General features: G+C 69.2%; 60 protein-coding genes and 6 pseudogenes (1 of these 66 cut by a window edge). 31 read left to right on the forward strand and 35 right to left on the reverse strand.

The window, feature by feature from the left end; all coding sequences use genetic code 11:
• The first annotated feature begins 134 nt into the window (after positions 1 to 134).
• From ACGFZQ_RS38985 to ACGFZQ_RS39010, 6 genes are all read left to right on the forward strand, one after another.
• On the forward strand, positions 135 to 749 hold the full coding sequence (locus ACGFZQ_RS38985; protein ID WP_393844380.1) for a hypothetical protein: 615 nt from the start codon (positions 135 to 137) through the stop codon (positions 747 to 749).
• Positions 746 to 1,534, forward strand: coding sequence for a hypothetical protein (locus ACGFZQ_RS38990; RefSeq protein ID WP_393844381.1), 789 nt, complete (start codon positions 746 to 748; stop codon positions 1,532 to 1,534). The genes ACGFZQ_RS38985 and ACGFZQ_RS38990 overlap by 4 nt, the downstream gene beginning before the upstream one ends.
• Positions 1,535 to 1,650: 116 nt before the next feature.
• Entirely contained in the window at positions 1,651 to 2,460 is an 810-nt protein-coding gene (locus tag ACGFZQ_RS38995; protein ID WP_393844382.1) for a hypothetical protein, read from the forward strand.
• 1 nt (position 2,461) lies between these two features.
• On the forward strand, positions 2,462 to 2,695 hold the full coding sequence (locus ACGFZQ_RS39000) for a hypothetical protein (RefSeq protein ID WP_393844383.1): 234 nt from the start codon (positions 2,462 to 2,464) through the stop codon (positions 2,693 to 2,695).
• Positions 2,696 to 2,841: 146 nt separating this feature from the next.
• Positions 2,842 to 4,416 carry an ATP-binding protein gene (locus tag ACGFZQ_RS39005; RefSeq protein WP_393844384.1) on the forward strand — a complete coding sequence of 525 codons (1,575 nt, stop codon included), beginning with the start codon at positions 2,842 to 2,844 and terminating at the stop codon, positions 4,414 to 4,416.
• 14 nt (positions 4,417 to 4,430) lie between these two features.
• On the forward strand, positions 4,431 to 5,123 hold the full coding sequence (locus ACGFZQ_RS39010; RefSeq protein WP_393844385.1) for a glycosyltransferase family 2 protein: 693 nt from the start codon (positions 4,431 to 4,433) through the stop codon (positions 5,121 to 5,123).
• Here the strand turns inward: ACGFZQ_RS39010 and ACGFZQ_RS39015 are convergent.
• The 4 genes and pseudogenes from ACGFZQ_RS39015 to ACGFZQ_RS39030 all read right to left on the reverse strand — a co-directional run bounded on the left by ACGFZQ_RS39015 (position 5,102) and on the right by ACGFZQ_RS39030 (position 8,198).
• Positions 5,102 to 6,058, reverse strand: coding sequence for a PP2C family protein-serine/threonine phosphatase (locus ACGFZQ_RS39015; protein ID WP_393844386.1), 957 nt, complete (start codon positions 6,056 to 6,058; stop codon positions 5,102 to 5,104). The genes ACGFZQ_RS39010 and ACGFZQ_RS39015 overlap by 22 nt on opposite strands.
• 172 nt (positions 6,059 to 6,230) lie before the next feature.
• Positions 6,231 to 6,644, reverse strand: a pseudogene (locus ACGFZQ_RS39020) (hypothetical protein); the annotation flags it as partial.
• A gap of 300 nt (positions 6,645 to 6,944) precedes the next feature.
• On the reverse strand, positions 6,945 to 7,133 hold the full coding sequence (locus ACGFZQ_RS39025; RefSeq protein WP_351742764.1) for a DUF6381 family protein: 189 nt from the start codon (positions 7,131 to 7,133) through the stop codon (positions 6,945 to 6,947).
• 144 nt (positions 7,134 to 7,277) lie between these two features.
• Positions 7,278 to 8,198 (reverse strand): Rieske 2Fe-2S domain-containing protein, encoded by a 921-nt coding sequence (locus ACGFZQ_RS39030; RefSeq protein ID WP_393844387.1) that lies wholly within the window; start codon positions 8,196 to 8,198, stop codon positions 7,278 to 7,280.
• Positions 8,199 to 8,672: 474 nt separating this feature from the next.
• On the opposite strand from ACGFZQ_RS39030, the gene ACGFZQ_RS39035 reads away from it, so the two are divergent.
• From ACGFZQ_RS39035 to ACGFZQ_RS39050, 4 genes are all read left to right on the forward strand, one after another.
• A complete protein-coding gene (locus ACGFZQ_RS39035) occupies positions 8,673 to 8,894 on the forward strand; it encodes a DUF6480 family protein (protein WP_393844388.1) in 222 nt (73 codons plus the stop codon).
• Positions 8,895 to 8,955: 61 nt separating this feature from the next.
• Complete coding sequence (locus tag ACGFZQ_RS39040; RefSeq protein WP_393844389.1) at positions 8,956 to 9,168, forward strand: hypothetical protein; 213 nt, start codon at positions 8,956 to 8,958, stop codon at positions 9,166 to 9,168.
• Between the two features lie 52 nt (positions 9,169 to 9,220).
• The gene (locus ACGFZQ_RS39045) at positions 9,221 to 10,186 is read left to right on the forward strand and encodes an LLM class F420-dependent oxidoreductase (protein WP_393844390.1); all 966 of its coding nucleotides are present in this window, start codon (positions 9,221 to 9,223) and stop codon (positions 10,184 to 10,186) included.
• Positions 10,187 to 10,204: 18 nt separating this feature from the next.
• Positions 10,205 to 10,876: an HAD family hydrolase gene (locus ACGFZQ_RS39050; RefSeq protein WP_393844391.1), complete on the forward strand. Its 672-nt coding sequence runs from the start codon at positions 10,205 to 10,207 to the stop codon at positions 10,874 to 10,876.
• A gap of 229 nt (positions 10,877 to 11,105) precedes the next feature.
• On the opposite strand, the gene ACGFZQ_RS39055 is transcribed toward ACGFZQ_RS39050, so the two are convergent.
• The 4 genes and pseudogenes from ACGFZQ_RS39055 to ACGFZQ_RS39070 all read right to left on the reverse strand — a co-directional run bounded on the left by ACGFZQ_RS39055 (position 11,106) and on the right by ACGFZQ_RS39070 (position 13,973).
• On the reverse strand, positions 11,106 to 12,116 hold the full coding sequence (locus tag ACGFZQ_RS39055) for an AI-2E family transporter (protein WP_393844392.1): 1,011 nt from the start codon (positions 12,114 to 12,116) through the stop codon (positions 11,106 to 11,108).
• A 384-nt stretch (positions 12,117 to 12,500) separates the two neighbouring features.
• Positions 12,501 to 13,103: pseudogene (locus tag ACGFZQ_RS39060) on the reverse strand (iron-containing redox enzyme family protein); the annotation flags it as partial.
• Positions 13,100 to 13,312: a CDGSH iron-sulfur domain-containing protein gene (locus ACGFZQ_RS39065; protein WP_393844393.1), complete on the reverse strand. Its 213-nt coding sequence runs from the start codon at positions 13,310 to 13,312 to the stop codon at positions 13,100 to 13,102. The gene ACGFZQ_RS39065 and the pseudogene ACGFZQ_RS39060, both read right to left, overlap by 4 nt.
• Positions 13,293 to 13,973, reverse strand: coding sequence for a HemK2/MTQ2 family protein methyltransferase (locus tag ACGFZQ_RS39070; protein WP_393844440.1), 681 nt, complete (start codon positions 13,971 to 13,973; stop codon positions 13,293 to 13,295). The genes ACGFZQ_RS39065 and ACGFZQ_RS39070 overlap by 20 nt, the downstream gene beginning before the upstream one ends.
• 261 nt (positions 13,974 to 14,234) lie before the next feature.
• Here ACGFZQ_RS39070 and ACGFZQ_RS39075 point away from each other — a divergent pair, with 261 nt between their 5' ends.
• A complete protein-coding gene (locus ACGFZQ_RS39075; RefSeq protein WP_393844394.1) occupies positions 14,235 to 14,723 on the forward strand; it encodes a flavin reductase family protein in 489 nt (162 codons plus the stop codon).
• A 399-nt stretch (positions 14,724 to 15,122) separates the two neighbouring features.
• On the opposite strand, the gene ACGFZQ_RS39080 is transcribed toward ACGFZQ_RS39075, so the two are convergent.
• The 7 genes and pseudogenes from ACGFZQ_RS39080 to ACGFZQ_RS39110 form a co-directional block, all read right to left on the reverse strand.
• Positions 15,123 to 15,494 carry a PRC-barrel domain containing protein gene (locus ACGFZQ_RS39080; RefSeq protein WP_351747843.1) on the reverse strand — a complete coding sequence of 124 codons (372 nt, stop codon included), beginning with the start codon at positions 15,492 to 15,494 and terminating at the stop codon, positions 15,123 to 15,125.
• A 191-nt stretch (positions 15,495 to 15,685) separates the two neighbouring features.
• Positions 15,686 to 15,847, reverse strand: coding sequence for a hydrophobic protein (locus tag ACGFZQ_RS39085; protein WP_351747845.1), 162 nt, complete (start codon positions 15,845 to 15,847; stop codon positions 15,686 to 15,688).
• A gap of 513 nt (positions 15,848 to 16,360) precedes the next feature.
• A complete protein-coding gene (locus tag ACGFZQ_RS39090; RefSeq protein WP_393844395.1) occupies positions 16,361 to 17,119 on the reverse strand; it encodes an ANTAR domain-containing protein in 759 nt (252 codons plus the stop codon).
• Between the two features lie 5 nt (positions 17,120 to 17,124).
• Positions 17,125 to 17,607 (reverse strand): ANTAR domain-containing protein, encoded by a 483-nt coding sequence (locus ACGFZQ_RS39095; protein ID WP_393844396.1) that lies wholly within the window; start codon positions 17,605 to 17,607, stop codon positions 17,125 to 17,127.
• Between the two features lie 235 nt (positions 17,608 to 17,842).
• A complete protein-coding gene (locus ACGFZQ_RS39100) occupies positions 17,843 to 18,019 on the reverse strand; it encodes a hypothetical protein (RefSeq protein ID WP_393844443.1) in 177 nt (58 codons plus the stop codon).
• Positions 18,020 to 18,032: 13 nt separating this feature from the next.
• Positions 18,033 to 19,588: pseudogene (locus ACGFZQ_RS39105) on the reverse strand (FMN-binding glutamate synthase family protein).
• A gap of 8 nt (positions 19,589 to 19,596) precedes the next feature.
• A complete protein-coding gene (locus tag ACGFZQ_RS39110; RefSeq protein ID WP_393844397.1) occupies positions 19,597 to 20,064 on the reverse strand; it encodes an rRNA adenine N-6-methyltransferase family protein in 468 nt (155 codons plus the stop codon).
• Between the two features lie 74 nt (positions 20,065 to 20,138).
• Here ACGFZQ_RS39110 and ACGFZQ_RS39115 point away from each other — a divergent pair, with 74 nt between their 5' ends.
• The gene (locus ACGFZQ_RS39115; protein WP_393844398.1) at positions 20,139 to 20,261 is read left to right on the forward strand and encodes a hypothetical protein; all 123 of its coding nucleotides are present in this window, start codon (positions 20,139 to 20,141) and stop codon (positions 20,259 to 20,261) included.
• Positions 20,258 to 20,951: pseudogene (locus tag ACGFZQ_RS39120) on the forward strand (response regulator). The gene ACGFZQ_RS39115 and the pseudogene ACGFZQ_RS39120 overlap by 4 nt, the downstream one beginning before the upstream one ends.
• Before the next feature lie 165 nt (positions 20,952 to 21,116).
• On the opposite strand, the gene ACGFZQ_RS39125 reads toward ACGFZQ_RS39120, so the two are convergent.
• Complete coding sequence (locus ACGFZQ_RS39125; RefSeq protein ID WP_393844399.1) at positions 21,117 to 21,590, reverse strand: hypothetical protein; 474 nt, start codon at positions 21,588 to 21,590, stop codon at positions 21,117 to 21,119.
• Positions 21,591 to 21,793: 203 nt separating this feature from the next.
• On the reverse strand, positions 21,794 to 22,783 hold the full coding sequence (locus ACGFZQ_RS39130; RefSeq protein WP_393844400.1) for a helix-turn-helix transcriptional regulator: 990 nt from the start codon (positions 22,781 to 22,783) through the stop codon (positions 21,794 to 21,796).
• Between the two features lie 93 nt (positions 22,784 to 22,876).
• On the opposite strand from ACGFZQ_RS39130, the gene ACGFZQ_RS39135 reads away from it, so the two are divergent.
• On the forward strand, positions 22,877 to 23,275 hold the full coding sequence (locus ACGFZQ_RS39135) for a VOC family protein (protein WP_393844401.1): 399 nt from the start codon (positions 22,877 to 22,879) through the stop codon (positions 23,273 to 23,275).
• Positions 23,276 to 23,426: 151 nt separating this feature from the next.
• Here the strand turns inward: ACGFZQ_RS39135 and ACGFZQ_RS39140 are convergent, their stop codons facing one another.
• On the reverse strand, positions 23,427 to 24,743 hold the full coding sequence (locus tag ACGFZQ_RS39140) for an ABC transporter substrate-binding protein (RefSeq protein WP_393844402.1): 1,317 nt from the start codon (positions 24,741 to 24,743) through the stop codon (positions 23,427 to 23,429).
• Between the two features lie 122 nt (positions 24,744 to 24,865).
• Between ACGFZQ_RS39140 and ACGFZQ_RS39145 the strand changes: the two are divergent.
• Positions 24,866 to 25,141, forward strand: a pseudogene (locus ACGFZQ_RS39145) (amino acid--tRNA ligase-related protein); the annotation flags it as partial.
• Positions 25,142 to 25,878: 737 nt separating this feature from the next.
• Here the strand turns inward: ACGFZQ_RS39145 and ACGFZQ_RS39150 are convergent.
• On the reverse strand, positions 25,879 to 26,118 hold the full coding sequence (locus ACGFZQ_RS39150) for a hypothetical protein (RefSeq protein ID WP_351747873.1): 240 nt from the start codon (positions 26,116 to 26,118) through the stop codon (positions 25,879 to 25,881).
• 9 nt (positions 26,119 to 26,127) lie between these two features.
• A complete protein-coding gene (locus ACGFZQ_RS39155) occupies positions 26,128 to 26,331 on the reverse strand; it encodes a hypothetical protein (RefSeq protein ID WP_393844403.1) in 204 nt (67 codons plus the stop codon).
• 1 nt (position 26,332) lies between these two features.
• Here ACGFZQ_RS39155 and ACGFZQ_RS39160 point away from each other — a divergent pair, with 1 nt between their 5' ends.
• On the forward strand, positions 26,333 to 26,689 hold the full coding sequence (locus ACGFZQ_RS39160) for a CAP domain-containing protein (RefSeq protein ID WP_393844404.1): 357 nt from the start codon (positions 26,333 to 26,335) through the stop codon (positions 26,687 to 26,689).
• A gap of 637 nt (positions 26,690 to 27,326) precedes the next feature.
• On the opposite strand, the gene ACGFZQ_RS39165 is transcribed toward ACGFZQ_RS39160, so the two are convergent.
• From ACGFZQ_RS39165 to ACGFZQ_RS39180, 4 genes and pseudogenes are all read right to left on the reverse strand, one after another.
• Positions 27,327 to 28,265: a serine protein kinase RIO gene (locus tag ACGFZQ_RS39165; protein WP_393844405.1), complete on the reverse strand. Its 939-nt coding sequence runs from the start codon at positions 28,263 to 28,265 to the stop codon at positions 27,327 to 27,329.
• Positions 28,266 to 28,449: 184 nt separating this feature from the next.
• Positions 28,450 to 28,880 (reverse strand): annotated as a pseudogene (locus ACGFZQ_RS39170) (transposase); the annotation flags it as partial.
• A gap of 246 nt (positions 28,881 to 29,126) precedes the next feature.
• Positions 29,127 to 29,537, reverse strand: a complete 411-nt coding sequence (locus tag ACGFZQ_RS39175) for a hypothetical protein (protein ID WP_393844406.1) — start codon at positions 29,535 to 29,537, stop codon at positions 29,127 to 29,129.
• Positions 29,538 to 29,632: 95 nt separating this feature from the next.
• Positions 29,633 to 29,782, reverse strand: a complete 150-nt coding sequence (locus ACGFZQ_RS39180; protein WP_393844407.1) for a hypothetical protein — start codon at positions 29,780 to 29,782, stop codon at positions 29,633 to 29,635.
• A gap of 545 nt (positions 29,783 to 30,327) precedes the next feature.
• Here ACGFZQ_RS39180 and ACGFZQ_RS39185 point away from each other — a divergent pair.
• The 3 genes from ACGFZQ_RS39185 to ACGFZQ_RS39195 all read left to right on the forward strand — a co-directional run bounded on the left by ACGFZQ_RS39185 (position 30,328) and on the right by ACGFZQ_RS39195 (position 32,142).
• On the forward strand, positions 30,328 to 31,119 hold the full coding sequence (locus tag ACGFZQ_RS39185) for a type II CAAX prenyl endopeptidase Rce1 family protein (RefSeq protein WP_393844441.1): 792 nt from the start codon (positions 30,328 to 30,330) through the stop codon (positions 31,117 to 31,119).
• A 290-nt stretch (positions 31,120 to 31,409) separates the two neighbouring features.
• Complete coding sequence (locus tag ACGFZQ_RS39190; RefSeq protein ID WP_393844408.1) at positions 31,410 to 31,703, forward strand: hypothetical protein; 294 nt, start codon at positions 31,410 to 31,412, stop codon at positions 31,701 to 31,703.
• 100 nt (positions 31,704 to 31,803) lie between these two features.
• Complete coding sequence (locus tag ACGFZQ_RS39195; RefSeq protein WP_393844409.1) at positions 31,804 to 32,142, forward strand: hypothetical protein; 339 nt, start codon at positions 31,804 to 31,806, stop codon at positions 32,140 to 32,142.
• A gap of 274 nt (positions 32,143 to 32,416) precedes the next feature.
• Here ACGFZQ_RS39195 and ACGFZQ_RS39200 read toward each other — a convergent pair whose 3' ends face one another.
• Positions 32,417 to 33,118, reverse strand: a complete 702-nt coding sequence (locus tag ACGFZQ_RS39200) for an NAD(P)-dependent oxidoreductase (protein ID WP_393844410.1) — start codon at positions 33,116 to 33,118, stop codon at positions 32,417 to 32,419.
• A 114-nt stretch (positions 33,119 to 33,232) separates the two neighbouring features.
• Here ACGFZQ_RS39200 and ACGFZQ_RS39205 point away from each other — a divergent pair, with 114 nt between their 5' ends.
• Positions 33,233 to 33,952 (forward strand): TetR/AcrR family transcriptional regulator, encoded by a 720-nt coding sequence (locus ACGFZQ_RS39205; RefSeq protein WP_393844411.1) that lies wholly within the window; start codon positions 33,233 to 33,235, stop codon positions 33,950 to 33,952.
• A 234-nt stretch (positions 33,953 to 34,186) separates the two neighbouring features.
• Here ACGFZQ_RS39205 and ACGFZQ_RS39210 read toward each other — a convergent pair whose 3' ends face one another.
• On the reverse strand, positions 34,187 to 35,470 hold the full coding sequence (locus ACGFZQ_RS39210) for a HEAT repeat domain-containing protein (RefSeq protein WP_393844412.1): 1,284 nt from the start codon (positions 35,468 to 35,470) through the stop codon (positions 34,187 to 34,189).
• A 659-nt stretch (positions 35,471 to 36,129) separates the two neighbouring features.
• Between ACGFZQ_RS39210 and ACGFZQ_RS39215 the strand changes: the two genes are divergently transcribed.
• The 4 genes from ACGFZQ_RS39215 (at position 36,130) to ACGFZQ_RS39230 (ending at position 40,055) form a co-directional block, all read left to right on the forward strand.
• Entirely contained in the window at positions 36,130 to 36,777 is a 648-nt protein-coding gene (locus tag ACGFZQ_RS39215; RefSeq protein ID WP_393844413.1) for a transposase, read from the forward strand.
• A gap of 157 nt (positions 36,778 to 36,934) precedes the next feature.
• Positions 36,935 to 37,759, forward strand: coding sequence for a tyrosine-type recombinase/integrase (locus tag ACGFZQ_RS39220; protein ID WP_393844414.1), 825 nt, complete (start codon positions 36,935 to 36,937; stop codon positions 37,757 to 37,759).
• The gene (locus tag ACGFZQ_RS39225; protein ID WP_393844415.1) at positions 37,756 to 38,973 is read left to right on the forward strand and encodes a hypothetical protein; all 1,218 of its coding nucleotides are present in this window, start codon (positions 37,756 to 37,758) and stop codon (positions 38,971 to 38,973) included. Before ACGFZQ_RS39220 ends, ACGFZQ_RS39225 begins: the two co-directional genes overlap by 4 nt.
• Entirely contained in the window at positions 38,928 to 40,055 is a 1,128-nt protein-coding gene (locus ACGFZQ_RS39230; protein ID WP_393844416.1) for a tyrosine-type recombinase/integrase, read from the forward strand. Before ACGFZQ_RS39225 ends, ACGFZQ_RS39230 begins: the two co-directional genes overlap by 46 nt.
• A gap of 88 nt (positions 40,056 to 40,143) precedes the next feature.
• Here the strand turns inward: ACGFZQ_RS39230 and ACGFZQ_RS39235 are convergent, their stop codons facing one another.
• The gene (locus ACGFZQ_RS39235) at positions 40,144 to 40,833 is read right to left on the reverse strand and encodes an HAD family hydrolase (protein ID WP_393844417.1); all 690 of its coding nucleotides are present in this window, start codon (positions 40,831 to 40,833) and stop codon (positions 40,144 to 40,146) included.
• A 148-nt stretch (positions 40,834 to 40,981) separates the two neighbouring features.
• On the opposite strand from ACGFZQ_RS39235, the gene ACGFZQ_RS39240 reads away from it, so the two are divergent.
• Complete coding sequence (locus ACGFZQ_RS39240; protein WP_393844418.1) at positions 40,982 to 41,500, forward strand: NUDIX domain-containing protein; 519 nt, start codon at positions 40,982 to 40,984, stop codon at positions 41,498 to 41,500.
• Positions 41,501 to 41,726: 226 nt separating this feature from the next.
• On the opposite strand, the gene phoU is transcribed toward ACGFZQ_RS39240, so the two are convergent.
• Positions 41,727 to 42,392, reverse strand: a complete 666-nt coding sequence (gene phoU / locus ACGFZQ_RS39245; protein ID WP_393844419.1) for a phosphate signaling complex protein PhoU — start codon at positions 42,390 to 42,392, stop codon at positions 41,727 to 41,729.
• 337 nt (positions 42,393 to 42,729) lie between these two features.
• A complete protein-coding gene (locus ACGFZQ_RS39250) occupies positions 42,730 to 43,023 on the reverse strand; it encodes a YrhB domain-containing protein (RefSeq protein ID WP_393844442.1) in 294 nt (97 codons plus the stop codon).
• Between ACGFZQ_RS39250 and ACGFZQ_RS39255 the strand changes: the two genes are divergently transcribed.
• Positions 42,958 to 43,107: a hypothetical protein gene (locus ACGFZQ_RS39255; protein ID WP_393844444.1), complete on the forward strand. Its 150-nt coding sequence runs from the start codon at positions 42,958 to 42,960 to the stop codon at positions 43,105 to 43,107. The genes ACGFZQ_RS39250 and ACGFZQ_RS39255 overlap by 66 nt on opposite strands.
• 183 nt (positions 43,108 to 43,290) lie before the next feature.
• On the opposite strand, the gene ACGFZQ_RS39260 is transcribed toward ACGFZQ_RS39255, so the two are convergent.
• The 4 genes from ACGFZQ_RS39260 to ACGFZQ_RS39275 all read right to left on the reverse strand — a co-directional run bounded on the left by ACGFZQ_RS39260 (position 43,291) and on the right by ACGFZQ_RS39275 (position 47,189).
• Positions 43,291 to 43,842: an EF-hand domain-containing protein gene (locus ACGFZQ_RS39260; RefSeq protein ID WP_351747889.1), complete on the reverse strand. Its 552-nt coding sequence runs from the start codon at positions 43,840 to 43,842 to the stop codon at positions 43,291 to 43,293.
• Positions 43,843 to 43,979: 137 nt separating this feature from the next.
• Entirely contained in the window at positions 43,980 to 46,292 is a 2,313-nt protein-coding gene (locus tag ACGFZQ_RS39265; protein ID WP_393844420.1) for a molybdopterin-dependent oxidoreductase, read from the reverse strand.
• Between the two features lie 16 nt (positions 46,293 to 46,308).
• Complete coding sequence (locus tag ACGFZQ_RS39270; RefSeq protein WP_393844421.1) at positions 46,309 to 46,533, reverse strand: hypothetical protein; 225 nt, start codon at positions 46,531 to 46,533, stop codon at positions 46,309 to 46,311.
• A 296-nt stretch (positions 46,534 to 46,829) separates the two neighbouring features.
• On the reverse strand, positions 46,830 to 47,189 hold the full coding sequence (locus ACGFZQ_RS39275; RefSeq protein WP_393844422.1) for a hypothetical protein: 360 nt from the start codon (positions 47,187 to 47,189) through the stop codon (positions 46,830 to 46,832).
• A gap of 26 nt (positions 47,190 to 47,215) precedes the next feature.
• Here ACGFZQ_RS39275 and ACGFZQ_RS39280 point away from each other — a divergent pair, with 26 nt between their 5' ends.
• Positions 47,216 to 47,665 (forward strand): transposase family protein, encoded by a 450-nt coding sequence (locus tag ACGFZQ_RS39280; protein ID WP_393844423.1) that lies wholly within the window; start codon positions 47,216 to 47,218, stop codon positions 47,663 to 47,665.
• Between the two features lie 58 nt (positions 47,666 to 47,723).
• Here ACGFZQ_RS39280 and ACGFZQ_RS39285 read toward each other — a convergent pair whose 3' ends face one another.
• Complete coding sequence (locus tag ACGFZQ_RS39285) at positions 47,724 to 47,921, reverse strand: transposase (protein ID WP_393844424.1); 198 nt, start codon at positions 47,919 to 47,921, stop codon at positions 47,724 to 47,726.
• A 26-nt stretch (positions 47,922 to 47,947) separates the two neighbouring features.
• Between ACGFZQ_RS39285 and ACGFZQ_RS39290 the strand changes: the two genes are divergently transcribed.
• The 4 genes from ACGFZQ_RS39290 to ACGFZQ_RS39305 all read left to right on the forward strand — a co-directional run bounded on the left by ACGFZQ_RS39290 (position 47,948) and on the right by ACGFZQ_RS39305 (position 52,100).
• Positions 47,948 to 48,640, forward strand: a complete 693-nt coding sequence (locus ACGFZQ_RS39290; protein WP_393844425.1) for a transposase family protein — start codon at positions 47,948 to 47,950, stop codon at positions 48,638 to 48,640.
• A 1,216-nt stretch (positions 48,641 to 49,856) separates the two neighbouring features.
• The gene (locus tag ACGFZQ_RS39295; RefSeq protein ID WP_393844426.1) at positions 49,857 to 50,921 is read left to right on the forward strand and encodes a DUF6292 family protein; all 1,065 of its coding nucleotides are present in this window, start codon (positions 49,857 to 49,859) and stop codon (positions 50,919 to 50,921) included.
• A 239-nt stretch (positions 50,922 to 51,160) separates the two neighbouring features.
• Complete coding sequence (locus ACGFZQ_RS39300; RefSeq protein ID WP_393844427.1) at positions 51,161 to 51,319, forward strand: hypothetical protein; 159 nt, start codon at positions 51,161 to 51,163, stop codon at positions 51,317 to 51,319.
• Between the two features lie 427 nt (positions 51,320 to 51,746).
• Positions 51,747 to 52,100 carry a hypothetical protein gene (locus ACGFZQ_RS39305; protein WP_393844428.1) on the forward strand — a complete coding sequence of 118 codons (354 nt, stop codon included), beginning with the start codon at positions 51,747 to 51,749 and terminating at the stop codon, positions 52,098 to 52,100.
• Positions 52,101 to 52,652: 552 nt separating this feature from the next.
• Here ACGFZQ_RS39305 and ACGFZQ_RS39310 read toward each other — a convergent pair.
• Positions 52,653 to 52,752 carry the 3' end of a hypothetical protein gene (locus ACGFZQ_RS39310; protein ID WP_393844429.1) on the reverse strand. It continues 155 nt past the right edge of the window, so 100 of the gene's 255 nt are visible here — the last part of the coding sequence; its start codon lies off the right edge, out of view; its stop codon occupies positions 52,653 to 52,655.

The raw sequence follows: 52,752 nt of genomic DNA on the forward strand, positions 1-52,752 counted from the left end.
ATGACGGCCAACGATCCGCTCTTCACCGCGTTCCGCTTCGACGTGACCCTCGACCTGGATTTGACCGGCTGGCCCCGGCGGACCTCACCGACCTGGACCTGCCCCTGGCGGTCTTCCGCTGGGACGGCCGGCGCGTGGCCGACCTCGACAACTGGTCGGCCCGGCGCCGGATCACCACCCCCGATCCGGTCCCCTCGGCCTGGTCGGCAACGGTGGCCGACCGGCGCGACGCCGACGGCCAGGCGCGGTTCCTGCAGTTCCAGGAGCAGATCGACCTGATCGCCGCCGGCGGGAACGCCCGCTACACGGAGGCCACGCAGCACTTCGGGCTGCTGCCCCCGGTGGGGTTCCTGCCCGCCGCCTTCCAGAACGGGACCATCGCCGCGAGCAAGGGCGCCGCCTCGGCCGCGTCGGCGGGCCGGAAGCCGTCGGCCGCATTCACCGGGTCCTTGTTCGACCCGTGGACCTTCTTCGCCGGTGCGGCGAACTTCGGCGGGGTCGTCGACTGGTCGGTGGCCGACTTCGCGCTGCGCCAGTCCTGGCAACTGCCGCCGGAACTCACCTCGTTCAACTCCGACGAGCGGGGAATCCGGCTGATGTTCTACTGGATCCGGGAGAACCTCGACGCCCCCGAAACCATCCCGACCTACGTGGTGTTCATGACCGACCTGTCCTGGCAGCAGAGCTACGGCGGGACGGTCACCAAGGCCCCCGAGGCCGCGGAGACGCCGAAGGGCAGCGCCGCGTGAGCGACGCCGTACGCATCGCCAGGATGCGCCTGCACCGGCCCCGGCACGGCACGCCCGACGCGTACGCCGCCGTCCGCGCGCTCGACCTCGCTCCGTCGGTGCCGGACCGGTCCGTGCTGGTGATCCGGCGGCTGAGCGTGCCCGCCGCACAGCCCCGCACGGTACGGGACCGGGTCGCCGCCCTGCGCGGCAGCGCGGCCCGGCCCGCGCTCGGCCCGACGCCGCCCGACTGCACGGCGGTGGTGTTCAGCGACGAGGTCGAGGCCATGACCTGCCTGACGGCCGATCTGGTCGCGGGCCGCGCCGCGGACCGCTGGTACTGGCCGGCGGAGGTCCGCAGGGGGGTTCGCTCGGCGGGCACCGGAACGACACTGGCCCGGATCTGGCTGGACCGGCCGGCCTGGGTACCCGCGACGCTGGCCCGACTGGCTCGGCGTTCCCCGGGTTTCCCGAGCGGCCACGGGGACGCCGTACGCGCGATGGGCCTGTTGTCGGACGCCCAGGCGCGGGCCGTGATCGGCGCGGTCCTGACGGCATATCACGCGCCCGAGGCGCGAACTGGGGCTACAGGGGAGCGAATCGAAGCCACGGCGGAGTCGGCCGGGGCCGAGGTCGGGGTGGGGCCGGTGTCGACCGGGGCGGGGGCGGTCTCGGCCGGGACGGTGAACGCGGCGGAGCGGCTGCTCGCCCCCGCACCGGAGCGGCTGTCCGCTCTCGCGCCGTACCGGTCGCAGCCGGCGCCGCGCTCCGGCCCGCCGGACGGGCGCTGCTGGCCCTCGGACTGACGCTCGCGGCCACGCCGTGGGCCGCCCGCGACGGCCGCCTCGCCAGGGAGGTCGACGACCTGCTGCGGCCCGCGGACCCGGCGTCCCCGGACCCCGCCGAGCCGTACGCGCACGCCATGCCGGACCCGGCCGGAGCCCCCTCGACGAGTCCCGGCGGCCGTCAACGGGCGGACACACCGGCCGACTTCGGGCCCACCGCATCCGACCGGCCGCCGAGCCCCCGGTCGGCGGCCCATGCCGTACGCCGCCCGGAACCGACCGGCACCCGTCCCACGACCGGCACCGCGCGGCGACCGGTGGAGGTGCCCGCCGATGACCCGTCGGACTCGTACCCGGCCGGGACTCCCCGCCCACCCCAGGCGATCGGAACGGAGGCCGCCCGAGGGGGCACCGTCGTCGAGAGCCGCTTCGCCACCCTCTTCTACGCGGTCAACCTCATGACCTGGCTGGACCTGCCGCGAGCCGACGCCCACGAGCCGGGCGCCGGGCCCGTGTCCGGCTGGGCGACCCTAGAAGCGCTCGGCGCCTGGCTGCTGCCCGACGCCTCCGCCACCGCACCCGAAACCGGAGACCGGGACCCGATCTGGCGGATCCTTGCCGAACTCGACGGCCGGAACCCGCCCGCCCCCACACCGCTGCGGCTCGACGGGCTCACCGACCGGCTGCGGGACCTCCTGGACCGGCACCGCCTCACCCCGGAGGTGTTCGCACGGCCCGGAGCCCTCGTGCTCGGCCGGACCCATGTCGACGTGGTCCTCGGCCTGCACCAGATCGACCTCGCCGCCCGGTCCAGCGGCCTGGACCAGGATCCGGGCTGGGTCCCGGCCCTCGGCCGGACCATCGCCTTCCACTACGAGGATTTCGACCACGACGGCCATGACGGTTTCGACTTCGACGGCTTCGACGGCTTCGACGACGGGAACTGAGATGCCGACCATCACCGCGACGACCGACCTTTCCGGCCGTGACCTGCTCGACCGGATCCTGCGCAGGCTGGCCGAGGCGCCGCACACGGCGTCCGACCCCCTGGCGAACCCGCCGTGGCTCGACGAGTACCGCGCCGCGGCGCACGCCGACGCCCTCACGACAGCGGACGTACAGCCGCCGTCGCCGCACCGACTCGACGCGCCCGACAGGCTGCTCCTCATGGCGGCCGGCTGATCGAGGAAGACGTCCGGTTCGGCGCGCTCTTCGCTCATCTCCAGGCTCCCCTTCCGTCGCGCCGTCCCTGCGTCGGCCTGCTCGGCTGGCTGCTCGCCGACACCTCCCACACCGCGTACGGCCTCACCGGCCGGGTGCAGAGCCTCGTGCGCCGCGGGTTGCTGGAGGTCGACAATCCGGCCGACCCGCGCTCGGAGTGGGTGGTGCGGGTGCCGGTGCCGGTGTGGGATCTGCTGCGGACCGGCCGGATCGGCCCCGACGCGCTGCCGGCCGGACTGACCCACCGGCCGCGGGCGGAGTTTCCGCCGCCGGAAGCGGTCGTGCTCTCCGCCGACGCCGCCGCGGTGGTCCCGAGGCTGCCCGCGCTGCTGCGGGACGGATCCGTCGGCGCGTTGGTCGTCCGGGGGATGGCGGGCTCCGGCCGGACCACCCTGCTCGGCTCGCTGGCCGCCGCGCTGGACCGGGATCTGCTGGTGTACGAGGGGCAGCCCGGCGACGACGCCTGGCGGCTGTTCGGCGCCCTCGCCTCGATCGGCGACGTGTTCCCCGTCGTCCGGTGCGCACTCGGGCCGGGCGAGACCCTGACGTTGCCCCGGCCGCCCGGCGTCGACCAGCCGCTAGGCGTCGTGATCGGCCGCACCGGCGGGGTGACCGGTGAGGCCGTGGACCCGGCGCTGACCGTGACCCTCGGCGCATGCGGCCCCGCGGACCGCCGCGGACTCTGGAACGCCCTGGGGGTGACGGGCGGCGCGGCCGACCTCGACACCATCGTGGACCGGTTCCTGCTGACCCCGGGCAGCATCCACCGGGCGGCTCCGCTGGCCGTCGCGGGAGCGCGTACGGCGGGCCGTACGGCGGTCACGCCGGCCGATGTCGCCGCCGCGACCCGGACGCTCGACCGGCAGAGCCTGGAGGTGCTGGCCCGGCCGCTGGATCCGTTGCCGGTCGGTGACCCGCCGGTGCTCACGCCCGCCGCCGCGGCTGAACTGCGCACCCTGGCCATGCGGTGCCGCCACCGGGAGCGCCTGACGACGGCCACCGGGGGCGGCCGCGGTGGGCTCAACCGCGGCGTACGCGCCCTGTTCGGCGGGCCGAGCGGCACCGGCAAGACCCTGGCGGCGCGGTACCTCGCCGCGACGCTCGGTCTTGACGTGTTCCGGGTGGACCTCGCCGCGGTCGTCAACAAGTACATCGGGGAGACCGAACGCAACCTCGACCGACTCCTGGGCCGTGCGGAGGAGTTGGACGTCATGCTGCTGCTCGACGAGGGGGACGCGCTGATGACCCGGCGCACCGACGTCGCGAACGCCAACGACCGGTACGCGAACCTGGAGACCAACTTCCTGCTGCAACGGCTGGAGACCTTCGAGGGCATCGTCGTGGTCACCACGAACGCGGGCAACCGCATCGATCCGGCCTTCCTGCGCCGGATGGACGTGACCGTCGACTTCGTGCCGCCCGACGCCGGTCTGCGCCGCCGGCTGTGGTCCGCCCACCTGCCCGACGACCACCGGGTCAGCCCCGAGGTGCTGGCCGACACCGCCCGCCGGTGCGACCTGACCGGCGGCCAGATCCGCAACGCTGCGCTGCACGCGGTCCTCCGCGGCCTGGAGAGCGGTACGCCCGTCGGCGACGAGGACCTCATCGCGGCGGTACGGCGGGAGTACCGCCGTACGGGGGCCTCCTGCCCGCTCCCGAACCACGTCCCGGACCGCGCATGAGCACGCTCCCGAGTGTGAACACTCTCCCGCTCGTGACCTGCATCATGCCGACGCACGACCGGCGGCGGTTCGTACCCCGTGCGATCGCCTACTTCCTGCGCCAGGACCACCCCCGCAAAGAACTCGTGATCGTCGACGACGGAACGGATCCCGTCGAGGACCTGGTGCCGGGGCTGCCGAGCGTCCGCTACCACCGGCTCACCCGGCGCGTCACGGTGGGCGCCGCGCGCAATCTCGCCTGCGAGGCGGCCACGGGCAGCGTCATCGCGCACTGGGACGACGACGACTGGCAGGCCCCCGACCGGCTGAGCCGGCAGGTGCGGCAGCTGACGTCGGGACGGGCCGACCTGTGCGGCATGACGAGCGTGCTCTACTACGACCCCGCCGCCGACGCGGCCTGGCGCTTCACCTGGCCGTCCCGGCTGCCCCGCTGGCTCGCGGGCCAGAGCCTCTGCTTCCGCCGCGACCTCTGGGTCCGCTCCCCCTTCCCGGACCAGGCCGTCGCGGAGGACGCGGTGTTCGTCCGCCGCCTGATCAACCGGACCCCCACCCGGACCACACCCGGCGACGCTCTCGTGGCCCTGGTGCACCCGGCCAACACGGTCGCGAAGTCGAGCCGCAACGTCAATGCCTCGCCTGCGACGATGACCGAGGTCCGGGCGCTGCTCGGACCGGACCTCGACTTCTACCGCGCCCCGCGGACCTGAGCGGCCGGGCCGCGTGCCCGTATGGCGTCGACGTCGGCCGCGCTGTACCCGAACTTCGCCGCCTTCGCGTACGGGATGTCCGCCCAGCTCTGTCTCAGCATGCTGCGGACCTGGCCCATCACGGTTGCGGCGTGCATGTCGTGGCCGGTGATGTCGCCCACCGTGATCATGAGGGAGGCCGGTTGGCCGGACGGCGCGGACGGCAGGTGATAGGCGTCGTACCAGTCTCCGCCGATCATGTTGCCGTTCGCGGACGGTTGGTACAGGGCGCTGGTCTCGACATGGTCGGCCAGGGGGAGATCGGTGAGCATGGCTTCCTGTAGCTGCCGGGCGACCGAGATCCGCTCGTCCAGGTAGAGGGCGCGCTCCACCGCCTGCGCGATGTAGCCGGACGCGGCGGTGAGCGTGGCGCGCTCGGTGATGCTCACCTGGTGCGGTTTGGTCCAGCAGATGGTGAGGACTCCGAGCAGGGCGCGGCTGCCCCAGAGCGGCAGGCACAGCACTGTGCTGAAGCCCATGCGGTCGAAGACGGCGACCGCCTCGGGGCTGTGGTCGGCGACGAGCGCCTGACGGTCGGGTACGAACACCGTGCGGCGTTCACGGAAGGCCCGGGCGCCCGGAAAGGCCGCGTCCGTGGGCAGGAGGGGGACCTCCTGTTCCATCGCGTACACGATGTCCGGGTGGGGGATCCGGCGCAGTTCTTGCTTGTCGGCGACCTTCTCGGCGACCAGCAGTCCCACGTACGCGGGCTTGCCGACGCCGCTGAACAGATCCCGCAGCCGCCGACGCACGTCCTCGAGGCCGGAGGTCTGAGCCAGCTCCTCCGAGGCCCTCAGCAGCAGCTCGGCATGGTCGAGGCCTGCCTGGGCCTCGTGCTCCAGACGCTCCGCGTCGCTCCGGGCCTGCTCGGCGGTGGCCCGCGCGGTCTCCAGCACCTTCTGCGTGGACCGGCGCTGTGCCGACAGGATCCGCAGGCGCAGCTCGGCGGAGCAGGCCGCGGTGAGGTCGGCCAGGTCGCGCTGTTCCCCGTCGGTCCAGGTCCGGGGCCTGTGGTCGATGGTCGATGGCGCACAGGGATCCCAGGACGAGCCCGTCGCTGTCGGTCAGCGGCATGCCGGCGTACGAGACCACCCCGAGGGCCGTGATCGCCGGGTCGGTGCGCAGCCCGTCGTCGGCGCGGGCGTCCGGCACGATCAGGGGCTGCCCGGAGGACACCACGTACCGGCACAGCGCATGCGAGGGCAGCGCGCGATTGCCCGCCCGGGGTTCGGGCAGACCCGTCATGCCGGGCAGGATCACACTGTCCCGCTCCATGAGTGATACGAGGGCCACGGGCACGCGGAGCAGTCGTGTCACCAGCCGGCTGAACCGGTCCATGTCGGCATCGGGGGCGGACGAAAGACCGGCCAGTCGCACCGCCTGCTGCTGTGCGGCGTCCGGGCCCGTCTCCGTTCCGGGCTTCCGGATCTGCTCCGCCATCTGCCCTCCGGTACCACTGCCCGAGGCCGTTCTCAATGGCATCGTAGGGCAACGGCGGGCGCCGTGACCGTTCTCGTTGTGGAAGCCGCAGTTTCGGTACTTGGCGCGCGCAGACGGAGTTCGTCAACGGGCAGGCCGCGGCCGCGGCCTCCGTCATCACCTTGCGCAACAGGGTCGGCTCGGATCCGTATCTCGGCTCGGCCGGAGTCACCATGGGCAGGTGCACGCCTCCGGGCGAGCGGTACGAGCGAATGGCGGCCCGGTTGCGCTCAGCGCGGGGCTAGTACCAGTCGGTGTGCGGCTGTCACCTGCGCCTGACCCCTCGGATCGTCCGCAGGGTGTCTACATGGGGTCCATGGTTCCGCTGCCCCTGCCGTTTTCCTGTTCGCTCTTTTCCCGAATACGTATGGCCTTGTCCGTCAGTCGCCGGCGTTCGGCGGGATCGGTGGCGTGCTGAGCCGCCTGCTCCAGCTCTTCGGCTTTGGCACGCATCTGCTGGGCCCGCTTGCTCGGCTGGTTCTCGATGTTCATGATCAAACCTCGGATTGGGGGGAGTGCGGCGTCTTTCCAAGCCAATCAGCAGCAGAGTGCACTCGCCACCGAACGGAGCGCGGTCCCCAGTGGGCTGCGCTGCCGATGGCAGTGTCGGCGGGGGCGCTGCCCGTCGGGGCGGTTTCAGGTGCGCAGCCGTGCTTCCACCCGGCCGTCGGTTATGCGGGTGTCGAAGGCGGGCTGGGGCGCGGTGGCCGGGCCGGTGACGTTCCAGCCGTCGGTCAGCCGGAAGGTGCTGCCGTGCCAGGGGCAGCGCAGGCAGCCGTCTTCCAGAGTGCCTTCCGAGAGGGGGCCCGCGAGGTGGCTGCAGTGTTCGGCCAGCACGTGCACCCTGTCGTCCGGCCGGCGGACGGCGACCACGGCCACGCCGTCGAGGTCACGGCGCGTCGGCCGGCCCAGCGGAAGGTCGGACAGGTCGGCGACGTAGTGCCAGCCTGGCTCCACCAGCTGCGGGACGGCTTCGGCGTGGTTGGCGCCCGCTGCCAGGCGGTAGGCGAGGTGGCCGCCGAGCGCGCCACCGATACCGACGACACCGAGCCCCGCCCAGCCGTACATCCTGCCGGAGATTTCGTGCCCGCGCAGACGAGCGGTCATGGATGTGACATACAGGGCGACACCGGTGAGGTTCGCTCCGGCATGGACGATGCCGACGCGCATCTGCCGACGGTTCAGCTCCGCCCAGTCCACCCAGCCTGACGCCGCGGCCGGGGCTGCGGCGAGCAGGCCGGTGGCGATCAGGATGCGCGCCGCGCGTCGATGGCCGGGCACTGCGTCGAGCACCGCAGCCGAGAGCCAGCTGCCGAGGGGTATCTGGACCAGCAGCGGGTGTACCGGGTGACCCAGCCACCGCCCGTGCAGTCCGTCTCTGGCCCGGCCGAGTGGCACCGCCTGCACCATCCGCTGCGTGAGCTCGAGCAACTTGTCGGCGCCGGAGAAGCGTTCCAAGCGGTCGGCCGCTTTCAGGACATGGCCGGGGCCCCCTGCATCGGGCAGGAGCCGTCCGGCCGTCGGGGGAAGGCGGTGGGGGAGAGTGCTGAGTCTCATGCGCTCCGAGTAGCCGCTTCACGGTGCCGTAATCAGCCGGCCTCCGCCGAGCCGAGAGCGCCTCGTGATCTGGTCTTCGGCGCGATGATCGAGTGGCTGGAGGAGGTCGTCGCCGACCGTAGGAGGTGCCGGCCGGCCGCCTGCCCCGGCTTCGAGTGGTGACCCGCGGAGTGCTCCGTGACGTGGACTGGCTTGTTCGTGCCGCCAAGACTGCGGCCCACGGCTCTGTCGGCGGGGTGTCGAACTGCATGACGTCACCGGGTCGCGCCTGCGGCTCTCTCACCAACTCCTTCGGCCCGGCTCGGCCCCCAGCGGTCGCAGGTGACGCTCACAGGCCGCGCCGGGCAGGCAGCCTGCCGTTTAGCCGCATGCGTGCGGGAAACGTGGGAGTACCCAGCTGACTGCGAAAACGCCGACCATGCGAACCGAGGCCGGCGGGCCGCAGCCGATCGAGAATCGAGAGGAGCCCGTGCGATGACGACTCCTGAGCCGGGCCGAACCCCGGGACTCGCACCAGGCGGCGGGACGTCACCTGGTGAAACTCCGCCCGCAGAGGGGAGCATTTCCGGCATCTCTCATCCGGAGCCGCCCGAGTCGCGGAAAGGATGGGCGGCCATACCGCTCGTTCTGATCATGGGGGTGGTACTGCTGGTGGCGATCGGCCTCATCGCGATGGTGGTGGCTCTGATCGGATAACCACCCTGAGTGACGAGAGCGCCGACGAGAGTGGCCACTGTGCCCGGGCGGCCACTCCGTTGTGTGGAGCCCGGAGTTCGAGCCGACGCAGGAGTGGATCCCGACCGATCCGATCCGTCTGGTGGGCTCGGTCTCCGCCACGTTGCAGGGCGGCTACGTCGCCGTGGATCAGTTCCGTGCAGCCTTGGGTGTCGCGTTCGCCGTGGACGAGCGTGGCGCGGCGTCGGGCGACCAGGAGCAGGAGATGGACCTGCGGCTCACGACGAAGCGGTGACGGGACGGAAGACCGTTCTCGCACGACCCCGACCCACGAGGAGATGAGCGCGATGGTGCAGATCGGGTACACGATGATGACCGAGCAGGCCGGTCCGCGGGAGCTGGTGGGGCATGTCGTCGGCGCGGAGCGCGCCGGTTTCGACTTCTCGGTCACGTCCGACCACTACTTCCCCTGGCTGGAGTCCCAGGGCCACGCCTCCTACGCGTGGAGCGTGCTGGGTGCCGCCGCGCAGGCCACCGAACGCATTCCTCTGATGACGTATGTGACGTGCCCGACGACCCGTTATCACCCGGCCGTCGTCGCGCAGAAGGCCGCCACGATGCAACTTCTCTCCCAGGGGCGGTTCCGCCTGGGACTCGGCTCCGGGGAGAACCTCAACGAGCATGTGGTGGGGGGCGGTTGGCCCGCCGCGCACGTCCGGCTGGCGATGCTGGAGGAGGCCGTGGGGATCATCCGCTCGCTCTTGGCGGGGGAGAACGTCAACCACCACGGTGCCCACTTCGACGTGGAGAACGCGAAACTGTGGGACCTGCCCGACACACCCCTGCCGATCGGTGTCGCCGTCTCCGGCGACAGCTCCTGCGAACTCGCCGGCCGTCTCGCCGACCTCGTGATCGCCACCGAACCCAGGCCGGAACTGATCTCCGCGTTCGACCGGTACGGCGGCACGGGCAAGCCCAGGGTCGGCCAGTTGCCGATCTGCTACGACACCGACCGCGACGCGGCGATCGCCCGCGCCCACGACCAGTTCCGCTGGTTCGGCGGCGGCTGGCCGGTCAACTCGGAGCTGCCGGGACCCGCCGCGTTCGCGGGTGCCACCCAGTTCGTACGGCCCGAGGACGTGGCCGAGTCCATTCCCTGCGGCGACGACGTGCAGGCGGTCGTCGAGGCCGTGCGCCCCTACACCGACGCGGGGTTCACCGAGGTGGCCCTCGTGCAGATCGGCGGCGAGCACCAGGAGCCTTTCCTGGAATGGGCCGAGCACAAGCTGCTGCCTGCCCTCCGTGACCTGTGAGAGGGCGAGGAGACCCAGATGACCACGAGCCGCGCCGCGATCTTCGACGTCGACGGAACGCTCGTCGATACCAACCACCTGCATGTTGTCACCTGGTGGGAGGCTTTCCGGCAGTCGGGCCACCACGTCCCCATGCGTGACATCCACCGGGCCGTGGGCCTCAGCGGCGGCGACCTGCTGGACCATCTGCTCGGCGACGGCCGCGATCCCGATGAGGACGAGCAACTCTCCGCGGCCCACCACGCCCTCTACGCCACGTACTTCGAGCGGCTGCCGGCGTTGGACGCGGCGGGCGATCTGCTGCGCGCACTTGCCGGACGGGGGTGGGAAATCGTCCTGGCGACGTCGGCGAGCGGCGCGGAACTGTCCGCACTACGGCGTGCCATCGACGCGGACGACGTCATCCTCGGGGCGGCGAGCGCGGACGACGTCGCCGACGGCAAACCCGCCCCCGACCCTGTCCAACAGGCCAGAGAGTTGGCCGGGGTGCCGAGCGAACGGGCCGTCTTCGTGGGCGACACCGTCTGGGACATGAAGGCCGCCGATCGGGACGGAGTGACGCCCGTGGCAGTGCTGTCCGGCGGGATCCCGCGTGCGGACCTGGAGACCGCCGGTGCCCAGGCGGTGTACCGGGACCCCGCCGACCTCCTCGGACACCTGGACTCCAGCGCCTTCGCCGACATGGAGTGACCGACGGCCGGAGCGAACCCCTCCACCAGGAGGGCGGCCCGGCGATCCTCTCTGCCCGAGGGCGAGCCGGTCGGCCCCACCCTCCGGGACGATGGTCGCCCGGCGATTGCACTGGTAGCAGATCGTCGTACGCACGACAGACACGGTGCCTCGGCTTCCCGGACCCGCACCGGGTCCACCCGTCCGGGAGGACGGGAGAGGCGGAGGGCCTCCATCGGGAAACACGCCGTCACTGCCGTTCCTTCTTGGGGAAGAGGTACTCGTCGAGGACCAGTCCGACGGCGACGGCCGCCGGGATGGCGACGAGGGCGCCGATGATGCCGAGGAGCGCCCCGCCGACCAGTACCGCGAGGACGGTGACCAACGGGTGGACGTCCACGGCGAACTTCATGGCCCTCGGCACGATGAGGTAGTCCTCGGCGACACGGAAGACGACGTAGAAGACCGCCGTCGCGAGCGCGATGGGCAGGGACACGGACAGCGCGACGAGACTGACGATGATGCCGGCGAGAGTGGAGCCGACGATCGGGATCAGGTCCATCAGGGCCGTGAAGATGCCCAGTGCGGCGGCGTACGGGACACCGGTGGCCGCGCACCAGCCGAAGGTCGCCACGCCGGCGATCCCCGAGGTGACGAGGTTGCCGAGCATGAACTTGCCTATCCGGTTCATGATCTCTTCGGCCACGCCCTCGACGCGCTCACGGCGGCTGACCGCCACGAAGCGGTAGCAGAAGTCTTTGATGGTCGGCAGCGCCGCCATGCAGTCCAGGGTCACTGTGATCACGATCGCCGTGGACGTGACGGTGCTCAGGACCATTTGGCCCGCGCCCAGGACGCCTCCTGCCAGGCCGGACGCTCCGCCTCCTGAACCGATCTGTTCCTTGGCCTTCTCGACCGGGTGGAAGCGGTCCTCCAGGCGGCCGATCGTGGACTGGTGGTCGTGGAGCTGCTCCAACCAGCCGGGCACCGCGTCCACCAGCGCGGAGATCTCCTTGGACACCGGCGGAATGACCAGCGCCAGGAACCCGCCGAGCATGACGACGAACCCCGTCAGGACGATCGCTACGGCCCAGCCGCGCCGCAGCCCTCGGCGCGTGAACCAGACGACGAGCGGTTCCAGACTGATCGCGATGAACACCGCCAGCAGCAGCAAGGTCAGCATGGAACTGACCCGCATGACGGTCTGGACGGCGAGCCATGCCAGGCTTGCGCCCAGGCCCAGGGCGAACCCCACGGTCACCCATGACCGCCTACGCCCACCGCGCGCATACAGATGCGGCGGCTGCTGGGGCGCCGTCCAGGATGTCCGGGCGCCATCCGCCGGGCCGGGGTCTAAGACATGCGAGCCCGGCCCTTCCACAGCGCCGTGCTCCTCCCGAGTGGACCCGGACCCGGACTCGGACTGCGCGGACATCGCGATGCCTCTCCTCGACTGCCTCGAACGGGCAGGGGCCCGCAGGGCCTCCGCGCCTCTCGCCGTACGTGGGCCGGACAGCAGGTCTCGCCTCTGTCCGTCACCCCGGGCGGTTCGTCCGAGACCGGTCGCTGCCCGGGCTCCCGAGTACCCCGGCATCGTGCTCGTACCGCATGCGCGCTGTCACAGCGGTGTGCGCAGTGAGGTACGGCCGAGGTCGGTCATCAGGTCGGCGAACAGCCGGGCGTGGATGCGCTCGGGTCGTCCGGCGCCGAACTCGTCGTACTCCACGGCGGCCATCGCGGCCTTCGCGCGTCCCGTAAGTCGCGGGATGACCCAGGCGTGCGGATCGGCTTCCTTGAGGTGGTAGAGGGAGCGTTGGGCCGCGTACTCGCGGAACTGCCACAACTCTCCTCGCTCCTTCAGGAACGAGGAGGGCCCGTCGGCGTCGACCGGTTCCACGAGGAGGTCCGCGAGGGCTTCCTCGGCCGTGCGCGGCGATCCGGCGTCGGCGCGGAGCGCGGACAGGAAGCGGTGTTCCATCTCCGCCCGCAGACGCAGCAGGCCGGGTTCCCACTCCCACCCGGGGTCGACGCCGGCGAAGCCGCGGTAGTGGAGTTCGTAGCAGAGGTAGAGGGCCAGTTGCAGATCGTTCCCGTAGGGGTCCGCGTGCACCGCGGTCACCCGCTGCGGCAACGGCGTCCCGGCGGGCCGGGTCAGGGCCTGGCGGACCGTGCGGGAGAGCTCGCCCCTGCTGCGTGGCAGCGCGGCGCCGGTGGCTTGGCCGTGGGCGGTCGTCGCAGTGGTGGTCATGCGCTCCGCCTTTTCTCCCGGGCGCGGTGGCTGGTGTCGCACCAGGGATAGGCCCGGCTGCGCCGGCAGACGCAGAGCGCGACGGTGAAACGGTCCGAGCACACGGTCCTTCCGTCGTCGAGCACGACCTCGACCGGTCCTTCGACGAGGATCGGTCCGTCGCTCGTCAGGGTGACGCGGCGTGATGGTTCAGCGGGCTCGTTCGGCACGGATGATCACCAGCTCTTCCTTGTCCTCGCCGGCGTCGAGGAGCCCCTGCTCGCGCAGCCACGCCCCGCGCGAGCGGAGCACGGGGCCGAAGGGCACGAGACGTCGGTCGGTCACCCGGGCTTGGAGTCCTGACCGTTCCAGGCAGGCCAGGGTCGGTGCGATGCCGCACAGGGCGGAGTGCACGAGCAGCAGTACACCGCCGGGGCGCAGCGAGGTGTGCGCGCGGCGGCAGATCCGGTCCAGCAGGAGGCGTCCGTCCACACCCGCGTCCCACGCCACCGCGGCACGATGTCGGCGGGGGACGGGCCCGGGTGCCGGGACGTAGGGCGGGTTGCTCACGACGAGGTCGAACCGGCGGCCGGTGACCGGGCCGAACAGGTCTCCGTGGAGGACTTCGACGGGCAGGCGGGCGAGCCGGGCGTTGAACCGGGTGGCCAGGACCGCCCGGTAGGTCCTGTCGACGGCGGTGACGCGGGCGCCCCGCCGGGCCGCGGCCAGGGCGAGAGCTCCGGCGCCGGTGCCCATGTCCAGGACGGCGGCTCCCGCGGGCAGGTGCTCCCGGTCCAGGGCCTGGGCCAGCAGCTGGGTGTCGTGCTGGGGGGCGTACACCCGCCACGGGGCCAGCACCGAGCCGGTTCCGTCGTCGTTCCGGGTCGTCATGTCGATCACGTCTGTACCTCGCAGCTCGCGCCCCGAGCGTCTCACCGGACGCACCCGTCGGGTGGCTCCATGCGAGGGGGCGCCTCACGGGCGAGCCTCGCAGGGCACACCCGGCCAATGCGTCAGTGCTCCGAGTGCCCGGTGAAACGGACCTCACACGGCACAACGGTCACCTCTACGATCATCCGGGCGCCGTAGCCTCACACCGACAGGGCGCGGAGTGAACCGATATCCGATCTCTTGAGGCTGGAGCCAAGCAGCGTGACCGATCTTGATCCCTTCACCGACCTGCTCGACTATCCGATGTACGTCGTGACCGCGGAGGCCGGCCGGGAAAGAGCCGGTTGCCTGGTCGGATTCGCCTCGCAGTGCTCCATTCAACCCGCCCGGTTCATGGTCTGGCTGTCCAAAGCCAACCGGACGTGCCGGGTCGCCGAGCGTGCCGAACGCCTCGCGGTCCATCTCCTGCGCCGCGACCAGAACCGGCTGGCCCGGCTCTTCGGCGGCGAGACCGGCGACCGCACCGACAAGTTCAGCCACGTCCCGTGGCATCCAGGACCGGGCGGAACGCTGATCCTCGATGAGGCCCCCGCCTGGTTCGTCGGCCGCGTGGAGAGCCGGATCGACGGCGGTGACCACGTCGGTTTCCTGCTGGCTCCGGAGGCGGCGGACAACCCCACGGGCAACAGAACCCCGCTACTGACGCTGAACGACACCCATGACGTCACCCCAGGCCACCCGGCGGACTGAGCCAGCCGAGCGGAACCGGGCGGCACGGAACGAGATCAGCCGGCGGGCACCTGCCGACGATCAGGTCACAGACGCGGCTGCGGTCCCCGGCCAGTCCGACCACTCCGCCAGGACCAGTCGGTCCGGCCTTCGACGGCGGGACTGGCGACCACGCCGACAGGTTCAAGTTCACCGACGTCCCCTGACACTTCGGACCGGGCAGGTCTATGGTCCTCGACGCGGCCCGGTCCTGACAGGCCGGTCGCGTGGAGAGCCTGAGCGACGGCGGCGGCTGTGGGAGATGTGAGTGGTCTCCGTTCCCGATCCCCACGCATCGCCTGAACTTGCACCCCGGGCACGCGAGAGCCCCGGGACTCGTCATGGAGTCCCGGGGCCGTGGTGCTCAGAGCAGGCGTCGGATCAGACCTGCGGGCCGCCGTACGGGGCGCCTCCCGCGCCGTAGTAGGTGCCCAGCTCGTCGTGGTAACCCGGGTCGCCGAGGTGCTTCTCGCGGTCGAACTCCGGGGCGTCCTTGATCTGTTGCTTGGCCAGGCCGACGAAGACCTTCTTCTCGCCCGGGTCGATGCTCACGACCGTGCTCGCCGGGAGCAGGACCTCCTTGCCGAAGATCCACACACCGGTGTCGACCACCAGGTAGGCGTCACCGACCTCGTCGGAGTGCTTGTCGACCTTGCCGATACTGCCGTCCGTTGCCTCGACCTTGTATCCAGTGAGGTCGGCGTCCGCCAGGCGACCCGCGGTCGACTTGTAACTCCACACGTTCTCAGTCACGCGAAAACAACTCCTCCGGTAACGGAGGACGGCAGGGGTTCCCGCCGATCCTCCTTTTCCGTACGTCTTACACAGCGGTTTCTTCGACCGCCTTGATTGCGAGTGCCCCGCATCCGGGGTTACACGCCCCGCATTCAAGCCGGAATCCATAATTCTCTCCGGCCTGCACGGGAAATACTTTCGCCGGTCAACTACCAGCGATACCAGCGGCCACTCCCACCCTTCGGACGGGCGACGAACCCGACGAGCCACAGGACCAGCACGGCGATCGCGACCCACCACAGAATTTTCAGTGCGAAACCCGCACCGAAAAGAATCAGGGCCAGTAGAAGAACGAGAAGCAGGGGAACCATAATTGTCAACCTCCGAAGCGCCGTGTGCCCACCAGTCGCTCCTCCACGCCTGCGAGCTCGTAACAGGATCTTTTTGAGACGTCCCGGTCGGGCGCGTGGGTGTCTCGATTCGGCGGTCCGTGGTGTGTGATTACCCGGGCGCTGTACGCGGTCCTGCTCAGGCTTCATGGTCACGGCGCGGGACGTGGTCTCGTCACTTGGCATCTGCGGGACCGGGCGGCCCGGCGCTTACTCCGGAGGCTGACTCGCATGGGGGCGAGCGCGGCCTCCCTGCCCATCTTCCGTGAGGACAGGTCGCCGATCCTGGTCGAACACCCAGGGCATCCACCGCAAGCGTCGCGCCCGCATGGCCGCCCTTGAACGGCGCGACGGCGAACCCAGGCCGTGGCAGCACCTCCTGTCACGGGGAGGCGAGCGCGCCTCCGGCCAGGCGTTCACCATGCGCCGGCGAGAGCAAGCCAGCGATCACCCCTCGGCACGGTGGGAACGATCGGTGGACGAACTCGGCAGGTGTCAGCTGTCCGTTTCCGTTGCCCGCGAGGGAAAGGCGCGGATCGGGTCGGTAGCCTGCGTGCCGTCGGCGATGGCCCGGGCGAGGTCGGAGAGTTTGCGGCTGTGGGCGCGAGCGTACGCGCGGAAGATGCTGAACGCCTCGTCGATGGACATCTGCCATCGCTCGGCAAGGATCCCCTTGACCTGCTCGATGACGATGCGACTGTTGAGGGCGTACTGGAGCTGGTCACGCTCGGCCTCACTGTGGGCAAGCGTGCGCTGTTGGAGGATGGCGATGGTCGCCACGTCGGCGAGGGCCTGGGCGAGGGTGAGATCCTCTTCGGCCAGCGGCTCGGGCCCAGCCCTGAACAGGCTGAGCGCGCCGATGACCCGTCCGCGCAGCCGCAGCGGCAGGGCGTTGGTGGAGACGAAACCGGTGTCCTGGGCGCTGCGGGCGAACTGTGGCCACCTGGTGGTTGCCGTGGGGTCGGCGAGGCTGACGTTGATCCGCGGCAGGCCGTCGTGGTAGCAGTCGACGCAGGGGCCCTGGTCGTGCTGGAGAGCGAAGAGTTCCAGCAGCCGGGTGTGTTCGTCGGAGGCGGCGAGAACGTGGAGCTTGTCGTTCTCGTCCGCGAGCAGGATGCCGACGGCGGCGACATCCAGCAGTTCCAGGCAGTGCACGGACAGCTTCTGCAGGAGGTCGATGACGTCGAAGTCGTCGATCAGGGAGTCGGCCACCTCGACGAAGACTTCGGTGAGTTGCTGTTCACGGGGTGCCATCGAGATCAGTCCTCGTCTTCGTCTTCGGTGACGTTCGTCGGGTGCGGGTCGGGTTCGAGCCGCAGCCGCCTGTCCACGACGTCCCGGGCTGTGTCGGTGAGGGTGCGGCTGTTGCCGTAGGCGTAGGCACGGAGCCGCAGCAGAGCCTCTGCCAGGGTTACGGAAAGCTGGACGCTGACCATGCCGGTCGCCTGGTGGAGGACCGCATGGTGCAGCACCGGGGCGACCAGGTCCTGGTTTTCCGCGGCCGACCGCAGCGGGCTCCCGAGATCCAGGACGCGTTTGGTCAGGGCGACGGCCAGTACGTCGACATCGTCGCCCTGCAGGGGTGTCAGGTGCCCTGGGGTCCTTCTGACCAGGGTCAGTACGCCGAGGGTGATGTCACCGATGTGCAGGGGGAAGCAGAACTCCGCCCGCACGTTCAGGGCGGACGCCTCGATGAGGAGAGTGGGCCAGCGGTCCTCTCGCACGCGGCCCAGATCGGGCACGCGCACCACGCCGCCGCCGGCCAGGCAGTCCGGCCCCGGCCCGTATCCGAGGGTGAGCTGCAGGTCCTCGAAGTCCCGCGAGAGGCTGTCGGAGGACCAGAGGATGTGCGCGTGCCAGGGCCAGCGGAACGAGTGCGACGCGCGCTCCCTCGTCGGCCAGGACTCGCGCGAGGCCGTCTACCGCACGGCGTCCGCGGATCTGCTGGAGCAGCAGCCCCGCGCGACCTGCGGCTCATCAGCAGGGTGGCGGCCGGCAAGCAGGTCGCGTGAAGGCGGCCGCCTCCTCGTGGCGGCAGCCGACCCGCTCCACGTCGTCGGTGAGGGCGTTGAGCGCGTCCCACGACGCCGACACCTGGCGGACGCCGAGTTCGCTCAGGGCGTCCACGATGACGCGGGCGACGGTTCGGGCCACGGATTCCTGCGGATCAGATGGTGAAGTGGTCGGGGTCGGCGGCCTTCCAGTCGGCGGGCGGCTCGACCAGCAGTTGTCCGGGGGACAGCCAGTCGTACAGCACGTCGTAGGAGCGCACGGTCTGCGGGTCGATGCGGCGTCGCAGCATGTGGGGGTGGAGCTGGGCGGGGTCGGTGACTCCCATGGAGGCCATGATCTGGAGGGCGCTGCCGACGGTGGCCTCCTGGAGGCGTCGTACGCGCGCGGCCTTGTCGCCGACGTCCAGCGCGCGGGCCCGTCGCGGGTCCTGGGTGGTGACGCCGACGGGGCAGGAGTTGGTGTGGCAGCGCTGGGCCTGGATGCACCCGACCGCGAACATCATGGCGCGGGCCGCGTTGCCGTAGTCGGCGCCCTGGATCAGGCGTTTGACGAGGTCGGCCCCGGTGGCGATCTTGCCGCTGGCGCCGATCCGGATCCGGTCCCGCAGGCCCGCGCCGACCAGGGCGTTGTGCACGGTCATCAGGCCCTCGGTGAGCGGTGTGCCGATGTGGTCGGCGAATTCGAGCGGTGCGGCACCTGTACCGCCCTCCCCGCCGTCGACGATGATGAAGTCGGGTGCGGTGCCTCCTCGGTCATCGCCTTGCACACGGCGAGGAACTGGCGCCGTGAACCGGGGCACAGCTTGAAGCCGGCCGGCTTGCCGCCGGACAGTTCCCGCATCCGTGCGATGAAACGGACGAGTTCACGAGGCGTGGAGAACACCCGGTGGTACGACGGGGAAATGACCGTCTCGCCCTCGGGGACATCCCGCACCCGGGCGATCTCAGCGTTCACCTTGGCCCCGGGCAGTACACCGCCGATCCCGGGTTTGGCACCCTGCGACAGCTTCAGCGACACACACCTGACGCTCTCGCCCGACGCCTTCTCGGCGAACTCCCCGGCGTCGAAGTCCCCGTCCCCGGTCCGGCAGCCGAAGTAGCCGGTCCCGATCTCCCACACCAGGTCACCACCCGGGCGCAGGTGGTACTCGGACAGCCCGCCCTCACCGGTGTCGTGCGCGAAACCGCCTGCCGCGGACCCCTGGTTGAGCGCCAGGACGGCATTGGCGGAGAGCGAGCCGAAGCTCATCGCGGAGACGTTCAGCAGTGCCATGTCGTACGGCCGGGTGCAGTCCGGGCCCCCGATCCGTACGCGCGGCGGGTGCTCGGGCACCGGGCGCGGAGCCATCGACGGAACCAGGTACTCGTAACCCGCCTGGTACACGTCGCGTTCGGTGCCGAACGGCTCTTCCGCGGCGGTGCCCTTGGCCCGCTCGTAGACGATGCTGCGGATGTCCCGGTCGAAGGGCCGCCCGTCGAAGTTCCGCTCGACGAAGTACTGCTGCAACTCGGGACGAATGCGCTCCAGCAGGAAGCGGGCGTGCCCGATCACCGGATAGTTGCGCAGCACCGAGTGGCGTCGCTGGGCCAGATCCCACACACCGATCGCGCCGAGTACGGCCAGCGGTACCGCCGCCACCCACCACCAGGGCGACACCACCACGGCCACAGCGACCACTGCGATGGCGGCGCCCACGACCATCGCGATCATTCCGGTTCTCAGCACGACCCACGAGTAACCCGCTTGGCCCGTCTCATGCGGACCGGCAGCGTCGACCGGGCGTTCCTGGTGTCGGGAGGGGATCGGGGTCGCCTCGACCCGCTTGCCGGAAGGAGACGAGGGGGTGCGCTGGGTGGAGCACTACGACCGCGGTGCCGCGGCCGGCCCACCCGCGCAATGTGCCCGCGCCGTTGCCGCGGCATGACCGTCCACGGCAGCCCGGAGACCACCGCGTCGACCGGTTCGCCCACCGCGGCGGCCAGCTCGGCGGCCGAACCCTCCACCACGGTCAGCCGTGTGTCGCGCCGGGTGGCCGGCAGCCGGGCGGCGAGCACCGGGTTGAGCTCGACCGCGACGAGTCGTGCGCCGGGCGTGAGCCGGGCGAGGATCGCGTCGGTGAACACCCCGGTCCCCGGGCCGAGTTCGACGACGAGCCGGGCCCGCTCCAGACCGGTGCCCTCGGTCATCGCATGGCGCCGGAGGGGGAGCCGCCGCAGAGCCCCCCGCCCCGCTGCTCTCCTCCGGTCGCGGACTCCCAGGCATGCGCGAGCGCACCGCCCTGTACGGCGGGAGCGTCGACGCCGGACCCACACCTGACGGCGGCTACCGGGTCGCCGCCACCCTGCATGTCGCCGCGCCGAAGCCGACTCCGGCGACCTCATGACCGGCCCGATCGAGCCACCGACTCGTACTGCGTCATCGTCCCGGGTGCTGATCTGCGACGACCAGGAGCTGATCCGGATGGGGCTGCGCATGGTCGTCGACAGCCAGCCCGACCTCACCGTGGTGGGCGAGGCCGCCGACGGCGACGCGGCGATCGCGGGCGTGGCCGCACTGGAACCGGACCTCGTCCTGATGGACGTACGCATGCCCGGTCTGGACGGCCTCGCCGCGACCGAACACCTCTGCGCGCAGCCCCACGGGCCGCGGATCCTCGTCGTCACCACGTTCGACCTCGACGAATACGCCTACGCGGCCCTGCGCGCCGGCGCGAACGGGTTCCTCGTCAAGGACGCCCGCGCCGAGGAGATCCTGGTGACCGTCCGCGATACTGCGGGGCGAGGTCATGGTGGCGCCCTCGCTGACCCGGCGCCTGGTCGAACGCTTCGTCCTGCACGCCCCCGCGTCCGCGCCCGCCCAGCGCCGCCTGGCGGCTCTCACCGAGCGTGAACGAGAAGTCCTCGCCCTGGTCGCCCGGGGACTGGCCAACGGCGAGATCGCGGACCGCCTCTTCGTCGGGGAGACGACCGTCAAGACCCACCTCGGCCGGATCCTGACCAAACTCGGCCTCCGGGACCGTGTCCACGCGGTGATCTTCGCTTACGAGAGCGGGCTGGTACGGGTCGGGGACTGAGCGGCGACAGGCATCCCGCCCGGTGGCCCGCATCGTCGTGGTGAGCCTGTGACAGGTCATGCCGCCAGGTGCCAGGCGTACACGGTCGGGCGGTGCTACAGCGTGGAGCGGACGGGGATGATCACGGGCTGGGTTCCCGGACCGTCTGCGGCGGGTCCGGCGCCCCTACTTCGCGCCGGGGTCCAGCAGCCGACGGATACGCTCGTACTCAGCGGCCATCTCCGGCGTGGCGAGGAAGTCGTCGAGGTCGGCGGACACCTCGTGGTCGACGTCCTCAATGGAACGGATGGCGAGTTCGTAAAGCTCGCCGCGCCGGTTCTGCTCCAAGTAGCTCTTCCAGTGTGCCAACGCACTGATGGCGGTGAGGACTCCGGCGTCCAGATCGTCATCGACCAGGATGCCGTCATAAATCGTCGCAATCGCGTTGTGCAGCTCGGCGGCGCTGATCGTCAGGACGTTCGCGCAGGCATGGGTGAGTGCCGCCCGGGCGTCTTCGGTGAGTTCGTCCTCGGCCGCACCGCGCAGCAGCTCCGGCCGCACCAGACGAGTGACCGTCTCCTCCCCGAAGGCACGAACGCCGTCCTCGGTGGCTTCGACGATCAGTCGGAGGATGTCCGCCTCGAGTTCGCTGTAGTTCACGCGCGCAGCCTGAGCGGTCGACTCCGGAAGCCCTTCGGGGGCCGGCTCCGGGCCGGTCGTGGGCACCGCCGCATTTCCTGTTGGCAGGCGCTCGGTTGATCCCGACGGCGACATGGCCTGGCGCAACCGCCCGCTGGAGTTCCTCGCCGACCTTGTCGGTGGCGCGGGAGAGTGTGCCCTCTCATGACGTTGGTTTCGCACTGTCAGGCTTGGCGGGCGTAGGACGCGAGGCGATCGGCGAGCGCGATGACGAGGTCGCGCAGTTCGTCGGGGCGCTCGATGACGAACGGCCGGTCGAGTGCGGCGAGTGCCGGAGGCAGCCAGTCGAGCCGCTCCGCCCGTAGTTCGACGCGCAGCCAGCGCTCGGTCGCCCGGTCCTTGTCCGCCGTGGGCGTGTGCTCCTCCAGGCTCGCGACGCTGGCGGGAAAGTGGGCGCGGATCTGCTCAACGGTCCCGTGGATCCGCAAGGTCACCTCGTGCCGGTACTCGGCCGTGGCGAACCCTGACAACAGGCGCTGTGCCGGATCGGGACCCACGGGCGCCTCGAATGAGCCGGGCAGGGTCCTCGCGTCCGCGATGCGGTCGAGTCGGAAGGTTCGGGCCTCGCCGATCTCGGGGTCCGTGCCCGTGACGTACCACCGGCCCGAGTGGGCGACGATCCCGTACGCGTGCAGCGTGCGTTGGCTGTGCCGGTCGTCGCGGTCGGTGTATCGGAGCGAGACCGGTCGGCGGTGGCGTACCGCATCGGCGATGGTGAGCAGCACGCCGGCGTCCGGGGTGGCGAACTCACCGGGCTGATCCGTGAAGGCGAGGGATTCCAGGAGTGCGTCGAGCCGGTGGGCGACGTGCTTGGGGAGCACCCGCCGGATCTTGGCCGACACCGTCTCGCTCGCCGTGCGCTCCGCCGTCGTCAACCCTGTTCGGCGGCCGGCGACCAGGCCGAGCAGCACGGCCAGCGCCTCGTCATCGCTGAGCATGAGCGGAGGCAAACGGTACCCGGGGGCGAGTCGGTACCCGCCGTAGCGGCCGCGCACCGACTCCACGGGCACGTCGAGGTCGATCAGGTGATCCACGTACCGCCGCACGGTGCGCCCGTCGACGCCGAGCCGGTCGGCGAGTTCGGCCGCCGTCCGGGTGCCGCCCGACTGCAGCAGTTCCAGGAGTGTCAGCACGCGGCCGGTGGGTCGAGGCATGGGTACAGCCTAATGCGAATACAGGACCGATTCTGTCCACTATTTCTCCTAGCCTACGACGTGCAGCAACACCCATCAGCCCAGGAGATCACCATGGACTTCGTCTCGATCCGCATCATCACCGGAGACGTCCCGCGCCTCGTCGAGTTCTACGAGCGGGCCACAGGGGTGCAGGCGATGTGGGCCACGGAGGACTTCGCCGAACTCAAGACCCCCAACGCGACCCTCGCGATCGCCGGCACCCGCACCGTCCCGCTGTTCGCCCCGGGCTCTGCCCGCCCGGCGGACAACCACAGCGTGATCACCGAGTTCCGCGTCGACGACGTGGACCGCGTGCACCAGAACCTGACCGGCTTCGTCACCGACTTCGTCAACGGGCCCACCACGATGCCCTGGGGCAACCGGTCGCTGCTGTTCCGTGACCCCGACGGCAACCTCGTCAACTTCTTCACCCCAATCACCCCGGCGGCCATCGAGAAGTTCGCACGTTGACGCCAGGCGCAGCACGCCGTCCGCCTCGGCCCAGATCACCCGGGGCTGCTGTGACCTGGTCCCGCTGGATGCTCCGGCAACGGTTGCGGCCCGGGTGCCGGAACCTGCGCTCACGCTGGGTCAGGCCGCACCACCCTGTCGAGGCGGGCGATCAGTCGCGTGCCGGGGGTGTGTAGAAGTCGCCGACGGATGTCCAGACGCCGTTCTTCACCACTATTTTCTGCACGCTGCGCGTACCCAGGTGATTGCCCGCGCTGAAGCTCATGACCGGCGACACCCCCGGGTCCACCTTGGTCGCCTTCTGGTACGCCGCGGTGAGGGACTGGGCCGTGACGGGGCCCTTGACCGTCTTCGCGACCTCGGCGAAGACCTTGGCGTTGCTCCAGCCCCACAGGGCGAGGAAACCCGCGGTCTGGCCGGGCTCGTACTTGGCCATCGCGGACCGGAACTCCTTCACCGCGGGATCGTCGTCCGAGGGCGCCTTGACCAGCTGGACGGCCTTGAGACCCTCGGCGGCGTCCTTGGCCAGGGCGATCGTCGACTCCGCGGCCACCGGGGCGTAGGCGTAGGTGGGCAGGGAGAGGCCCTGCAACTTGGCCTCCTTGAGGAAGGCGGCTGCCTCGGGTGAGGTGAGGATCAGGATGACCGCCTGCGGTTTCGCCGACTTCACCTTGCTGATCACCGGGGTGTAGTCGGTGGTCTGGTACTTGACCGGCAGCCGGTCGACCTCGACCGAGGGGTCCACCTTCTTCGCGACGGGCGCCACCTGCTCGGCCACGTTCACGAACGCGGCCGGGTCACTGTGCACGACGAGGATCTTCTTCGCGCCGTCCTGCACGGCCCACGCGGCGACCGCCGCGGCCTGGTCCTCATAGAGGGTCTGGGTGCCGAACAGGCCGGCGCGCGGCGGCTTGTACCAGTTCTCGGCGCCGCCCACCTCGTTGAGGACCGGCACCTTGGACTGGTTGAGGACGAACGGGAAGGCGGCCTCCGCCTGAGAGGTCCCGTTCGCGTTGACGATGGCCACGACCTTGTCCTGGCCGACGAGTTGACGTGCGATCTGCACGGTCTGCTGCGGATCGGCCGCGTTGTCCTTGACGGTCCACTCGATCTTGTGGCCGTTGACGCCCCCTGGGCGTTGAGCACCTTGAAGTACGCGTCCGCGCCCGCCTTCTCGGCCACGCCGTACGTGGCGGTGGAGCCCGCGAGGGGCAGCCACGCGCCGATGTGGATCTCGGAGGAGTTGCCACCCGCCGACGCCGAGTCCTGGCCGGCGCACGCGCTTGCGGTCAGTGCCATCGCGGCGAGAACGGCTGTCGTTCCCGCCACGCGACGGAATCTGCTGATTGTCCGGAACACGGTCCACCTCGTTCACAACGGGATTCACTTCACTTGGGAGGTCCGGGCGGTGGCCGCCGCGGTCGTGGCGGGCACCAGGGCGCCGCCGAAATACGCCGATTCCGCCCATGGTGAGGGCGACAAGGGGTGGGCGTGCGGGGGTTGGCCGCCGATCGGTCCCGCGCGAAGATTCACTCAACCTCGACTTACTGATCGTTCCGGCAGGAGCGGCTCAGCCGAGAGAGCCGTGGTCAGTCCTTACAGTTCTTCCAGCAGATGGCCGTCGCGGCCGGCATCGACAGGGTCTTCGAGATCGGACCCGTGTTCCGTGCCGAGCCGTCGTTCTCGTCCCGGCACGCGCCCGAGTTCACGGGAGTGGACGTCGAGCCGACCTGGATCAACCGCGTCATGGACGTGATGGCGCACGAGAAACAGATGCTCACGCACGCCATTTCCAAGGTCGCCGACGCGTACGGGGACGCGATGAGAGAGACCTTCGGCGTTGAGGTCGTGGTCCCGCAGCGCCCTTCAGGCTGCGGAGAAGGTGCTGCCCTCCGCGGAGGCCGCTTCGTCTACCCGACGACTCTGGCGATCATCGTGGTCAGCCTCCTGCTGGTGCTGGTGCTGGTGCTGGTGCTGGTGCTGGTGCTGGGTCTGGGTGCCTCGGGCTCGTTCTCGTCGAGGTCACGCTTCCTGGTCCCGGCGTCTCCCCTGCTCGTCCCCCGCCCCGTCCGCTCGGACATGCCTGGCGCGCGAGGCCCGCCCAGGCCGTGCTGGTGGGCGGTTTCCATGCCGCCGTATCCCTGCTGTGCGGGCCTTGCTCGTCGAGCTTCGCCCGCTCCGCACTCTGACCCGCGGCATCCAGGTCAGGCCAGACCAGAACGCATGATTCCGTGACATCCGTCACAGCGGATCCGGGACCTATGCGTGCCGGATAGTAGAGGCTGCTCTGATGACATATGGGATTTGTCCGGCTTGGGGTGCGCATGCGTCGCGCCTGGATTCAGGGCTCTCCGTGCGCGAGCCACCTTCACCCGTTCTGCGCACACGTAGGGATTCTGACGGGGCGGCAGAATTCCGCAGAGGCGCCGGAAACCGGACCGGCGCGCCGCACTCCCATGACATGGGCCGCCCGAGCCTACGAAGCGAGCTAGTACCGAGTCCCTTTGCGCTCCATGTGAAGGCGTCCTAAGAATGACGACCCGCAGGACGCCGCCGCAGCTCAGGAGCGGGTTACGCATGGGAAAACACCGTAAGAACACACATTACCGGCGGATAGTCATCGCTGCCGTCGCCGTGGGCGCCGTGGGCATACCGTCCGCCGCCATGGCCTGTACCAACTGGCCCGACAGCGGCGGACACCGGTCCAACAGCGCCGAGAACAGCGCAACGAATGACTCGTGGGGCAAGAAGGCCTGGTGGAACGACGCGAGCTGGGGCCGCCCCTGGAACGCCGGCCAGGCCGGCGAGCCCTCGTGGACGGCATCGGCGGCGCCGAGCGCCACGAAGACTCCTCACGCCCCTGCGAGCGCCGGGAAGACCACCGCGCCGAGGCCGAAGGCCACAGTGCCTTGGCACACCGCACGGACCACCGCTCCCAAGCCCAGCACCACCGCGTCGCCCAGCACCCGGAACACCACCACCACCGCTTCCGCGGCCCCCAAGCCGTCGAGCACCCCGAAGGCCACCGCCCCGGCGTCCGGAGTCGTCGCTCGCATCGTGGAACTCGTCAATGCCGAGCGCAGCAAGGTCGGCTGTTCGGCCCTGACCCTGAACAAGACCCTGTCCAAGGTCGCACAGGCACACAGTGAGGACATGGCGCTTCACCAGAACATGTCGCACTCCGGGTCCGACGGCTCCTCCCCCGGAGACCGGATCACCGGTGCCGGGTACACCTGGAGCGCCTACGGCGAGAACGTGGCCTACGGTTACGCCTCTCCCGAGCAGGTCATGGCGGGCTGGATGGCCAGCCCGGGCCACAAGGCCAACATCCTCAACTGCACGTTCAAGGAGATCGGCGTCGGTCTCGCACAGCCCAACAGCTACTGGACCCAGGACTTCGGCACCGCCCGTTGAGCGGGTGCCGCATGCCGGCGCGGTAGTGCCCCGCCGAGTCGCCTCCGGCAGCCCCATAAAGTGTCAGTGGTACGAGACGGCGTCCTCCCACGCTGAGGTGAGGGGGACGCCCCAGGGGGCGAGAATCGCCCGAGCGTGCGGGAGTACGCCGGGCGTTCGCTCTTCGTGCTGTTCGCAGAACGGCTATGACGCACATCCGAGGGGGCGGCAGGTCTGCATGACGGCACCAGCGCCAAGGCCGGCATGTTCAACTCCTCGGGAAGGGCGCGATGTTCGCCGCTCGGCCGACGGCCGTTCGGCACTGCCGTTCGCGTTCGTGCGCAACTCATTGTGTAAAGGGCTGGATGACCCCGCCCTGTCTGAGTAGCGCAGCCTCTCAAGGACTGGTGACTGAGTGCGGCAGGAACATGATGCCGGGGGGAGCGCCATATGAGGCTGATGGGGAAAGTTCCCGGCGAAACGGCAGCGCCTCCGGAGGTCGTCGGATTCCCGCGTGTTTCCGCAGGTTGTCGGCTTACCTGACGAGTTGGCGGGCCCGCCGCCCCTGACTCCCTCGGTACGGCGGCGCCTCGGGAGCGTGCGAGGGGCGGCCGACGTCCCGTGTCTTCCGCCGGGACGTCCTGACTAGCCGCTCGGTTCAGAAGGCGTGCGCCATCAGCTCCGCGAACAGCGCGTGCTCGTCGACATCGAGGCCCCGCGAGCGGAACCAGCCGCAGATGTTGGCGCAGTCGCGCTGGAGGAAGCTCATCCCGTTGAGGTTGCCGACCAGGTCGACGATCTGTGGCAGGTCGATGATGACCAGCCGCTGGCCTGCCGCCAGGATGTTGTACGCAGAGAGGTCGCCGTGTACGACGCCGTTCTGCACCATCGTCGCGAGCGCGTCGGTGAGCTGCGCGAAGTACGCCGCCAGCAGCTCGGGTGAGGGTCGAGTCTGGGCGAGCCGGGGCGCGGTTGCGACGGTGCCGTCCTCGTCGACGACGGTGATCCACTCCATCAGAATCTCGGTGCCGTCGATCTGGACGGGATAGGGGACCGGCAGCCCGAGGTTCCAGAGCCGCACCAGCGCACCCCACTCGGACACCGCCCACTCGCCGGCCGCGACCTGCCGGCCGAAGGTGCTTTTCCGCTTGAGGGCCCGCTCGTCACGTGAGCGCTTCATCGAGCGGCCCTCGGTGTAGGACGCGGCGCGGTGGAAGGCCCGGTGCTCGGGGGAGCGGTATCGCTTGGCTGCCATGACCACGCCGGCAGCGGGGTCGAGTGGGTCAGCCCGCTCGACGAGGTGGACGTCGGCCTCCTTGCCGGTCTTGAGGACGCCGAGCTCGGTGTCGATCGCGCCCTGCGAGGTCACCACCCAGTCCGGGAGCGGCTCGGGGCCTCGGCAGAGGGGTTCGACGCTGAGCCAGGTCGACCAGCGCTGGCCGTCCTCAAGGTCGTCGTAGGGACGGAAGTCGAAGACGAACCGGTCATCGACGTCGCCCAGATCGTCCGGCGGCGGGACGTCGCGGTAGGGGTCGGCGATGAAGTCGTCAGGAAGTGCCGGGTGCTGAGGGTGCTGCGAGAGATCGTCGTGAGACATCGCTGGAGGTGCTCCATGAGGTGCGAGAGAGGCGGTCTGCGGGCAGGCCGAGGGCAGTCGTAGTCACGGTCGTGCCTCCTCTCGTGGAGCACCGGGCAGCTCCCGGTGTCTCGCCCATGGTGAGGGGCGGACATGGGGAGCGGCAACCGAATAAAGTCGCCCGCGTCGAGTGGCCCCAGCGGTGCCGTCGGTTCCGGCGTGAGCCCCCCAGTGCCGGCGGTCGGGCCGGTGTCATGGGCGGACTTCGGAACAGGCCATGGACGGAATGGTCGAGGGCCCAGTGGGTGATGACGGTGTCGTGGCGGGCGGTGGCCATGACGTGCAGACGTCGGCCTGCTCCAGCTCGAACCGCCATCCCTTGCTGAAGCCGTAGGCGGCGTCCGCCGTCACCCACCCGAACGGAGTCTTCTGCGCGATCACCCGGCGGACCATCGCCTTGGCCATGGCCGCCGTCGTCTCGAAGCAGGCCTCGTCGCTGATGCCGGCCCGCCTACGCCGCTCGCGGTCATCCGTCCACGACGTGGGCAGATACAGACGGCGGGCGATCAGCGTGCGGCCACGCGGTGCCGCGTAGCGTTCTCGCAAACCGGTGCACAAACCGCCCGTGCAACCGCTCCAACTCACCCGCCCACACACCGACACCAGCGAGGTACCCACCCATAACCACATCAGCGACGGACCTGGCCAGCAGTCACAACAAGAACCGTTGCAGTATGAGAAACCATCTCCTTTGGCGAGTTATCGATAGCAGGTAAGGGCGCAGGCGATGTCTACCAGGTGCGTGCGCTCGTAGCGTCGGCATTCGGCGGGCCAGGCCGTTCGATCTTTCGGCGGTGGTGCCTGAGCCGCTTGAAGGAATCGTCACGACTGCACTGGGGTCGCCAGACGCCTGCGCTCCCACGCGCGCCCCAGCAGCCACATCAGCAGGACGCCAGGCACAATGAGCGTGAGTTGTTGAGCGGCGGACCACAGCAGATCGCTGTGCTCCCGCACCCCCCAGTCCTCTCCGGCGAATATCGCGAATTCCTCCCCTGTGTATTCGTCGTTGCAGTAATCCGCCGGGACCTTCCCACTGGCTCGATGGCCGCCCGGAAAGACCCAGACGGCCCGGCATTCGCCGTCCTCCCGGCCAGTCACCCTGACAGTGCGGGCCTCATGTCCAGAGGTGTAGCGGACCACCTGTTGTGCGGGAAAGTACCAGGTCAGTGCCGACAAGCAGACCAGAACTATCGCCATGAATACCCGCGCCCGGAGTGAAGAAGGTGTCGACATCGGGTCAGCATGGCAGGCAGGCCCGGCGTCACACGCTGGATGTGCCCACTCTCTCTGCCGGGTTACGGGTCACGTCATCCAGCGAGCCGGCGGTATCAGATGCGGGTGCAGACGATGCTGGTGAAGGCCAGAAGATGGACGGCCTTGGCTTCGTAGCGGCGGGGCAGGCGGCGGCATCCGGCTAGCCAGGCCATGGCGGGTTCGATGGTCCAACGGTGCCGCCCAGTCGCTTGCTGGTCGAACACGACGGCACGGGAACTCCATGCGTAATAGGTGTATGCGACAAAGGGGTATTACGCGCTCAAGTTCTGCGCCGGCTTGAGGCCAGCGACCTGCCGGTCTTCTGGCAGCAGTTGGCGGATCCCGAGTTGCAGCGGATGGCGGCTGTGACCAGGAAGTATCACTACGACCGTGGCCACTTCGCCCAGCACTGGGCGAAGGTGCGCTCGGACCCGTCCGTGATCTTGCGAACCGTTCTTACCGATGGCGTTGCTCGCGCCGGCTCTCGGCATCACCGACCCCAACGTCTTCGTCACCCAACTGAGCCGTTGGGCATGGAACAGGCGGATCACCAAAACCCGCAGAGGGGCCTGCACCCTCCTGCCCGGCGCGCCAAAACCGCTGCTGGGAAGCAAGTTGATGGCCAGTCTCCGGTACTGACACGTTCGCGGGGGTCCCGACGGGGATGCTCGGTGATGTCGCAAGGGAAACGTCCCCTCTCGGTGGTCTTCGCCTGAACCTGTGCACGAGCCACGTTCCTCCGCGCTCTCCTGACTACGCTCGGCCCGTGATGAATCGCTGGAGGGGCCACGCGACGCGCCATCCGCTCTGGGGAGCTGTCGAGTTGACGCTCGCCTGGCATGTCGTGCTGGTGCTGTTCGCAAAGGTGATCCTGCCGCCGCTCGCCCCGTCCTGGTTTCCCGGCCTCGGCGCGACCGTGGTCAACGCGGTCTGCTTCGCCGGTGCTTGGTTGATTCTGTGGCGGTGGGGGTGGCTGCGGAAGTCCGGGGTGGCGACGCTCGGCCGGGTGCGGCGCTGGTGGCTGGCCGTGCCCATGCTCCTTGTCGCCTGCTCATACGCCCTCGCGGGCCTCGACGGCAGCACGACCGTGCTCGTCAGCTCGTTGGTCTCGTTGTTGTGGGTCGGCATCAACGAGGAGGTGTCCAGCCGGGGCCTGGTGCAGCAGGTCCTTGCCCCGCTCGGGGCGATGCGCGCGGCGATCGGCGTCGGCGTCCTGTTCGGCGTCGGTCATGTGCAGAACTACCTGTTCTTCGACGCCCCGTTGGACGACACGCTGTGGCAGATGCTGTCCGCCGGGCTGTTCGGCTTCGCCTGCGCCGGGCTGCGCTTCGCGATCGGCTCGGTCTGGCCGATGGTCGTGGTGCACGGGCTGGACGACTTCTTCCAGATCCATTCGCCGGGTGCGGCGCCGGACTGGTGGCAGGTGTGCGTGTACGTCTTCCACGTCGCGTTCGGGGTGTGGTTGTTGCGGCGATACGGCAGCGGGGCCGCCGCAGAGCTGCACAGTGCTGTGCGTGACGACCGCGACGGGCGCTCCGATCAGGCCGGGGCGCTCGATTGACGTCCTTCGTTACGCGGCCTGGGGCTGGAGGAAGCGGGCCAGCTGGTCGTCGAGGATGACCATGCCGGTGCGGCGGCGGGTGCGGAGGATGCGCCGAGGGCTTCCTGACCGCCTGCTGAAGCATGAAGCAAGCGATGCCCTTTCTCTGCTGGGGCGGGCGCTGCACTTGTCCGCCACCGTGTCTCCTGCCTGGTCAGCGTTTCCTTCTGCATGAGGGCTTGTTGAGGCTGTCAGCGTGGGGTATGCCAAGAAGTCCGTCGAGGCAGAGTCGGAGCGCCTGAGGGTCTCCCATGCCTGGAGCGCCCCGTGGGTGTCCACCGGACGCCCGGATCGACGATGGCGACGTCGATGTCATTCAAGCGGACGTCCTTGAGACGCCCTTGGTAGACAGGGTGACGGCTGAGAGCGGCGACGAAGTCGGCGAGGTTGGCTTCGCCTACGACTGTGAACTTCTCCTGCAGCTGTTGGGCATTCGGGTGCTCGTTCTGGGCCAGGGTGTTGAAGGCTGCGCACTCTTCGGAGGTGAGTCTGGCGTATGTCGCCATCCACAGACGCTGTGCAAGGACGCGTGCCTCTCGCTGTGACTGTTTCCAGACCTGGAGCACGTTCAGGGCTGTCACCGGTCGTCCGTCGAGCAGGGTGTAGGCGCAGCGGCGGTGGAGGTCAAGGCGCGGAACTTGCCCGATGAGGCCCTATCTGCGACGAGGCATCGACGAGACCGACGGCACGGTCACCATCAAGGAGCTGCGCGAAGAACTCGCTGCCCGTCGGCCCCGGGTGCCCTACACCAGCCTGCGGGACTGGGCCTGCAGCCGTCTGGAACAGCCCGACTCACCGGAGCCCACCTCCGCGACGCCGTCCGTGCGCGCCGTCGTCGGTTGGATCACCCGTCACCCGGACACGTACGCCGAAGACGAAACCGCCCAGCTGAAGCCATTTCTCGATATTCGCCCCGAGTTGGATCAAGCGCACGGCCTCGTACGGGACTTCACTCAGATGCTCGCCCGCCGGGCTCGCCACTGACTTGGAAGCCGTGACCGCCGGACTCACCGTGCGCTGGAGCTCCGGCGGCACCGAGGGTGCTGTGAACAGGGTGAAAAAGTTCGTCGGCATGTCGTGACGGTCACGGTCACGTAGTACTAGGCGTCTGCGAGCGGCCACGATATCCCCCATGGGGAAGTCCATGGACTTCCCCATGGGGGTCCCGAACGAACTTCCGTGGCTCTCCGGTCCTGTCGGCGCGGCGGCGCACATTCGGGGCCGTCCGGCAGATGTGGCCTTGGCCCGTCGGTGTCGGTCAGTAGCCGACGGTGAAGCGGCGTTGGACGAAGCGCGGCAGTTCGGCCTCGTCGACAAGGGCGACGGCGGAGTCCTCCATGGAGATACGGCTGCGCCCTTCCGCGTCGAGTACCGGCTGGTCGCCACCGATTCGGAACCGGCCCGTACGTTCGCCGGGTGCGATGTCCTCCGCGGGGCTGAAATAGGTCCAGAGCCGGTTGGAGGTGCGCAGGACGTTCAAGGCGTCGCGGTGGCCGCGCACCGCGGCGGCGTACTCCCTCGGCAGGCCGATCTTGTCGAGGGTTTCGTGCAGGAGTTCGTCGGAGTCGGCCCGGACGACTCCGGGCTCGGTCTCCAGGCTGCCGGCACCGCCGATGACGATGAGCCGGGTCCGTGGGTGGCTTTCCAGCGCTTTCAGGAGTGATTGCGCGGCGGTGGCGTACACCGTGGGGTCGGCGATCGAGCGGGCCACGGTGTCGGCGATGTCCTTGGTGGCGTTTCCGGGCTGGAATCCGCTGATCAGTACGTCGAGGCCGGGTATGACGGCGGCGACGGCGTCGGAGTCCAGGACGTCGACGCTCTTCCAGACGACGTTCTTGCGGTCCTCGTCGATCCGCGTGGCGTCACGGCTGAACGCCGTGACGTGATGTCCCCGGTCGAGGGCTTCGGTGACGACGCGACTGCCGATGCCGCCTGTGGCCCCGATGACTCCGATGTGCATGGCTCTCCCTGGGTGGTTGATCGTACCGCCGCCCTTCTTCACGGCGCGCAGAAACTATACGGCGTGAAGTACTGATACGACACGTAGTATTGTGACGCTGTAGAGGGGATGGTCATGGAAAGCGTGGGAAACACCAAGGGGCGCCGCGAGCGACTGAGGGCCGAGACGACCGCAGAGATCAAGAAGGTCGCGCTGGAGTTGATGGCCTTGGGGGGACCGGACGCGATCACGCTGCGGGCCATCGCGCGCGAGATGGGCATGACGGCCAACGCCATCTACGGCTACTTCGCCACCCGCGACGACCTGGTCACCACGCTGATCAACAACGTCTACACCTCGCTGGCCGACACCGTGGACGCCGCCTGGGACGCCGCCCCCGCTCAGGATCCGGCCGCCCGGATCCAGGCATGGGCCCGCGCCTTCAGGAACTGGGCGCTTGCCAACCCCGAGGGCTTCCGCCTCATCTACGGCGACCCCGTCCCCGGCTACCGGCCGCCCGAGGGCGGCGCCGCTCCGGAAGCCGCCCGCCGTGTCTGCACCGGCATCACCGCACTCGCTGCCACGGCCTGGCCGCACGCCGAACTCCGTTACTCGGCAAGCGACTTCGAGTGGTCCGACTTCGACCTCGGCCTGCTGGACAAGGTCCGCCCGGCCTTCCCCGAGCTGCCCCCGGCCGCGGTAGCCCTTGCCCTGCGTATCTGGAGCCACCTGCACGGCCTGGTGTCACTGGAGATCTACGGCCACCTGCAGACCCAGGCCCTGAGCCCGGAAAAGCTCTTCCGCGAAGAGCTGGCCCAGCTCATCCGGTCCTTGGACATCCCACCTCAGAGCTGACTTCCGGAGGAGCTCAAGCCGCCGTCAATGGGGAACTATTTGACCCTCGGCAGCGTCGTGTTTGGCTGCGGTAATGCTCTGGTCAGGGGGTTGTGTCCGCGTTGAAGGGCGTGCTGTCCCCGGATGCCGTGGGGGATGGTGCTGGACCGGTTGGCCGAGGTGGGCGGGGTGGTTGTGGCCGAAGTCCACGGTGACCGCTGCGGGCATGCGGTGAGACGTAGGGGCGAGTAGTCGCTACTCGGCCCTGGCCGGCGCGTCCTGTTCCTTCTGGCGCTGCTCGTACCGTGCGGGCGCGTCAAGGATCCAGGACCAGGCCTCGTACTCGTCGACGGGCCCCACCCGGCCGGCGCCGTCGACGCAGCGCGGATCGTCCCGCTCGGCCAGCCCATGGACGGCCCAGATGCGGGTCTGCTGGTCATCGTCGTCGAGCAGGCTGGCCAGAATGTCCCCGACGGCAGGTTCCGGATTCAGGCTGTGCGCGAGCTGGTAGGCGGCGACCTTGCGGACGGAGGCGTCGGTGTCCTGAGCCAGTGCGAGGAGGGCGTTCAGTCCCTCGGAGGTGAACGTCTGCCGCCCGGACCTTTCCGAGTCGACGATTCTCAGGGTCGAGACAACCCCCGCACGTACCTGCGGGGCGGAGTGGGCGAGGAAGGAAAGCCCCAGTGGTTCGATCCTCGGATCTTCATGCTGGCCAAGGCCGGACAAGGTCTCGGCCAGGACGTCCGGGTGTTCCTCCTCCGCCGCCCAGCCGAGGAGGAACTCGAGCGTGCGCTGTTCGAACGGGCTCGGGGCGTCCGACATGGGATCCCCGAGGTTGAGGGAGATCAGGACCTGCGCGCCGAAGCGGCGGTGCAGGGGAGCAGGGTGAGCCCGCAGTGCCGTCGCAGCCTCCCAGGTCTCATTGTCCTGCCTCTGGGCAAGGGTTCTGGTGATCTCCCACCAGGCGGCGTGCTCCCAGTCGGGGTACTCAAGTGCGCATGCGCGGGCGGCCAACTCGTCAATGCCCGGGCGGAGTCCGAAGTGTTTCTCGAGGAGGGTGAGGATCCCCGTGTGGCCGTCGCGGACGATCATTCCGCCGAGCCGGATCTCGTGGTAGTCGGCGAACCATTCCCTGTCCCGGATCCGGACCCGCTCGACCGAGTCCGAGGCGCTGGCTCGTTCCCGCAGCATGGCGACCGGGCCCATCTCATGCCACTGCCGGGCGCGTGCCAGCAGTTCGACGCGGGTGGCCTCACTGAGCTGGGCCGCTTCACCGAGCAGGCTGTGGGCGAGGCCGATGGAGCCGCTGTCGACGGCCCGCAGTCGGGGTGTGGTCCCGTCGGACAGCCGGCGGTCCGGATCCGCGCCGCCTTCCCTCAGGTAGCCGGCGATCGTCGAGTTGAAGGCTGAGATGGCCAGGCAGAGTGCGGGGCTGCCCTGCTCGTCGACGGCGTCGGGATCCGCCCCGTCCTCCAGCAGCAGTCTGACCGCGTTCTCGTCCCCGCTCCGCACCGCCGTAACGAGTGGGTCCTCGCCCATGCCCCGCCCCCCTGTTGCACTCGATCACCGGCCTTACAAGCAGCCGCAGGCCGGGAGAAACGTCGTCGGCCAAGTCCGTCACGCCGTCCCCGGGGCCGAGCCAGGGGCATCCGGGCGTCGGGCCGCTGACGATCGGCGGTCGATCCCGAGCCTCGTCCTGTGCGGAAACCACTGGCCAAAGCAGCCTGTCACACCCGCTGGACCTGGAGCGGCCACCGCGTGATCATCAAGGGCTGCGTGGACTCCTGAAGATCGTGTTGTGACCGCGGACAACAGCATAGACGCCGCCTGTTGGCGTTCAATGTTCGATCAGGCCGTGGCCCGGATCGCGGGCCGGTTCAAGCGGGTGAGCCGACGTTCTTCGCTGAGGGCGCCACCGCCGGTGCGTGCAGGCCCTCCAGGTCGCGGACCGGTGGCATCTCTGGCACAACCTGAGCGACGCCACCGAGCGAAGCGTCGCCGAGCACCGTCGCTGCCTCCGCGTTCCGTTCCCCATGGTCCCGGAGCCCGGCCCCGAGGCTGTTCCGGCCGCGGACTCGTCCGGTTGTCCTTGGCCGCGCGGGCACCGATTCGCCGATCGAACCCGGGCCCGGCATGCAGCCGTCCACGCACTGCCGACGGCGGGACACAGCCGGCGCTCGGTCCAGCGGTAGCTCGGGATGACCTACCGCACCGTCAAGCAGTTCGCCGACGCCGCAACGCTGGAGGAACTGTTCACCGGGCAGTGGCAGAACCGGCCCTCCGTCCTCGACGGCTACGAGCCCTACCTGGACGACCGCTGGAGCGAGGGCTGCACCAACGTCTGGAAGTTGCGGGAGGAGATCGTGCCACTTGGCTACAAAGGCAGCTACCAGCGCGTTCGCGCCTTCCTGCACGACAAGCGCACGTCACCGCAGCCAGTGACCGCCAGGCCGCCTTCGCCTCGGAGCGTCGCCGGATGGATCCTCCGCCGTCCGGACACCCTCACCGAGACCGAGCAACTCCAGCTCAAGGCCGTTCGGACGCACTACTCCGAACTCGACGCCCTCACCGGGCACGTCCGCTTCTTCGCGACCATGCTCACAGAGCGCCAAGGCGAGCGCCTGCCCGACTGGCTCGACGCCGTCCGGCAGGACGACCTCCCCAGCCTCCACACCCTCGCCGCAGGCATCGACCGTGACCGCGACGCCGTCATCACCGGCTTGACCCTGCCCTGGAACTCGGGCGTCGTGGAAGGGCACGTCAACCGGATCAAGATGCTCAAGCGCCAGATGTTTGCCCGCGCCGGCTTCTCGCTCCTGCGTAAGGGAGTTCTCCTCGCTCGGTGAGGGAAGCTGCTGCCTGGACGCCTACGCGCGCGGGCTGGCGGAGTACCTGGCGGTGTGTGAGCGTGAGGCGGTCGATCCGCTGTCGGCGGGTCGATCGCATGTGGGTGTGTTCGTCCGCGAGTTGACGTGTCGGCCGCATCGCCGTGGGGCGAACGTCGTGTCCATCGAGTCGGGGGTGGGGCTGGCGAACGCGACGATCGAGCAGCGTCTGGTGCCGGTGCGCCTGTTCTACGACTTCCTTGTCGAGGAAGGGCTGCGCGAGTCGAATCCCGTGGGCCGTGGGCGGTACACACCTGGCCGGCGCGCGAACGGCCAGCGGGGGCTGGTGCCACGGTTTTCCAAACTGCCCTGGATCCCGACGGAGCAGCAGTGGCTGGACCTGCTGGAGGTCGCGCGGCGTGAGCCGGTGCGGAACCGGGTGATGCTGGCTCTCGCCTACGATGCGGCGCTGCGGCGTGAGGAGCTGTGCTCGCTGCCCACCAGTGATCTGGATCCGGCGCACCGGACGGTACGGGTGCGGGCGGAGATGACGAAGAACCGGCTGGAGCGCGTGGTGCCGTACTCCGCGCCGACGGGTGTGCTGCTGGCCGACTACCTCGCCCGGCGCGCGGCGATCAGCCGGGCCCGGGGGCCGCTGTTCTTGTCGGAGTCGCGGCGCAACCACGGTCAGCCGCTGAGCCTGTGGACGTGGTCGAAGGTGGTGCGCCGTCTCGCGTTGACGGCCGGTGTCGAACGGTTTTCCACCCACACCACCCGGCATCTGTGCCTGACCGATCTGGCACGGATGGGCTGGGAGGTGCACGCCATCGCGTCGTTCGCCGGGCACCGCCACACCGACACGACCTTGCGGTACATCCACCTCTCCGGCCGGGACCTCGCCGAGAAGCTGAAGAGCGGAAGGGAGCACATCCACGCCTGGCGGGTACGGATGCTCGCCGCCGCGGGCACGCAGAACGACACGGCGGGAGGCGTGTGCTCATGACGACCGCTCCCATGGCTGCGGGTGCCGCCGAACGCTGGCGGAGTCCAATCGACCTGCGTCGCTACGACCGCTCGCCCGTGCTCTCGACGGCGGAGCAGGATGCCATTCGCGAGCTGGGCGTGCGGAACCTGCGCCGGCTGCGCCATCACGACCCGGATGCTCCGCAGTGGGCCGAGATCGGGCGGCTCCTGCGTCCGCTGCAGGATGTCAACGCCAGCTTCGACACGCCGCCCAACATGCACACGCGGCGGGCCATGCACGACGCGGCCGCCGTGCTGTTGCTGAGGTCTGCGGACGTGGGCCGGACCTTCTGGGGCTGGAGCGAGCAGGATTGGCTGGACTTCCTCGGCCGCAACCACAGGGCCTACCAGGAGCAGGTGCCGGCCTGGGCGGAGGGGTACGTAAGGCCCTTCCTCTGCGGCCACGCCTACCACCTGGGCGCCTACGCCGGTTTCCGGTATCTGGGGCACTTCGACCGGTTGTCGCTGGCCTGCCGCGACTTCGGGCGCCGGCTGGTCGAAGAGGAGATCGCGCGCGTTCGTACCGTGCTGACCGGCTGGGGCTATCAATACGGCAAGGAAGAGGACAAAGGCGTGCCCTCGGTGGTGAGCCAGCTCTTCCTCCTCAGCCGCAGCCCGCACACCGGTGACCTCACCACGCCGTTCTTCGACCCCGTCCGGCGCGAGGAGCTTCTGACCGATGGGGGTATGAGGGTCCTCCACGCGGTGCAACGGGCCGTGGCAGCCCTCGGTTTCTGCGACCCGCCCGCCACGGTCTGCGGCGCTGATGTGGTCAGCCAGACCGGGGTGCCACCGGTATGGGCCGCCTGGGCGGAGCGGTGGAACGCCACGACGACCATGACCCACCGCTCCCGCCTCCACGTCCGGGCCGCGCTGCTGAAGACCGGACGGTGGATCGCCGCACAGCAGCCGCAAGCCGCCGATCCCGCCGCATGGACCCGGCAGACGTGCACGGCCTGGATCGCGGCCGTCGACCGCATGGAGATCGGCGACCACGTCGTGCGCACCAGCAGCTTCGCAGAACGCCTCGGCCAGCCGCTGCAGGCCGCCTCGAAGGCCGGCCTGATCCGCTCGGTGCGGGTCTTCTTCCGCGATCTCCCGGACTGGGAGTGGCTGCGCCCGGGATTCGACCACTCCGTGCTCTGTCGGTGCCGCGCAGCATCACCGCCCTGCTCGGCCCGCACCCACGGGTGATCGCTGACGAGGTCTGGGCCAAGCTGCTGTGGGCCGGACTCAACCTGGAATCGGCCGACATCCCCCGCGGCAAAGCCGGACCCACCTACCCCCTGGAACTCGTCAGAGCCGTCACACTGACCTGGCTGTTCGCCGGGCAGCGCAGCAACGAGATCGCCCGGCTGCGCCTGGGCTGCATCCGCTGGCAGCACGACGGCAATCCCGTCGCCGGCGACTCCGAGAGCATCCTCGCCCGGGACGCCGTCTGCCTGCTGGACGTGCCCGCGCACAAGACCGGCACGGCGTTCACCAAACCGGTCGACCCGCTGCTCGGACAGGCCATCAACTCCTGGGAATCACTCCGACCCCAGCAGCCGAAGCGAAGCGACAAACGCACCGGAGAACAGGTCGACTTCCTGTTCTCCCACCGCGCCCGCCCCGTATCCAGCGGCTACATCAACAGCAGCATCATCCCCATGCTCTGCCGCAAGGCCGGCGTCCCTGCCGCCGACGTCCGCGGCAACATAACCAGCCACCGGGCCCGCTCCACCATCGCCAGCCAGCTGTACAACGCGAAGGAGCCGATGACTTTGTTCGAGCTGCAGGCGTGGCTCGGGCACCGCTCTCCGGAATCCACCCAGCACTACGCGAAGATCAGCCCCAACACGCTGACCAAGGCGTACGAGGACGCCGGGTACTTCGCACGCAACGTACGCACCATTGAGGTCCTCGTCGACCGCGACGCCGTCACCTCCGGCGCGGCCGCGGCCGGGGAACCGTGGCAGCACTACGACCTGGGCCACGGCTACTGCACGTACACGTTCTTCGAGCAGTGCCCACACCGCATGGCCTGCGCCCGCTGCGACTTCTACATGCCCAAGGAGTCCAGCAAGGCACAGCTCCTGGAGGCAAAGAACAATCTCCAGCGCATGCGGGCCACGATCCCGCTGACCGACGAAGAACTGGCAGCAGTCGATGACGGCCGCGTCGCTCTTGACCGGCTACTGGAGCGCCTCGCGAACGTCCCCACACCATCCGGCTCCACCCCACGCCCGTTGCTGCCGATCATCTCGGTCAGAGGCGGCACCACCGAAGACGGGTGAGAAGCTCTTTCGTCGCCGGGCCTCACTCGCAGCGGCCCTCGCGCCGGGCTCTCAACATCGCGCCGAAAGTCGCCCCGGTCCAACCGAGTCAGAGGAGTTGGAGTACCTCGGTCAGCGCGCTGGGACGCCGGTCAACGGGCAAGGGATCGACTAGGTGGACCCGGCACCCCAGCATGGCAGCGCCGCTGTCCGTAACAGGCTCGTCTCCCACCATGAGTGCATCGCCGGGCGCCACTGCGAGCTTGTCGCACGCCATCTGGAAGATCCGGGGGTCGGGCTTCTTCACCCCGCGTTCGAAGGAGAGGAAGTAGGCGTCCACGAGGTCATCGACACCGTGGTCGCGGAAGACAGGGCGCATGTCCCAGCCGATGTTGCTGACGACAGCGACCGGGATGCCTCGCCTGCGCAGAGCGCGGAGGGTTTCCTCGGTATCGGGATAAGGCAGCCATGCCTCGGACACTTGGGAACGTTGGTACAGGGCCTCGGCCAGGTCGGCCGCAGGCAGCTTCGCCTCTCGGGCAAGGGCTGTGAAGGCAGCCCGGTGTCGTTCGGCGGTCAGATCGCGCTCCCGCCACAGTGCCTCCAGATGGGGCGGCACTGTGCGCGGAGGAACCCCTCCGGGCTGAGCCCCGAACTCTTCCAGCCGGCTGACGCACGCGTCGAGTTCACCCTGGGGCACGTTCAGACCGGCCTTCGTTGTCACCGACCGCAGCCACTGCGCGGCCGATTCGATCCGGAAGAGAGTCCCGGAGAAGTCGAACATCACACCTTTGATCATGCAGCCGATCCTGGCGGCGCCGACGAGCCAGCCGCAAGCCCAAGACGACCAAGATCTGCGACCCCAGCAACCCGTCAACCTCCTGAGACCGAGTAGGTTTTAGGAACCTGGTGATTACGTGTGAGCAAGGGCTTCCTATCCTGGCTTGATGGCGACACCAGATTTCATCCTCGCGCTGCGAGAGAAGATCGGGAACGACCCACTGTGGCTGTCAGGAGTGACCGCGGTGGTCCTCAGGGAAGGACGTGTCCTGCTGGCGCAACGCGCGGACAGCGGCGAGTGGACCGCAGTGACTGGCATCATCGATCCTGGAGAGCAGCCAGCGGACGCCGCGGTCCGGGAAGTACTGGAGGAGACCGGCGTCGAGGCGGTTCCTGAGCGGCTGGCGATGGTGAACGTCACCGATCCGGTGGTCTATGACAACGGAGACCACACGCAGTACCTCGACTTGGTGTTCCGGCTCAGCTGGCAGTCAGGTGACCCGTTTCCAGCCGACGGCGAGAACACCGCCACCCGCTGGTTCCCTCTGGACGACTTGCCTCCCATGACAGACGACATGATCGCTCGCATCGCCGCTGCTGTAGCCGATGAGCCCGCCGCTCAGTTCGTCGTCTCTCCGCAGTCCAAGCACAGTCACCCCGTATCGGAGTCGGCGGCAACCGGCTGAACGGCCTCCGTGGCCCATAAACCGCGAAGGCGGACATGGATCAATCTGCCACTTTCGGTCCCGCTCTGTAGGTGGCTATGGGTGCAGCGGGGAGCTTCCCGCCGGCGGCAGAGGCGCAGCGGGGTTTGCCCCCGTCTGGGGGGAAGGCCCTGCGTTCCGGTTCGGCTGGCGCTTGACGGTCTGCGCACGGTTGCCGAACGCAGTCGGGAATCAGCCGCGCGTGTGGTCATGGATGTGTCGCTGCCAGTTCGTCGGCGTGCTCGCCGGTGACCAGGAAGACCACGCGGCGGGCGACGGAGACGGCATGGTCGGCGAAGCGTTCGTAGTAGCGGCCGAGCAGGGTGACGTCGACGGCGGTCTCCACTCCGTGGTGCCAGCGGTCGTCCATGAGGTGCTGGAATATCGAGCGGTGCAGTTCGTCGATCCGGTCGTCGTCCTGCTCCATCTGGACCGCGGCGTCCAGGTCGCGGGTGATCAGGACGTCGGCGGCCTGGGCCATCAGACGCTGGGCGAGCTGGCTCATCTCCAGGACGGTGCGGCGCAGGTCCTGCGGCACGGCCTGCCCCGGGTATCGCAGCCGGGCCAGTTTGGCGACATGCTGGGCCAGGACCGAGCAGCGTTCCAGGTCCGCGCTCATGCGCAGCGACGTGACCACCACCCGCAGATCGGTGGCGACCGGCTGCTGGCGCGCCAGCACCGCGATCGCCCGGTCGTCCAGATCGCGTTGCAGGTCATCGACCCTGGCGTGGGCGGAGAACACGCTTTCCGCGAGCTGGAGATCGGCATCCAGAAGTGCACTGGTGGCCCGGCCCAGGGCTGAACCGACCCGGTTCGCCATGTCCACCAGGGCCTCGCCGATCGAGGCCAGCTCTTCGTGGTACGCCTCGCGCATACGAGCCCCACTCCTCTTTGTATGCCCCGTTCGCGTCTCTGCCAGAATCCCACACCCGTCCTGAGCAGGGACATCAGCGTCACGCCGGAGGCCTCCGGGCTCCGGGCGGCGCGCCGGTGGCCGGAGTGGTCGTGGCAGGCCAGGGCGCGCGTAGGCTCGAAATGCGGAGGTCACAGCTAGTGATGTGGCCCAGGCCTTCGCCGATGAGCCCGGCCGGCCACGCGCGGGCCGGGCTCACCTTCCACGCGAGCGGCTACCTCACGCGGCAAAGGCCTGGAGGCCCGGGTTTTGCCGATAGCGGGTCATCAGGGTGATCGCGGCCTCGGTGATCAAAGTTTCAGAGTGCTGGACGGGGCATTCGTAGTCCTGTGTACGCCCGGGATCGTACGTCTCCGAACCACGAACACGGCGTCCGCTGCCGTAGCGCCTTCCGCCGACTGGCACCAGGCAACCTTGACAATCTTGATTCCACAGAATTCCCGGCCAGCATGAAGTCTGGATTCCGGGTGCGCAGATACTCTTCAGACGTCCAGGAGACAATCCATACGAACTCGTGCTGCTCTACATGCGACACAGCCATGCGCATCGGCTCAAGCCCAACCGACAGCTCCCGCTGGCAGCCGCGTTCCAGCTCTTCCTCAACAATCTGAACCGCGGCAGCTACCACCAGGTTTCCCTGCTCGCTCCACGGCTGGGCAGGCCACAGTGGACGTAGGCGAACGGCGCCAACAGGTGCTGCTGGTTCTCCGAGCGCTGAGGCAGAGACGATGACTTACGGTGACCGCCTCACAGAAGTTGAGCCAGAACCAGGTCTTCGCCTACAAAGCCAAAACACATCGACGCCGCCGTCAAACAGCTCTGCGCCGAAGGCCACGAGCTCCGCGAGGAGGAGGGGCCGTCAGCCGGCGACCCTGCCGAACAGGTGGTTGGCGGGAGCGTTCGGGTCGTTGCCGTAGAAGAACTCCGTGACCGCCTGGTGGAATTCGGCGCGGTCCAGCGCACCGGAGCCGTCCCGGTCCAAAGCGGCGAAGACCGCGGCGCAGTCCTCGCCGGGAACGCCAGCGACCGAGTCGAACATCTGCTGGAACTCTGCCTGGTCGATCTTGCCGTCTTCGTTGAGATCGACGAGGTCGAAGAAGCAGTTGGTCACCGGCTCGATCTGTTCCGGGTACAGGGAGGGGTCGGTCAGGACCCGCCTGAACCCTTCGGTCATCTCCCGCAGGTCGACCTTCCCGTCACCGTCCTGATCCATCGGGGCGATCACGTTCGTCCAGAACCCGTCCATCCCCTCGGTGAGCAGGCGGGCGGTGGCGGAGTCCGGCGCGGTGCCGCGGGCGGCGATGTAACGCTCGCTCATCATTCGGACGTCCCGCTGGGTGATGAACCCGTCGCCGTCGACGTCGGCGCCCCTGAACCACTGGCCGTACTTGAGGTCTTGAAGTGCAGTCACGACTGCGCACAGTATTCATGCCATTACGCAAGCGCAAACGGGCAAGTGGAGAGCCTGTCGGCGGCCAGGGCCAGCCTGCTACGCGCTTGACGATGGTGTACACGGAAACGTGCCCGAAGAGGCAGGAGGCTTTCGTGTCAATGTTCGAGGTTTGGTGGTGTAAAGGCGAGCACATCGGGAGGAGGATCGGCGTAGACCTCGACGTCGACCAGCGCACTGAGAGCACTCGGTCCTTGGGACAGGCGCGAGCACGGCCGATCCGCCGTGAGGACGTTCGGATTGCTGTGGCGGTCCAATGTTCCGCTCAGGCCCGGCTGGACCGGATCCCACCACGCCCCCGTGGACAGTTGTACGACGCCAGGCGTGACATCATCCGATAGGACTGCGCCCGCGAGACAGCTCCCTCGGTCGTTGTAGATGCGTACGATCATGCCGTTCTCGATGCCGCGCGACGCGGCGTCCAACGGATTGATCGTCACGGGCTCACGGCCACGGATCTTTGAATTGAGGCTGTGGCCACCGTTGTCGTACTGGCTGTGCAGGCGTGAGGCGGGCTGATTCGAGATCAAATGCAGCGGGAATCGGTCCGACAGATCGGCATGAAGCCACTCCACCGGTTCAAACCACGTCGGATGCCCGGTGCAGTCGTCGTAGCCGAACGAGTCGATCTCCTCGGAGAAGATCTCGATCCGGCCCGACGGCGTAGGCAGGGGGAAACGCTGCGGATCTGAGCGAAGCGCCTCGAAGCTGCCGGGAAACGGTCCGGTCGACGCCGGCAGCTCGGCGGTGGAGCTTCGCCAGAAGTCGTCGAAGTCCGGCAAGGTGGCATCGTCGCCGAGTTTGGCCCTCGTCTGCTCGTAAAGGTGTCGGACCCATTCGATCTCGGAGCGCGATTCCGTGAACTCCTGCTCGTATCCGAGCCGGGAGGCCAAGGCGGTGAAGATCTGGTGGTCGGTGCGCGACTCGCCCGCCGGCTCGCGGACTTTCGGCATCGCGACGATGTGGGGGTCCGAGAATCCGGCGGCGAAGTCGTCGCGCTCCAAGCTGGTGGCGACGGGAAGGACGATGTCCGCGAACTTGGCCGTGGTGTTCCACCAGGCGTCGTGAACCACCACCGTGTCAGGGGTCTGCCAGGCGCGGGTCAGCCGATGCAGGTCTTGATGGTGGTGGAACGGGTTCCCTCCGCACCAGTAGATCAGGCGAAGCTCGGGCAACGTGAGGCGCCGGCCGTCATAGTCGATGGTCTTACCCGGATGCAGCAAGGTGTCGGCGATCCTTGCGACAGGGATGAAATCCGGAACGGGGTTGGAAACCTCCGGCACCGTCGCCACGAAAGGGCGGCCTCTGGCAACGCCTGTCGCGTCCATCGTTGCGTAACCTGCGCCCCACCCGCAGCCAGGCCGACCCATCGAGCCCGCCATGGCGGCCAGCACGACAGACATCCAGATCGGTTGTTCGCCGTGGTCTGCCCGCTGCACGGCGTAGTTGACCATGATGAGAGAACGCTGGGTGGTCAGGCGGCGAGCGAGGTCGGTGATCGCCTCGCGGCTGATGCCCGTGATCTCCGCTGCCCAGGCAGCATCCTTCGGGACACCATCGTGCTCGCCGACCAGGTAGGAGGCGAAGCGGTCGAAGCCGACGCAGCACCGGCGAAGGAAGTGCTCGTCGTGCCACCCGTTGACCAGCATCGTGTGTGCGATGCCGAGCATTGCGGCGGTGTCGGTGTTCGGGATGACGGGCAGCCACTCGGCGTCGAGGAAGCCGGCGGTGTCGCTGCGGATGGGGCTGATGTTCACGAACCGCACCCCGGCCTCACGGCACTGGCGCTGCAGGACCTGCGTCTGGTGCCTGGCAAGCCCACCAGGGTTGATCTGGCTGTTCTTGAGGGCCAGCCCTCCAAACGCCACCACAAGCTCACAGTGCTCGGCGATCTCGTCCCACATCGGCATCCGGGACTGGTAGCTCCACGGATGGCCGCCGATCACATGGGGGAGGATGACCTCCAACGCCGCGGTGCTGTACGTGTTGCGCGAGTCGGTGTATCCCCCGCCTAACGCCAGGAACCGGTGGAGTTGACCCTGCGCATTGTGGAATCCGCCCGCACTCGCCCATCCATAGGATCCGCCGAACACCGCGCTGTCTCCGTGCTGTGAACGTACTCGACGGAGTTCATCGCTCACCAGCGTGATCGCGTCGTCCCAGCTCACCTCCACGAAGGCGTCCGCGCCTCTGGCCGTGTCGTGGGCGCGCGGCAGGCCGTTCAGCCAGCCCTTGCGCACTGCGGGGCGCAACACGCGAGCGCTGTCGTCGGCGGCTGTCACCATTCCGGGGCCGATAGGCGACGGCGCGGGGTCATCGCCCCTCGGCTCAATTCGCACCAACCGACCGGAATCGACCACCGCGATAAAACTGCCCCAGTGCGTCGCAACCGGCATGCGTCGTTCCACCATGCATCAACTCCATTCGTCATCCCGGCCATCTGCCCGTCCGTCCGGCACAACCGGTCCCGGACGGGGCGGGCTGCGGGGCGGTGAGCAGCGGGCGCAGGGTCATGAAATCCGTGACCAGGTCGGCCAGGTCCTGCGAGCCGTTGGGGGAGAGGGTCTGGTTGGTGTCGGTCCGGGGAGCGGCGAGGGCCTGAGCGGTGAGGCCGGCAGCCAGCACACCGCGCAGCAGGTTGCGGTGCTTCATAGGATCTTCTCCATGGGCGGGCTCCCTGCTGAGAACGGCGGTGTCCTCCCAGGGTTGCGCAGCAAGCCCCACCAGGGCACCGGGAATGCCGCAGTCCACCGGCGATTCGCTCGGCAATCGTGAGCGCGGTGACGGCTGTGGCGCCCCGTGCGATCTGGCTGACCCGCTCGGCCTTGGCTATGCACGCCTTCGCTATCCGGTTGAAGGAGATCCCCGCGTCGCGGACCACGCCGAACACCGTGGTGAAGTCCCGGCCGGGCACGTTCGGGCGGCTGCGGGGCCGCTGCCAGCAACTCTCAGGGCACCGTCAGAGGCGCTTGGTTGTGCTGACGGCGATGGCTTGGCCGGCGCGGTGGGAGAGGCCGGCGACTCGCGGGTCTCTGTGCCAGGGGCGCCATGGCCCTTACGACGCTGGTGAGGTAGTCGGTGGCGCGGGCGGAGCGCACGTTGCCGAGGATGACGACGGCGCGTTGTCCGCCGGCGAGGGCCCGGTCGAGGTCGCCGCGCTGGAGGTGTGCGGTGGCCAGGACGGTCATGCGCAGGCCGACGGACCGGGTGTAGTCGCTCGCGGACATGGGCGTGGCCTGCGCGTTCCAGCGCAGTGCGGCGGCGGGCAGGTTCAGGTCGCGGTGGATCTCGACGGCGTCGGCGCTCATCCTGGCCGGTGTGTGGTAGCCGATCCATGAAGGCTCGTTTCCGGGGGGCGGTGTCCGCGCGCTGGAGGAGCTTCGTGGCGGCCTCCTCGCGTAACTACCGGTTCTCGGCGAACGTGCAGGTCGTCGTGGACGCCGACACCCGGCTGGAGATCGCGGCCGCACGGCCGGTGCCGGGGACGACCGCGGACGCCCACGCCTGGCTGAGCCGGCACTGCGAGGTTGTGACCGTGCTGGGCGACGGTGCCTATCTCAATTGCGGGATGGCGGTGCCGCACCGCAAACGCCCGGGACGGGCCCTGCTCCAGGCCGAGGAGGACGACAACGCCGACCACCACAAGGTCCGTGCCCGGGTGGAACATGTCATCGGCCGGATGAAGAACTACAAGATCCTCCGCGACTGCCGCCAGCGTGGTGACGGCCTCCACCGCGTGGTCCAGGCTGTCGCCCACATGCGCAACCTCGCCCTTCCGTCATGACCAGACAGCCCCGCCAACCCGCTCCGGCCTGCCCTCACTCAGCCTTGTGCAACACGCTTTACTGATCTTTTCGTAAGTTCGGTGGGTGTGGTGGGTGGAGGGTCAGGCCGGTATGGGCGAGGAATGACCATGGCAGTCGGGGGTTGGCGTTGATGCGGTGGATGCCTTGCTCGGTGGCGTCGGCGACATCGGCGAGGTGGTCGCCGGCGAGGTTGGCGAGTTCACGCTTCTTGAGCGAGGACCACAGCAGTTCCACCGGGTTCAGCTCGGTAAGGGGTCACCATGCTCATCGTCACCCGCGGGGGTGACCGCCGCTGCAAGCTCCCACCGCACCAGCGTGCCCTGGTCGGCCTGGTGTACCTGCGCCGGCACGACACCCTCGCCCAGCTTGCTGCCGGGTTCGGCATCTCCGTGGGTACCGCCCACGCCTACACGACAGCCGTCGTCGATCTGCTCGCCGACCGCGCACCCGGTCTGCTGCGCGCACTGCGCGAGGCGGACCCGGACTACGTCCTGCTCGACGGCACCTTGGCGGAGTGCGACCGGGTCGGCGACAGCCGGGCCGACTTCTCCCGCAAGCACCGACGTCACGGAGTAAACGTGCAGGTGGTGACCGACCCGGCCGGGCGGCTACTGCGGATATCGCCGACGCTGCCCGGCCGCGCACACGATCTCACCGCGGCCCGCTCCCACCGGATCATCCGGATCTGCGAACGCCAGGGCGTCCCCATCCTCGCCGACCGTGCCTACATGGGAGCCGGCCCGTGGGTGATAACACCGCTCAGACGCCCGCCGGGCCGCGAACTCACGCCAACCCAGCAAACCGTCAACCGCGCGCTGTCCGCGGCACGGGCACCGGTCGAGCGCGGCATCGCATGCCTGAAGCCCTGGCGGATCTTCCGCCGATCCTGCTGCAGCCCGAATCGAATGTCGTCAATCTCCGCTGCCGTCCTCACTCTGGAGCGGCAGTGCTGAAAAACCTCACTGGCTGGCGGTATCTGGCATGGCGAGCCCCCTGCCGAGTGAATCCTGACCCCGAGTCCGTGCACAACATGTGTTGCACCGGCTACGGTCGTCACGACCGCTTCTGAGCTGCGCGAACTCGAACCGTACGCCCTCAGAGCCCCGGAGAAACATCGGGGACTTCGACGAGAGCGGCTCCGACATCGAGCGCGACTGGGTGGAGCGCACCGACTGCTGGGAGCGCGTGGAACGGGTACTGCTGACGGACGGACAGGTCCGCGAGTACCAACCAGCTCCCGCCCGCTGAAGGCAAGAAGGACGACCCGCGCTGGCCCGCCTGGGCCCGACGCTACGGCTTCGACCTCGACCGCCCCGTCCAGTGGGAAGTTGAGGCACTGGAACCGGCCGAACTCAAGAGGCTGGTGATGGAGGCCGTCGACGAGTACGTCGACCGGGAAGTCCTGGCCCAGGTCATGGCCGAGGAGCAGCATCAGCGTGCCTGGCTCGCCGGCATCCTCGGCCACCAACAGGACGGCTGAGCGAGCGCACCGACTCGGCCATCGGACAGATCCGGCGTGGTGAAAGCCGCCCTGGACGGTGTTCGACCTGGGACACTGATCGTGCCCCCTCGTTCCCCCGTCGGCGGGGCACCTACGTATCGGGCGGCGCGCCGGCCGCGGCCGAAAAGAAAGCGGCCGGCGCCCAATCCGCCGAAGCGGGTGGCAAGGGCACCGGCCAACCGAAGACACACACCGCTCAGGACCGGAAGGGACCCGCACGGGCTGCGCCGTCCTCCGAGTGTAGCGGTGCGACAGACGTGCGCGACGCCTCCTTGCCTGCGGTGACGTAAGTCCGGTAACTTTTTTTCGTTGGGCGCCTTGTGGCAAGGCGCTCGGACCGAAGTCCCCACCGCCGTCAAGGAGTTCCCCGATGCAGCTGCAGCACCGCACACGATCGCGGGCCGCCCTCCCGGGGCGTCTTCGCCGTCCGGCCGCGCCCACCTGCGCGGCCGCCAAAGTCCGGGCGGCAGCCTGACCGTCAGCCCCGCACCGACCTCGAGGTGCGGCGCGATCGGCTCTCGGCCGCGGCGGTGCCGCTCGAAGCGCTGCACAAGTGCCGTGCCCGCGCACCGGCACCCGCCGGACCACGACCGCGGCGCCGCCGCCACCGAACACCTTCGCCCGCAACGCAGACGCCGGCGCCCTGCACACCCGACCAGGAGAGACCGATGATCCGCGCCGGACGCCGGAGCTACGCACAGACCAGCCAGGAGCTCGCCGCTGCCATGGGCGTGACGATCGGCACCTTCCGTAACAGCAAGCCCTACGCCGGCAAGGACTTCCCGAAACTGATCAGCTCCGACGGGGCGCGGGTGAAGCTGTGGGACAGCGAGCAGACTGCCGCGTATCTGGCGGGCCTCCCCGTCCCCGAGCTGCCGAAGGACGACGACGAGCAGGACCTCCTCGACCGCAACGAAGCCGCCGCGGAGCTGGGGATCAGCCCCAAGACGTGGGACGACTACAAGACACATCCCCAGATCGCCCCCCACCTGATCAAGGTCAAGGACGTGGAGCACTGCCCGCGAGGCATCGTGCAGGCCTTCCGCACGGGCAAGGCCTCCGGGGCGGACGCGGCGCCCAAGGGACGGCCCAAGGGCAGCGGGGACATGGTCCCCCGCGACGAGATCTCCGCCCGCGTCGGCGAGCTGCTCGACGAGGACCCCGCGGTCACTCTCGCGACGGTCCAGGAGCGCGTCGGCCTGTCCTACGCCGCGGCCGCGCGCGCCCTTCCCCTCCTGCGCGGCGAACGCATCGCGGACCTCCTGCAGAATGAGCCGGGCCTGACACCCGAGGCCGCCGCCGGCCGCCTCGGCTACCCGACCGCGGTACAGCGCACCGCACTAGCCAGCGCCGCCACCGACCTGCGCTCCCGGCAAGTCCAGCCGTACCTGCAACGCATCGCCGACCTCCTCGTCGGCGCAGGCCTGGCCAAGACGCAGGACGTACGAGTCCAGCGCCTGGACGGCGACGTCCTCGCCGCGGCCGTGACGCTGACCGGATCAGCCGCGCCCGCCCTCGTGTGGGACGAGCGCTACGGCTGGCGGACCGCCACCAGCAGGCGACACCCGATCGGCAAGGAGACCGGCATCCCGCCGGAGGGCGAGGGCATCCGCTACCTCAGCGAGCACCGGCTGCCCGAGCCTGCGGAGCTGATGACGGCGCTCGCCGACCGCCGGCGCGGTTCCAAGCGGCCCGTGACCGACCACCTGGCCGGAGGCACACAGCAAGGCTGAACCCGCATTCGTTGGGACAGCAGACCGGCGGGGGCCCGGACACCATCTCGGTGTCCGGGCCGCTTCGTGCATCCGGGCCCGACACCGCAGGCGCCGTCGACCGGTGCCACAGATACGGGCAACACGGCGGAGGACCGCGCGAGTTCCATCCCACCGCATGGCTTTAGTGAGGTATCTTTCTCTTGTGGGTTTCGTGGCAGAGCCCACCCCCGAAGACACGCATCCCCAGGGAGACCTCCGTGCTGGAGACGATGAAGAACGCCGCCCGCCATCCCTTCGCTGAGACCGTCGCCGACCCCGGCCGCGGCATGGACCGGCCGCGCGCCGCCGCCCTCCCGCTGTATCCCGCCGTCCGCACCGAGGGAGAGCCCGCCGCCCCGGAGCTGGAGCGCGACTGACCGCACGCGGCACGCCGCCGGGCGCCCGGGCCATCCGTACGGCCCCGGCGCCGCGGCTGCCCCCGCTGTCCAGTCCCTCCTCGGCCGCTACTGGGAGCAGCCCGTACGTGCCCATCTGCACCGCGTCTACGGAACGCCGCTCCCCGAGCAACAGACGGCCAGCCCCGCTGGCCCCATTCCTGACGGCTCAGCCACTACAGGGCCGGCATGGCAGGGCGAAGTCCCGGTGCAACAGCCCGGCACGCTCTCCCGCTCCGCCTGACCCCGTTGTGACGTGCGCGGGTATTCGAGCGGTCGCCGATGCAGCCGGTCGAATACCGCACGGCGCGCCGGTACTCCGCCTCTCGCCAGCCGTGATGCAAGTGCTGTATATTTGTCTTGCTGGTCAGGGCTGGCGAGCCTCCCAACTACCCCCTGGAGACATTCGATGGTGGTGCGTCGCTTCACTCCCGCCCTCCTGCCGGTCCTCGCCGCGATCACGGAAGGCGGAATCGGCACCGTCCACCTCGACATCCGCTTCGAGTACCGGACCAACAACATGTGGGCGATCGCCGACGTGACCTACCGCGGACACGGAGTCATCGGAACGGGCCACTACGGCAACCCCCTGGAGCGCATCGTCGACAGGGCAGCCCTCGCCCTGAAGTTCGGTGAAGCGACACTGCGCATCCGCACAGAGCACGACAACGGCGTCACCACCACCTTCCAGACGCTGCACTTCAGCCCGGACGGTGCTGAAACCGTCCAGGCGTCCAGCGTGCTGGAGCCGCTCCCGTTCTGACCGCTTCCCGGGGCGGCCGATGTGGCAAGCGGCCGTCCCGGGCCCCAACCGAAGGCACCGAAAGGGACACCCCGTATGACGACGAAGCCCACGACCACCGAGGTACGTCTTCATCCGTCGCACGCACGACGACGGCAGTCACAAACCCAGTGAGGAAATGCCAAGGTCCTGAGACAGGACCACCGCGCCCCCCGGTGAGACATCCACAGAAGGGCTGGTCAAGGCGATGGCTGATGCCATGGCATGGGAACCTACAGCTCTCTCAGCCTACGGTCTCCTCCCGGCCGGGGCCCCGCTTCAAGGGGCGACCGCGTCGTCCACGGTCGGCCGGATGTCCAGGACCTGGTCCGTGCCGGTCGGTTCCGGCACCCAACGAAGGTGTGGCAGCGATGCCGCGTGCGACGTGGTCGGGTCCGGCCGGCTCTCGCCGTCGTTCACGGAACTGAGACCGGTGAGTTTGCCGTGACGGGACCGATGCTGCGACGGCCGATGGAATTCCGGCGTCAGGAAGCGGGCAGCCCCGAAGACCCGCTCGCTCCTCGCCGTCGTCCTTCACCTGCGGATGCCTGGCGACCAGAGGCACAACGCTCTCGGACAGCCGCGCCTTCTGTGCCTCGGGGCGGCGGGCATGAGGCCGACTTCCCCGCGTACG

This window comes from Streptomyces sp. NPDC048254, from assembly GCF_043201895.1.
Taxonomy (GTDB): domain Bacteria; phylum Actinomycetota; class Actinomycetes; order Streptomycetales; family Streptomycetaceae; genus Streptomyces.

What these genes read in the sequence shown, in the direction of transcription:
- ACGFZQ_RS39225 (WP_393844415.1), top strand. Translation starts at nt 37,756, where the DNA reads ATGACGACCGCTCCCATGGCTGCGGGTGCCGCCGAACGCTGGCGGAGT.
- ACGFZQ_RS39175 (WP_393844406.1), bottom strand. Translation starts at nt 29,537, where the DNA reads ATGTCGACACCTTCTTCACTCCGGGCGCGGGTATTCATGGCGATAGTT.
- ACGFZQ_RS39275 (WP_393844422.1), bottom strand. Translation starts at nt 47,189, where the DNA reads ATGAGCGCCGACGCCGTCGAGATCCACCGCGACCTGAACCTGCCCGCC.
- ACGFZQ_RS39140 (WP_393844402.1), bottom strand. Translation starts at nt 24,743, where the DNA reads ATGGGCGGAATCGGCGTATTTCGGCGGCGCCCTGGTGCCCGCCACGAC.
- ACGFZQ_RS39050 (WP_393844391.1), top strand. Translation starts at nt 10,205, where the DNA reads ATGACCACGAGCCGCGCCGCGATCTTCGACGTCGACGGAACGCTCGTC.
- ACGFZQ_RS39185 (WP_393844441.1), top strand. Translation starts at nt 30,328, where the DNA reads ATGAATCGCTGGAGGGGCCACGCGACGCGCCATCCGCTCTGGGGAGCT.
- ACGFZQ_RS39200 (WP_393844410.1), bottom strand. Translation starts at nt 33,118, where the DNA reads ATGCACATCGGAGTCATCGGGGCCACAGGCGGCATCGGCAGTCGCGTC.
- ACGFZQ_RS39215 (WP_393844413.1), top strand. Translation starts at nt 36,130, where the DNA reads ATGACCTACCGCACCGTCAAGCAGTTCGCCGACGCCGCAACGCTGGAG.
- ACGFZQ_RS39195 (WP_393844409.1), top strand. Translation starts at nt 31,804, where the DNA reads ATGAGGCCCTATCTGCGACGAGGCATCGACGAGACCGACGGCACGGTC.
- ACGFZQ_RS39270 (WP_393844421.1), bottom strand. Translation starts at nt 46,533, where the DNA reads ATGAAGCACCGCAACCTGCTGCGCGGTGTGCTGGCTGCCGGCCTCACC.
- phoU (WP_393844419.1), bottom strand. Translation starts at nt 42,392, where the DNA reads ATGCGCGAGGCGTACCACGAAGAGCTGGCCTCGATCGGCGAGGCCCTG.
- ACGFZQ_RS39130 (WP_393844400.1), bottom strand. Translation starts at nt 22,783, where the DNA reads ATGCCTCGACCCACCGGCCGCGTGCTGACACTCCTGGAACTGCTGCAG.
- ACGFZQ_RS39295 (WP_393844426.1), top strand. Translation starts at nt 49,857, where the DNA reads ATGATCCGCGCCGGACGCCGGAGCTACGCACAGACCAGCCAGGAGCTC.
- ACGFZQ_RS39240 (WP_393844418.1), top strand. Translation starts at nt 40,982, where the DNA reads ATGGCGACACCAGATTTCATCCTCGCGCTGCGAGAGAAGATCGGGAAC.
- ACGFZQ_RS39110 (WP_393844397.1), bottom strand. Translation starts at nt 20,064, where the DNA reads ATGACCGAGGGCACCGGTCTGGAGCGGGCCCGGCTCGTCGTCGAACTC.
- ACGFZQ_RS39070 (WP_393844440.1), bottom strand. Translation starts at nt 13,973, where the DNA reads ATGACGACCCGGAACGACGACGGAACCGGCTCGGTGCTGGCCCCGTGG.
- ACGFZQ_RS39280 (WP_393844423.1), top strand. Translation starts at nt 47,216, where the DNA reads ATGAAGGCTCGTTTCCGGGGGGCGGTGTCCGCGCGCTGGAGGAGCTTC.
- ACGFZQ_RS39045 (WP_393844390.1), top strand. Translation starts at nt 9,221, where the DNA reads ATGGTGCAGATCGGGTACACGATGATGACCGAGCAGGCCGGTCCGCGG.
- ACGFZQ_RS39155 (WP_393844403.1), bottom strand. Translation starts at nt 26,331, where the DNA reads ATGCGAGCGACGACTCCGGACGCCGGGGCGGTGGCCTTCGGGGTGCTC.
- ACGFZQ_RS39290 (WP_393844425.1), top strand. Translation starts at nt 47,948, where the DNA reads ATGCTCATCGTCACCCGCGGGGGTGACCGCCGCTGCAAGCTCCCACCG.
- ACGFZQ_RS39035 (WP_393844388.1), top strand. Translation starts at nt 8,673, where the DNA reads ATGACGACTCCTGAGCCGGGCCGAACCCCGGGACTCGCACCAGGCGGC.
- ACGFZQ_RS39000 (WP_393844383.1), top strand. Translation starts at nt 2,462, where the DNA reads ATGCCGACCATCACCGCGACGACCGACCTTTCCGGCCGTGACCTGCTC.
- ACGFZQ_RS39205 (WP_393844411.1), top strand. Translation starts at nt 33,233, where the DNA reads ATGGAAAGCGTGGGAAACACCAAGGGGCGCCGCGAGCGACTGAGGGCC.
- ACGFZQ_RS39025 (WP_351742764.1), bottom strand. Translation starts at nt 7,133, where the DNA reads ATGAACATCGAGAACCAGCCGAGCAAGCGGGCCCAGCAGATGCGTGCC.
- ACGFZQ_RS39165 (WP_393844405.1), bottom strand. Translation starts at nt 28,265, where the DNA reads ATGTCTCACGACGATCTCTCGCAGCACCCTCAGCACCCGGCACTTCCT.
- ACGFZQ_RS39190 (WP_393844408.1), top strand. Translation starts at nt 31,410, where the DNA reads ATGCCTGGAGCGCCCCGTGGGTGTCCACCGGACGCCCGGATCGACGAT.
- ACGFZQ_RS39235 (WP_393844417.1), bottom strand. Translation starts at nt 40,833, where the DNA reads ATGATCAAAGGTGTGATGTTCGACTTCTCCGGGACTCTCTTCCGGATC.
- ACGFZQ_RS39265 (WP_393844420.1), bottom strand. Translation starts at nt 46,292, where the DNA reads ATGGTGGAACGACGCATGCCGGTTGCGACGCACTGGGGCAGTTTTATC.
- ACGFZQ_RS38995 (WP_393844382.1), top strand. Translation starts at nt 1,651, where the DNA reads ATGCCGGACCCGGCCGGAGCCCCCTCGACGAGTCCCGGCGGCCGTCAA.
- ACGFZQ_RS39085 (WP_351747845.1), bottom strand. Translation starts at nt 15,847, where the DNA reads ATGGTTCCCCTGCTTCTCGTTCTTCTACTGGCCCTGATTCTTTTCGGT.
- ACGFZQ_RS39090 (WP_393844395.1), bottom strand. Translation starts at nt 17,119, where the DNA reads ATGGCACCCCGTGAACAGCAACTCACCGAAGTCTTCGTCGAGGTGGCC.
- ACGFZQ_RS39030 (WP_393844387.1), bottom strand. Translation starts at nt 8,198, where the DNA reads ATGAGACTCAGCACTCTCCCCCACCGCCTTCCCCCGACGGCCGGACGG.
- ACGFZQ_RS39115 (WP_393844398.1), top strand. Translation starts at nt 20,139, where the DNA reads ATGCGCGAGCGCACCGCCCTGTACGGCGGGAGCGTCGACGCCGGACCC.
- ACGFZQ_RS39255 (WP_393844444.1), top strand. Translation starts at nt 42,958, where the DNA reads ATGCGACACAGCCATGCGCATCGGCTCAAGCCCAACCGACAGCTCCCG.
- ACGFZQ_RS39135 (WP_393844401.1), top strand. Translation starts at nt 22,877, where the DNA reads ATGGACTTCGTCTCGATCCGCATCATCACCGGAGACGTCCCGCGCCTC.
- ACGFZQ_RS39305 (WP_393844428.1), top strand. Translation starts at nt 51,747, where the DNA reads ATGGTGGTGCGTCGCTTCACTCCCGCCCTCCTGCCGGTCCTCGCCGCG.
- ACGFZQ_RS39210 (WP_393844412.1), bottom strand. Translation starts at nt 35,470, where the DNA reads ATGGGCGAGGACCCACTCGTTACGGCGGTGCGGAGCGGGGACGAGAAC.